Source organism: Streptomyces sp. TRM68367 (genome assembly GCF_014495685.1).
In the GTDB taxonomy this organism is placed as follows: Bacteria; Actinomycetota; Actinomycetes; order Streptomycetales; family Streptomycetaceae; genus Streptomyces.
Map to the genome: position 1 here is coordinate 1 of NZ_JACTVI010000068.1, position 44,747 is coordinate 44,747.

Genomic DNA, 44,747 nt, shown 5'->3' on the forward strand with positions numbered 1-44,747 from the left:
CGAGCAGGAAGATGACGTTCCAGTCGACGCCGGAGTGCTCGGAGTAGAAGGCGGACTTGTCGTCGGTGGCCCTGATCGCGAGCATCAGTCCGGCGCCGCCGAGGGCGACGGCGACGCGGTGGATCTTCTCGCTGATGATCAGGGCGTAGGCGCCGACGAAGATGAGAACTGCGGCCCAGCTGTGCCAGTCGTTCACGATCCTCCGATGAAATGGTCCAACATGGGCGAGACGCTCTCAACTTCGCTCGAGCAGGGGGCACGCGGGTGACCGGGCGTCCCGCCTCCTGGGCATTGCCGTTGCCGTTGCGGCCGGATACGGTCCGGCCGGGTCACGTGCGCGCATCGGCGTGGTTCTCCTCGGGCCGGGCGTCTGTACCCTCGTGCTTGTCCGGAATGCCGGTCAGGTCCTCGACGTCGAAGGCGCGGGCAATGGGGACGTCGGTGGAGCTGTGCGCGATGATCGAGAAGGCGATGCAGACGGCGATGAGAGTGAACGCCTCTTCGGCCTGCGGGATGCCGGACTGCAGTACGAGCAGGCCGTAGACCACCGAGGCGAAGCCCTTCGGGCCGAACCAGGCCGCCACCAGCTTCTCCCGGCGCGACAGGCTCGTCCCGATCAGGGAGAGCAGCAGCGAGGCCGGGCGGATCAGGACGATCGCCAGCACCACCGCCACGTAGCCGCCGAAGGACAGGTCGCCGAACAGCTGCGGGGTCAGCAGAGCGCCGAAGACGAGCAATGCCGCGAACTTGGCCAGCTCCGCCAGCGCCTCGCCGAGCGGCTCGAAGGACTCCTTGGCCTCCGGTGAGAGGTGGACGATGGCCGCGCCCGCGGAGAACGCGGCGAGGTAGGGGTTGGCGTGCGTGAGGTGGCAGGCCGCGTACAGGATGATGCCGGTGGCCAGCGGCAGCAACGGCTGGAGCTTGGGCTCAGCGCCGAGCAGCCGGAACCGGACGAGGGCGTTGACCAGGAACGGCAGCACGATGCCGAAGACCAGGCCGAGCACCAGCTCCAGCGCGATCTTGGAGCCGGAGGCCTCCGCGCTGTCGGCCGTCGGGCCCGCCGCGGCGATCAGGAGGAGGACGACCGGAAGGGCGAGCCCGTCATTGATGCCGCTCTCCACGTTCAGCAACTGCCGCAGCTTCGCGGGAACTTCCTTGCGGCCGACGATCGCCGAGGCGAACACCGGGTCGGTCGGCGCGAGGACGGCGCCGACCAGGAAGGACGTCGTCCAGTCCAGGCCCACCAGGAAGTGCGTGACCAGCGCCATGAACACGAACGCCAGCGGCATGCCCAGGCCCAGGGCGCGTGCCGGGTTGCGCCAGTTGGCGCGCAGCTTGGGCAGCGAGACATGCATGCCGTCGGTGAACAGCACCGCGAACAGCGCCAGGTCGGCCGTCACGGACACGATCTCGCTGTCCGGCGTGATGTGGATCAACCCGAGGAAGCCGTCACTGACGACGGCGCCGCCGACCAGGAAGAGGAAGGAGGTGGACAGCACGGTCCGCGCCGCCAGGCCTGACAACAGCACCGCCACCAGCAGTGCGACGCCGAACACCACCACGAGCACCATGCCGAACGCCCCCGATCGGAAGAGAGATTTGTCCCTTGCTCGCCGACCAGGCTTCCCGGCACACCGGGTGGAACCCTACCCGTTCTTGATGCGTCTTTGACAGATCACTCATGGGCATGACGGAACCGTGCTCCCTGCCGGTATCCGGCAGTCTGGCGCGGTGCTCTGCTCTGCCAGGAGAGGCCCATGTAGGAGTAGAAGGCCCGCATCTCGTGCAGGCGGCGGGCGGTGGGGGAGTCGTCCCGCGTGGCGGCGATGCCCTCCTCGGCTGGGCCGCCCACACCTTCGCCGGTCAGCTGGGCGCCGACTGGGCCGCGTACCTCTCGCCCTTCCACTACCACATCGGCGGCGAGCCGCTGAAGCACGGCATGCAGTGGGCCGACGCGGGGATCCTCGCCGGAGCCTCCGCCGTCCTGGTGGCCGCGGGCACGTACCGCTTCAACCTTCGCGATCTCAACGGCTGACGGCCGGGGAACGGGCGGGGCGGTGGCGCCGGTGACGAGGACGGTACGTGGCGAAAGGGCGGGGTCAGACATGGCGTGCGGTTTGTAGGGGACAGGGCGCTGGACGGATGTCACAGCGCCCCAGGGGATGCGCAAGCGGCGTCAGCGGGGCACGGACGCAGGCGCTTCCGCAGAGCGCGGCGCACGACGGGGCGGCCGAACGGGACGCGGCGGCCGGCCGAGGAGAACCCAGGCGCTGTACACGGGATCCATGGAAGCCGCGCCGCAGCGCCGAGGCAAGCCGGTATGCCCCACTCCGACACACGGCCCACGGTGTGCTCCCGCAGTGGACGGTCCTGGTGCTCTCGTGCTCCGACAGCGCCCTCGGGGTCGGTTAAAGTGTGGCGCCGGGATCTTGGCGCGGACCTGACTGATCCTTGAAGACGGCCTTGGCGAGGTGACGACAGGCGAGTGGGCCGGACGATGGCAGGAAGTACGGCGCGGGCTGCGCGGTCGGGCCGGGTGACGCGAGGATGGCAGTCGCTGTTCGCGGCGCATCCGGCGCGCACCGTTGTCATGGCCTTCGGCACGGTGATCCTGTTCGGGACCGCCCTGCTGATGCTGCCGGTCGCCAGCGAGGACGGCTCGTCCGCGGACTTCGTGACGGCTCTGTTCACCTCCACTTCCGCGGTCTGTGTGACGGGGCTGGTGGTGGTCGACACCGGCACGTACTGGAGTGGGTTCGGCCAAGGCGTGATCCTTGCCCTGTTCCAGGTCGGCGGCTTCGGGATCATGACCATGGCCTCCCTGCTCGGGCTGCTCATCTCGGGCAAGCTGCGGCTGCGGATGCAGCTGACCGCGCAGGCCGAGACCAAGAGTTTCGGCATCGGCGACGTCCGGAAGGTGCTGCTGGGCGTCGCGGGCTGCACGCTCATGGTGGAGCTGGCGGTGGGCGCCGCCCTCGCGCTGCGACTGCGCTTCGGCTACGACGAATCCATCTGGGAAGCCTCGTACCTCGGGCTCTTCCACGCCGTCTCCGCGTTCAACAACGCCGGTTTCGGACTGCACGCCGACAGCCTGACCAGGTACGCCCAGGATCCCTGGGTGACCCTGCCGGTCGCGATCGCGGTGATCCTGGGCGGCATCGGCTTCCCCGTACTGCTGGAACTGCTGCGGCACCACAGACGGCGGCGACTCACCGGCCGCCGCAGCTGGTCGCTGCACTTCCGCCTCACCGTGGTCACCACCGCCGTCCTGCTCGCCGTCGGAACCGTGCTGACCTGCGCCATGGAGTGGAACAACGACGACACGTTCGGGCCCTTCGACTGGCACAAGAAGATCCTCGCCGGGTTCTTCCACTCCGCCATGGCCCGCACGGCCGGGTTCAACAGCGTCGACATCGGCGCGATGACGGATGCCACGCTGCTGCTGACCTGCATGCTGATGTTCGTGGGCGGTGGCAGCGCGGGCACCGCGGGCGGCATCAAGGTGTCCACCTTCGCCGTACTGGGCGCGGCCATGCTCGCTGAGGTCCGCGGCGAGCCGCACTCTGGTGTCATGGGCCGCAAGCTCGCTCCACACGTGCTGCGCCAGGCGCTGACCGTCGCGCTGGCCGGCGTGGGCTTCGTGATGACCGCGACCCTCGCGCTGCTCGTCGTCGTGGACCAGCCCTTCGAGAAGGTGCTCTTCGAGTCGGTGTCCGCCTTCGGCACGGTGGGCCTGTCCACCGGCATCACCGCGGACCTGCCGACTGCCGGGCGGCTGATCGTCATTGTGCTGATGTTCGTCGGCCGGCTCGGCCCGGTCACCCTCGTCTCCGCGCTCGCCCTGCGCGAGCGCACCCGCCGCTACCAGCTACCCGAGGAGCGACCCGTCATTGGTTAGTCACGTGCACCTGCGTCGCCGCCGGACCAAGCGGCTGGCCGCGCACCACGCCTCCGAACAGCACGGGGACCAGCGGGTGGCGGTGATCGGTCTGGGCCGGTTCGGCAGTTCCCTCGCCAACGAGCTGATGCGCCGCGGCTGGGACGTCCTGGGCGTCGACACCGACGCGCAGATCGTGCAGCGGCTCAGCGACGAGCTCACCCACGCTGTCGTCGCCGACTGCACCGATCCCGAGGCGCTGCGGCAGCTCGGCGTGCACGAGTTCACCAGCGCCGTCGTGGGCATCGGCACCGACATCGAGGCGTCCATCCTGATCGCCTCGAACCTGCTGGAGGCGGAGGTGCCCAACCTCTGGGCCAAGGCCATCAGCCGCCAGCACGGCCGGATCCTGGAGCGACTCGGTGTGCACCATGTGGTGCTGCCCGAGCACGAGATGGGCGAGCGGGTGGCCCATCTGGTGACCGGCCGCATGCTGGACTTCATCGAGTTCGACGACGACTACGCGCTGGTCAAGACCGTCACCCCGGAAGTCGTCACCGGCATGCCGCTCGGCCAGAGCCAGGTTCGCTCGAAATACGGCGTCACCGTCGTCGGCATCAAGCGCCCCGGCGAGGGCTTCACCTACGCGACCGCCGAGACCGTGATATCGAAGGGCGACGTCATCATCGTCACCGGCAAGACTCAGGCGGTGGAGTCCTTCGCCGCACTCGACTGACGCCGTTCGCGCATGCCGAGGCGCTTGCGCAATCATGCCTTCCTCCTGGCCGGCCCGGCCCCGGCAGCGGACGGACGGCGCCAGTCAGCCCACGGACGGCCGCATCAGGGATCCGTCAAAGGAGAGCGGCTCGCCGTAAGAGAGGCGTCAAGGGCGGGTGAATACGGGCGCCGAGGAGGTTCCCTCTAGAGGTCCGTTCATTTCCGAACCTCATCCAGGAGCTTGCGATGGCCGATGTGGCCTTCGTCGTCGCCACGATCGCGGTGTTCGCGCTGGTGGCTCTCATCGCCAAAGGGGTGGCGAAGCTGTGACCGCCGAGAACGTCGTCGGCCTGGTCGTGGCCGTCGCCCTGCTGGTCTATCTCGTCCTCGCCCTTGTGTTCCCGGAGAGGTTCTGAGCAGCCGACATGAGCCCCGTCCTTGCTGACGTGCTCCTGGTCACCGCGCTGATCGGCGCGCTCGCCCTGGTGCACCGCCCCTTCGGCGACTACATGGCCGCCGTCTACTCCTCCAAGAGGCACCTGCGCATCGAGCGGTGGATCTACCGCTCGGTGGGCGCCAACCCGGACGCGGAGATGCGCTGGCCCGCCTACCTGCGCGGGGTGCTCGCCTTCTCCGCCGTGAGCGTGCTGTTCCTGTATCTGCTGCAGCGGGTGCAGGACAAGCTGCCGCTGTCGCTGGGCTTCAAGCCGATCACCCCGGACCAGGCGTTCAACACCGCCGCGTCGTTCGTGTCCAACACGAACTGGCAGTCGTACTCGGGCGAGGTGGCCATGAGCCACGTCACCCAGACGATGGGGCTGGCCGTGCAGAACTTCGTCTCCGCTGCCGTCGGCATCGCGGTGGCGATCGCCCTGGTGCGCGGCTTCGCCCGCCCCCACTCTCGGCTTCGCTCGAGCGGGGGGACCCCCATCCGCACCGGAGACCTGGGCAACTTCTGGGCCGACCTGGTGCGCGGCACCGTCCGCATCCTGATCCCGATCTCCGTGGTGGCAGCCGTCATCCTGATCGCGGCGGGCGCCATCCAGAACTTCGGCGGCATCCACACGATCACCACCCTGACCGGGGACAAGCAGGCCATCAGCCCGGGGGCGGTGGCTTCCCAGGAGGCCATCAAGGACCTGGGCACCAACGGAGGCGGCTTCTTCAACGCCAACTCCTCGCACCCGTTCGAGAACCCCAACGGCTTCACCAATCTGCTGGAGATCTTCCTGCTGCTGGTGATCCCGTTCTCGCTGCCGCGCACCTTCGGCAAGATGGTCGGCTCGGTGGAGCAGGGGTACGCGATCGTCGCCGCGATGGCCGTGATCTGGTTCCTCGGCGTGGTCGCGGTGACCTGGATCGAGTACGCCCACCCCGGCACCGCCTCCCAGATCGCCGGCGGGTCGATGGAGGGCAAGGAGCAACGCTTCGGCGAGGGGCCGTCGTCCCTGTTCGCGGTCTCCACGACCATGACCTCGACCGGGTCGGTGAACTCCTTCCTCGACTCGTACCAAGGGTTGTCGGGCGGGGTGCTGCTGCTCGGCATGATGCTCGGCGAGATCGCGCCCGGCGGGGTGGGCTCCGGCCTGTACGGCATGCTGATCATGGCGGTCATCGCCGTGTTCATCGCCGGTCTCATGGTCGGCCGTACGCCCGAATACCTGGGCAAGAAGATCGGCACCCGCGAGATCAAGCTGGCCGCCTGCTACATCCTCATCACCCCGGCTCTGGTCCTGATCGGCACCGCACTGGCGATGGCGCTGGGCAAGGGCCAGTCGTCGATGACGAACGTCGGAGCGCACGGCTTCTCAGAGGTCCTGTACGCCTACACGTCGGCGTCGAACAACAACGGTTCCGCCTTCGCCGGATTCGCGGCGAACACCGAGTACCACAACACGATGCTCGGCCTGTGCATGCTGCTGGGCCGGTTCCTGCCGATGGTGTTCGTGCTGGCGCTGGCCGGATCGCTCGCCGAGCAGCGGCCGGTGCCGGCCACGGCGGGCACGCTGCGCACCGAGAAGCCGCTGTTCACCGGCTTGTTGGTGGGCGCGATCCTGATCATCACCGGTCTGACGTTCTTCCCGGCCCTGGCGCTGGGCCCGCTCGCCGAGGGGCTGGCGGCATGACCACAGACATCACGAAGCAAGAGGACGCTGTGTCCCGGACGTCTCCTTCCAATCCGGCCCTGGCCCCGCACACGGACGTGCCCAGCGGGCACAAGGACGAAGGGCGCGTCGGCGCGGGCCTGTTCGACCCCCAGCTGCTGTGGAAGTCGCTGCCGGACGCGCTGCACAAGCTGGATCCGCGGGTGATGATCAAGTCGCCCGTGATGTTCGTGGTGCTGATCGGCTCGGTCGTCACCACCGTGCTGGCGATCGAGGATCCGGGCAACTGGTTCGGCTGGGTCATCGCGGCCTGGCTGTGGCTGACCGTGGTCTTCGCCAACCTGGCGGAGGCGGTCGCCGAAGGACGCGGCAAGGCGCAGGCCGACACGCTGCGCAGGGCCAAGACCGACACTGTGGCCCGCAAGGTCGACGGAAATGCGGTGCCGGGCACCGAGCTGAGGATCGGCGACCTGGTGGTGTGCGAGGCGGGCGACATCATCCCCGGTGACGGCGACGTCGTCGAGGGCGTCGCGTCCGTCGACGAGTCGGCCATCACCGGTGAGTCGGCGCCCGTCATCCGCGAGTCCGGCGGCGACCGGTCCGCGGTCACCGGCGGCACGAAGGTCCTCTCCGACCGGATCGTCATCAAGATCACGACGAGGCCGGGGGAGACGTTCATCGACCGGATGATCAACCTTGTCGAGGGCGCGGCCCGGCAGAAGACGCCGAACGAGATCGCCCTCAACATCCTGCTCGCCTCGCTGACGATCGTCTTCCTGCTCGCGGTCGTGACGCTCAAGCCGTTCGCGATCTACGCGGGCGCCGACAAGCAGACCTCGCTGATCGTGCTCGCCGCCCTGCTGGTCTGCCTGATTCCGACGACCATCGGCGCGCTGCTGTCGGCGATCGGCATCGCGGGCATGGACCGGCTGGTGCAGCGCAACGTGCTCGCCATGTCCGGACGGGCCGTCGAGGCCGCGGGTGACGTCTCCACGCTGCTGCTGGACAAGACCGGCACCATCACCCTCGGCAACCGGCAGGCGGCAGAGTTCCTGCCGGTGGGCGATACCACTGCCGCCCAGGTCGCCGACGCCGCGCAGCTGTCCTCGCTGGCCGACGAGACGCCCGAGGGCCGCTCCGTCGTCGTACTCGCCAAGGAGAAGTACGGCCTGCGTGAGCGGCACCAGGGCGAGTTGGCGCACGCCGAGTGGATCGCGTTCACTGCGCAACGCCGCATGTCGGGTGTGGACGTGGACGGCAGGAAGATCCGCAAGGGCGCTGCCGGTTCAGTGATCGCCTGGGTGGCGGAACGCGGCGGTACGGTCGCCCAGGATGCCCAGGCGCTGACAGACCAGATATCCGAGGCGGGCGGCACGCCGCTTCTCGTAGCGGCCGAAGACGCCGACGGCGCCAGGGTGTTGGGCGTCATCCACCTCAAGGACGTGGTCAAGGACGGCATGCGGGAGCGGTTCGAGGAGCTGCGCCGCATGGGCATCAAGACCGTCATGATCACCGGTGACAACCCGCTGACCGCGAAGGCCATCGCGGACGAGGCCGGCGTTGACGACTTCCTCGCCGAGGCCACGCCCGAGGACAAGATGGCCCTGATCAAGCGGGAGCAGGCCGGCGGCAAACTCGTCGCGATGACCGGCGACGGCACCAACGACGCCCCGGCCCTGGCGCAGGCGGACGTCGGCGTGGCGATGAACACCGGTACGTCGGCCGCCAAGGAGGCCGGCAACATGGTCGACCTCGACTCCAATCCGACCAAGCTGATCGAGATCGTCGAGATCGGCAAGCAACTGCTCATCACCCGGGGCGCGTTGACCACGTTCTCCATCGCCAACGACGTCGCGAAGTACTTCGCGATCATCCCGGCGATGTTCGCGGTGGCGTACCCGTCGCTGGACAAGCTCAACGTCATGCAGCTCGCCAGTCCGGAGTCGGCGATCCTCTCGGCCGTCATCTTCAACGCCCTGATCATCATCGCCCTCGTGCCGCTGGCCCTGCGGGGCGTGCGCTACCGGCCGATGAGCGCGGACCGGATGCTGCGCCGCAACCTCGGCATCTACGGCCTGGGCGGACTGATCGCGCCGTTCATCGGCATCAAACTCATCGACCTGCTGATCTCTCTCATCCCCGGAATCGGGTGACGGACATGAACAACTCCGTGGCGAACACCGGGCGCCTGGCATGGGCGGCGCTGCGCATGCTGCTCGTCCTCACCGTCCTGACCGGCATCCTCTACCCGCTCGCCGTCACCGGCATCGGGCAGGCGGCCTTCCACGACCAGGCCAACGGCTCGATCGTGAAGGTCGACGGCAAGGAGGCCGGCTCCAAGCTGATCGGCCAGAGCTGGAACCTGCCCGGCACCGACAAGCCCGATCCCAAGTGGTTCCAGGGACGGCCGTCCAACAGCGGCTACGACCCGCTGGCCACCGGCTCCGGCCAGCTCGGCGCCAGCGACCCCAGGCTGGTCAAGGAGGTCAAGGCGGCCAAGAAACAGGTCGCCGCCTTCAACGGCGTACCCGAGTCGAAGGTGCCCGCCGACGCGGTCACCGGCTCAGCCTCCGCCATCGACCCGGACATCTCACCGCAGTACGCGGACATCCAGGTCAAGCGGGTCGCCGAGGCGAACGGCCTGACCGTCGCCCAGGTCCGGAAGCTGGTCGACGAGCACACTGCCGGCCGCACCGCCGGCTTCATGGGCGAACCGCACGTCAACGTCCTCGAACTCAACATCGCGCTCAGGGCACTCGCGGCGAAGAACTGATCGTGTCGTCACAGCGCCTGCGGGAGCCCGCGGCAAGGGAGCCATCGTCCGCCTGTCGGCTCCCGCCGCTGTCTCGGCCCAGGACAGCGCGGACGGGGGCGGCGAAGGTGAAGAAGCGGTTGCCCGGATCAACGCAAGTACGGTTACGGAAGGCGGCACGGCGATGACGCGGGTGCTGGTGGTGGAGGACGATTCCCAGCTGCTCAAGGCCCTCTCGATCAGCCTCAGGGCCCGGACGTACGAGGTGGACACGGCACCCGACGGTGCCACCGCTCTGCGGCTTGCGGCCGTCCGTCCGCCCGACGCGGTCCTGCTGGACCTCGGCCTGCCGGACCTCGACGGCCTCGACGTGATCAAAGGACTGCGCGGCCGGAGCGGTATCCCCATCCTGGTGGTCTCCGCCCGCCGGGCCGAAGCCGAGAAGATCGAGGCGCTCGACACCGGCGCCGACGACTACATCACCAAGCCGTTCGGTATGGAAGAACTTCTGGCCCGGCTGCGGGTAGCGTTGCGCAACAAGGCCCCGGCGCCACCGGGGAACGACGCGCGCCTGGTCATCCGTACCGAGGACTTCACGGTCGACCTGACGGCGAAGAAGGCCACGAGTGGCGGCCAGGACATCCGCCTCACCCCGACCGAGTGGCACCTGCTGGAGCTGCTGCTACGGAACCCCGGACGGCTGATCAGCCAGCAGCAGATGCTCCAGGAGGTGTGGGGCCCCGCCTACGGCGACCATACGAACTACCTGCGCGTCTACATGGCGCAGCTGCGACGCAAACTGGAATCGGACCCTTCACGTCCGCGCCACCTCATCACCGAGCCCGGCATGGGCTACCGCTTCGAGGAGTAACGGGAATCATGGCACGCGGCAAGCTCCGGATCTACCTCGGCGCTGCGCCGGGCGTCGGCAAGACCTACGCGATGCTGTCCGAGGCACACCGCCGCGTCGAACGGGGCACCGACTGCGTGGTCGCCTTCGTCGAGCACCACGACCGGCCGCGCACCGAGGTGATGCTGCACGGCCTGGAGCAGATCCCGCGCCGGGAGCTGGAGTACCGGGGCACGACGTTCACCGAGATGGACGTGGACGCCGTGCTGGCCCGCAAGCCGCAGGTGGCGCTGGTCGACGAGCTGGCGCACACGAATGTGCCCGGCTCGCGCCACACCAAGCGGTGGCAGGACGTGGAGGAGCTGCTTGCCGCCGGCATCGACGTGATATCGACCGTCAACATCCAGCACCTGGAATCGCTGGGCGACGTCGGAGAGGCGATAACCGGAATACGGCAGAAGGAGACCGTCCCGGACGAGGTGGTGCGCCGCGCCGACCAGATCGAGCTGGTCGACATGTCCCCGCAGGCGCTGCGCCGGCGTATGGCGCACGGCAACATCTACAAGCCGGACAAGGTCGATGCCGCGCTGTCGAACTACTTCCGCCCCGGCAACCTGACCGCGCTGCGTGAGCTGGCGCTGCTGTGGGTGGCCGACCGGGTCGACGAGTACCTCCAGCAGTACCGGGGCGAGCACGACATCCGCACCACCTGGCAGGCCCGCGAGCGGATCGTCGTCGGCCTGACCGGTGGTCCCGAGGGGCACACGCTGATCCGGCGCGCCGCACGGCTTGCGGAGAAGGGTGCCGGTGGCGAGGTGCTCGCCGTCTACATCGCCCGCAGCGACGGCCTGACCTCCGCCTCGCCCAAGCAACTCGCCGTCCAGCGCACCCTGGTCGAGGATCTCGGCGGTACCTTCCACCATGTCATCGGGGACGACATCCCGAACGCGCTGCTGGACTTCGCGCGCGGCGTCAACGCCACCCAGATCGTGCTCGGCGCCAGCCGCCGCAAGTCCTGGCAGTACATGTTCGAGCCCGGCGTGAGCGCTACGGTCGCCCGTGAGTCGGGCCCCGACCTGGACGTCCACATCGTCACCCACGACGAGGTCGCCAAGGGCCGGGGACTGCCCCTCGCGCGCGGCGCCCGCCTGGGCCGTGCGCGCATTATCTGGGGCTGGCTGGTCGGCGTGCTCGGCCCGCTCCTGCTCACCTATGCGCTCACACACGTCGATGCCGGCCCGGACCTCACCAACAACGTGCTGGTCTTCCTGGCGCTGACCGTCGGCGCGGCGCTGCTCGGCGGCCTGCTGCCCGCCCTCGCCTCTGCGGCCGCCGGATCGCTGCTGCTGAACTGGTTCTTCACGCCGCCGGTGCACACCTGGACCATCGCGGACCCGGCGGACATCGTCGCCATCGTCGTCTTCTTCGCGGTCGCGGTGTCGGTGGCCTCGGTGGTGGACCTGGCGGCCCGCCGCACCCACCAGGCCGCCCGGTTGCGCGCCGAGTCGGAGATCCTGTCCTTCCTGGCGGGCAACGTGCTGCGCGGCGAGACCGGCCTTGAGGCGCTGCTGGAACGGGTCCGCGAGACCTTCGCGATGGACACGGTGGTGCTCCTGGAACGCGAGACCGACGTCGCCCCGTGGACGGTCACCGCCGGCGTCGGGGAGCCCCGCCCACTTGAGCGGCCCGAGGACGCCGACGTCGACATGCCGGTCGGCGACCACATGGCGCTCGCCCTGACCGGGCGCGTCCTGCCCGCCGAGGACCGCCGCGTCCTCGCCGCGTTCGCCGCCCAGGCGGCCGTCGTCCTGGACCGCCAGCGTCTGCAGGTCCAGGCCGACCAGGCCGAGGAGCTGGCCGAGGGCAACCGCATCCGCACCGCGCTGCTGGCCGCAGTCAGTCACGACCTGCGCACGCCGCTCGCCGCCATCAAGGCCGGTGTCTCCTCGCTGCGCTCGGCGGACGTGGAGTGGTCCGAGGAGGACCAGGCCGAACTGCTGGAGAGTATCGAGGAAGGCGCGGACCGCCTCGACCACCTCGTGGGCAACCTGCTCGACATCTCCCGCCTGCAGACCGGCACCGTCACTCCGCTGATCCGCGAGATCGACCTCGACGAGGTGGTGCCGATGGCGCTGGGCGGCGTCCCGGAGGACAGCGTGGAGCTGGACATCCCCGAGACCCTGCCCATGGTCGCCGTCGACCCCGGACTGCTGGAACGCACGGTCGCCAATGTCGTCGAGAACGCCGTCAAGTACAGCCCCGCCGGCGAGAAGGTCCTCGTCTTGGCCAGCGCGCTCGGCGACCGCGTCGACGTACGGGTGGTGGACCGCGGACCCGGCGTGCCCGACGAGGCCAAGGAACGGATCTTCGCGCCGTTCCAGCGGTACGGCGACGCGCCACGCGGTGCCGGCGTCGGCCTCGGCCTCGCGGTGGCCCGCGGCTTCGCCGAGGCCATGGGCGGCACCCTCAACGCCGAGGACACACCCGGCGGCGGCCTCACCATGGTGCTGACGCTCCAGGCGGCGCCCGGCCGGCCCGCCGTCCGCCCCGACCTGCCGGTCACCACCATGACGAGAACCCTTCGGACCTGAGCCGTCGGGCAGGCCCTAACGGAGTCCTGTCAGGCGGTCCTCGACGACTGCTTCCAGCTTGTCGCGCTGCTCATCGTTCGCCAGTGCGACCAGCCGTGCCGCGACATGCGGGGGCAGTTCCTTGAGGCCGAGTTCGACGCCGGACCTGTGTGAGTGGTCGATGAACGTCAGCAGCGCCTTCGCCCCCGACAAGTCGATGTAGTCCACGTCCTTCAGGCTCAGCGATACGTTCGTCAGGTCGTTGCGCAGCGTGGTGAAGACATGGTCGACGGACAGGAACGACAGCGGCCCCTCGATGCGGTAGTTGTCGTCGCCGTCGTGCACGACCGACGCCTTGCGCCGACGCGACTTCACGACGTGCACGGCGAGCGCGAGGACGACGCCGACGGCGACCGCCACGGTCAGGTCGACGAGCACAGTGACGATCATGGTCGCGAACATCACGACGACGTCACCCCGTGGCGAAACGTGCGCCTTGCGCAGGCTCTCCCAGTCGAACATGCCGATCGCGGTCAGGATCAGGATCCCCGACAGCACCGCGAGCGGAATGTACTGGACGACGGCGCCCAGGCCGACCACCAGGGCAAGGAGGATGACGCTGTGCGTGGCCGCCGACAGCGCGGTGCGGCCGCCGCTTTTGACATTGACGACGGACCTGACGGTCGCGCCGGCGCTGGCCAGTCCGCCGAACAGCCCGCTGGCGGCGTTGCCGAGCCCCTGCCCGATCAGTTCCTTGTTGCTGCGATGCCGCTGGCCGGTGATGTTGTCCATGACGACCGACGTCAGCAGCGAGTCGATGGAGCCCAGCAGGGCGATGCTGAGCGCAGGCAGCAGGAGGGTGAGGAGCAGCGATCCACCGATGTCGGGAACGGTGATCGAGGGGATCGACTCCGGAATCCGGCCGATGTAGTCGATCGCCGAGTTGAGCGCGACAGGCCCCACCCGCACGTCCCGCATCCATGAGTCCACGAGCCGCAGGGCCAGGGTCATGACCACGAGCGCGATCAGACTCGCCGGAATCGACTTGATCACTCGTCCGGACACGAGCATGAGCACAATCGTTCCGGCAACGACCAGGAAGCTCTGCCCCACCTGGTCCAGTTCTCCCAGGATGATGATCAGCGCGATCCCGCCCATGAACCCCGACACCACCGAGTGCGGGATGTAACGGATGAGCGACCCGAGCCTGCATACGCCGAACAGGATCTGGAACCCGCCGGCCATGACGAACGCGAGAAACGCGGCGTCGAGCCCGTGGTCGGCGATGACTCCGGTGGCCACGACGGTGATGGGGCCGGTAGGCCCGGTCACCTGCGCGGGCGTACCGCCGAAGAGCGACGCGAAGAAGCCGGCGAAGATCGCGCCGTACAGTCCGACGAGTGCGCCCTCGGAGGTGCCTGTCGCGGTGATGCCGAAGGCAATCGCCAGCGGCAGCGCCACGATAGCCACAGTCAGGCCGGAAAGGATCTCTCGCGCGATGCGCTGGTACATCAGCTCCCATTTCGGTCGACAGCATGCGGAACTCGCCCCACAGCGGGGCAAGCTGCCGACCAGGCTTCCCGGCACACCGAACGTAAAGATGACGTATAGATTGCTTCAAGGCAAGACCAAGGCTCGCCATGTGAGATTTGCTGACGTCCCATCAGCAACCGGCGTCGGTAAGCCTGGGGAGCTCTTCGGGCAGGCCGGAGGCGGACGCGCATGGATCATGTGGGCCGCCTGCCCGGTGTCATGAGTCTGCACAAAAGGGGACCTGCCCACGGCCGGTCTGCCGTCCCGTGCCGCACACCTCTTGCCGGTGTCACTCCTGGGCGCCGAACGGCAAGCGGCCGTCGGGTCGGCCCCCGGTCAAATGATTGCACAGTGCAAAATGGGATCGCCTCGGGCCTCTGTCCGTGCTCCAGACCTTGCGAGAGTCTGACGCCGCACACAGGTGGCGGATGGCCATCCTCCACAGTCGGGAATGTCGGCTCTCGGACTCGATTGGGTAAAGGTCCGGAGCGAGGGCCGCCCCACGCCAGAAACCTTTGCATAGCCTAAATCTGGGGGAGGGGCGCCTGCGGCCAGGTGGCTCTCCGGTGCTGCGACACCGCTGGAGTGCGTGATGACCGACAAGAAGCCGCCAGCGAGCTCGAAGATGCTGTCGGGCACGCCCGTCATGGCGATGGCAGTGGTCGCGGTCGTGGACTTCGTGGCCGGGCCGGGGGTGGGGCTCTTGCCCCTGGTGTCGCTCGGGCCCGCCTTCGCCGGCCTGGTCGGCGGATGGCGCCGCGCCGCCGTCACCGGCGTGGCCGCCCTGCTGCTGTGCGTGGGTCTGGGCCTCTACAACGGAATGCTCGAGGAGAGCCGGGGTTTCGCGGCCATGGGGTCAGTGGCGGGCGTGACCGGCATCGGCGTCGCGGCGGCCGTGACGCGCTCGCGCCGTGAGGCGGAGCTGGCCAGTGTGCGGTCCATCGCCGAGGTCGCCCAGCGGGTGCTGCTGCGGCCGGTCCCGCTGACCGCGGGCCCGCTGCAGGCGGCCGTGTCGTACACCTCGGCAGTTGCCGAGGCGCGCATCGGCGGAGACCTGTACGAGGTGGTGGCCTCCCCGCACGGTGTCCGCGTCATCGTCGGGGACGTGCAGGGCAAGGGGCTGGCGGCGGTCGAGACGGCCGCCGTGGTGCTCGGCGCCTTCCGGGAGGCCGCGCACGACGAGCCGGACCTCGTCGGGCTGGGCGAGCGCCTGGAGCGCAGCGTGGCCCGGGAGTTGGAGGGGGAGAAGTTCGTCACCGCGATCCTCGCGGAGATCGGCTCGGACCATGAGACGGTCCTTCTCAACTACGGTCACCCGGCCCCGATGCTCGTACGCCGTGACGGCAGCGCGGACTTCCCGGAGCCGCCCTCCTACGCCCTCCCGCTGGGACTGGGAGCCCATGGCCGCGAGGGTCCCAAGCCCTACCGGGTGGGCTTCCAGGCCGGGGAGCAACTGCTGCTGTACACCGACGGGGTCACCGAGGCCCGTGACGGGGCAGGTCGCTTCTATCCGCTCGTCGAGCGTGTGCACCTGCTGAAGGACCCGGAGGCGCACCGCGCCCTGGAGGCGCTGCGCGAGGACCTGGTCCAGCACGCCGCCGGGCCGCCCCATGACGACGCCGCGATGCTCCTGTTGCGCTACCACGGTCATGGGGACGGGAAATCGCTTCCAGCGGGTGAGTGAGCAGGGACTTCGGCGCGGTAAACGGTCTTTACTGGCTTACGTCACTATGGCTGACACTGGGCGCAAAGATGCCTGTATGCCGCAATCGTCGCTAAATCAAGATCGCAGGCCCTGCTCAGGATTCCCGCTGCCGGAGCAATGCCATGCGAACTCCGGGTCGTGCGGTGGCTGCGCTCGCTGGACGACACGGAGTCGCACCGCCGGCCTGGGCGGCGGACCTTCCGTGGCCCGCGATGTCTGCGTCCCTGCCGGAGTCGGGCCGCTCTTCACCGCTCGCCACGCGTTTTGCATAATGCAAGGGAATGATGCAGCCTCGCTGCCTGATCCCGGCAATGCGGGCCGCGTGCGCGTGTCCGGCCGAGGGCAGTGCGAACCGTCCGCCTGACACACCAGGATGGCGGATCGTGGAAGGACGCCCGGGAAGGATGGTGCGCATGGGGCGACGACGCCCGCCCGTGGCGACGCCGGAACCGCACCTGATGGCGCATCTGCGGAGCAGGGTGTGGGGGCCGGCCGAGTTCGTCGGCCTGCCGCCGTGGTGGCTGACCGCGGAGGGGCTCCTGGTCGGGTGCGCGGCAGCGGGAGTGCTCATCGGCAGCTCGGTCGCCGGTGCCTGGTACGGCGTTCCCGGGCTGGCGGACGGCGAGGGCGGCCTGGTGTGTGTCGCTGCGCTCGTTCTCTACCTCTGCGTCGTGCGGGCGGGGCGGGCGCTGGTCGGCATCGTCGCCGTGCTCGGGGCCTGCCTCGCGCTTCTGGCGCCCCAGGCTGCCGTGGGCGTGGTCCTGGCGGAGCGGGGGCGCGTGGAGTCCGTGGTGGTGACCTCGGTGGAGGGCGGACCGGGAACCGTCTCCGGTCACGGCCGCTACTTCTGCTCGGTGGCCGACCAGTACGGTGCCCCCCTGCAGGTCCGCATCTGGCGCGGCTGCGGAAAGGCCACCCGGCCCGGCGACGCTCTCGCCGTCGTGCACGACATGAAGGGGAGGGTGCCGCCGCGCGGTGTGGAGGCCGGGGCGTCCTGGACAGATCCTCTTCGCTCGCTGAGCGGCTGGGCCGCGGCCCTGGTCGCCGCATGCGCGCTCGCGGTCGTACGCTCCTTCCGGCTCTCCCATACAGTGTCAGGCTGTCCGGCGCCCTCGGCCCCCGGTGAGGGGACGTCCCGGTGAGGAACAGGCCGCCGCATCATGATCACCCGGTGGCCGGCGCGGGGCTCGGGGACGCCGCGTTGTAGAAGTCCGGCAGGTCCGGGCGTGGGGTCAGGGCGACGACCGGGGCGCCCCTCTGGGGCACGGGCGGGGTGAGCTGTTCCTTGGGCAGCTGCGGTGCGGCGGTCTGCTGGGAGATGACCTGGTCGAAGTTGACCAGGCCTGTCTTCTCCAGGACCGAAATGTGGTCCAGGACGACGTCGTTGGCCTGGTCGGCCAGCTGGCGCACCAGCGTGTTCTTGGTGGTGGCGCGGATCTTGGCGATGGTCGGGAAGATCTGCCCGTGCGTGACGCGCATGATGTTGACGGCGGTGGAGTCGAACTCCTTGCCGCTCTTCGAAGCCGCGGTGGCGACGAACTGCTGCTGCTGTGGGGTGGCCTGGTTGGGCAGGGTGATGTACAGCTGGGTGGCGATCCTGCGGCAGTTGGCGTCGAGCAGGGCGTGCCCGACGACGAGGTGTTTGCCGGCCTCCTTCATCTCCTTCGTGGTGCCCCGCTTCATGGACATCTCGCCGAGGGGGTACTCCCACAGTCCGGCCGAGCGCACCTTGACCACGAAGTCGCGGTCCGCCTCGGTCAACGGCCCGAACTGGGTGTTCGAGACGATCCGGGACGTACCCGTCGCGATGTTCTGTACGCCGAGCATGGCGGGGTAGGCGAGCGCGGAGAGGGTGAGGACCAGAGCACCGCCCATGAAGACGGTGCCGATCCTGGTGCGAGAGAGGGGCATGGAAACTCCTGACGTGAGTGGATCCGTGTCAGGAGGTACGGACGAGTCGACTTTCTCCATCATTGCACTGGGTAAATTTTGCACGCTGCTCTGTGTTTTGTGTCACACAAGGGCCCGGTGCGCGGCGGGACGCCTCTTCGTCGACGGCGACGGCCGTGCACCAGCCGGGCGGGACGAGAGCGGCGTCGTCGGGCACGCGGACGGTGAGCGAGCCCTTGCCGCGCCGGGTGATGTCCAGGGCGACGGAGCGCTGGTCGAAGTCGGTGACGTGGGTGGCGGATCCGGGGCGCATCTCCGGCAGCGCGGCGAGGGACCAGTGGCCGTAACTCGCCTTGTACTCGGGCTGGTTGATCTCCCACCGGTGGTAGGTGTGCCGGGCGAAGCCTGTCACGGCCGGGGCGTTGAGGGCGGCGAGGGCTGTGACGGCTGCGACGCCGAGCAGGGTCTGGCGCTGCGAAGACTGCGGTGAGGGCATGCGCTGGACTTGGCGCGGACTGTCCCGGGGCTCGCACCAGGGCCGCCTATGCGGCCGCGTGTACGGCCCGCAGGGCGCTCTGCGGGCTGAGCCAGCCGACCGGCCTGTCGTGTGCGGGGTCGAGCACCGGTACCCCGGTTCCCGCCGCCGACAGCAGGGCGTGCAGCGCCTGCGCGAGGGGCTGGTCGGTCGTGATGCGTGCGGGCGGCTCGGCGAGCTGCCCCACCGTCGCCGGGACCGCGTCCGGCTGCTCCGCCAGTGCCTCGGCGATCACCTGGGCGGTGACGACGCCCACGTAGCGCCCGGAGGCGTCGACGACCGGCAGTGCCCCGTACCCGGACAGGCTCAACACGTCGGCTGCGTCCGCGAGTTCGGTCGATGCCGGCAGCGGAGAGGGCAGCGGATCCATGACGGAACCCACCGGCTGCGCGCCGATCCGCGCCCCGGGGGCGGGGCCTTCGAGGTCTATGCCGCGGCGGCGCAGTTTGAGGGTGTAGATCGTGTCGCGGGTCAGCAGGTGGCTGACGGCGGTGGCCAGCGCGATGGCCAGCATCAGCGGCAGGATGATCGAGTACTCGCCGGTCAGCTCGAACAGGATCACCACGGCGGTGATCGGCGCCCGGGAGGCCCCGGCGAACACGGCACCCATCCCGACCAGCGAGTACGCCCCCACGGAGCCGGCTGTGGCGGGCATCAGATGGTGGACGCCCGCGCCGTACGCTGCACCGAGCGTCGCCCCGACGAACAGGCTCGGCGCGAACACCCCGCCCGAGCCGCCGATGCCGATGGTCAGGCTGGTCGCCAGTACCTTGCCCACCAGCAACAGCAGCAGGAACCCGACCGCGTACCCGCCCTCGGTGGCCTTCTCCAGCACCGGATAGCCGACCCCGTACATCTCCGGCAGCGCGAACAGCACCAGGCCGAGCGCCAGCCCACCGACCGCTGGGCGCAGCCACTCCGGGCCGCGCCAGAGCCAGTCGCAGGCGTCCTCGATCAGATACAGCACCCGGGCGAAGCCCACGCCGACCACCGCGGCGATGATGCCGAGCAGGGCGAACAGGCCGTACTGCGCGATATGGCCGACATGGAAGGCGGGCAGGGTCAGGAAGGCGACGTCGCCGAAGGCGGCCCGGCCGATCACGCTCGCGGTGACGCTCGCCAGGACCGTCGCGCCAAAAGCCTCCGCGGAGAAGGCGCCCAGGATCAGCTCCATGGCGAAGAACACGCCGGCCAGCGGCGCGTTGAAGGTCGCGGCGATACCGCCCGCCGCGCCGCACGCGACCAGCAGCTTCATCCGCCCCTCGGTCACCTTGGTCAGCAGCCCCAGCGTGGAGCCGAGGGCGGAACCGATCTGCACGATCGGCCCCTCGCGGCCCACCGAACCGCCCGAGCCGATACACAGGGCGGAGGCGAGCGTCTTGACCACCGCGACCTTCGGGCTGATCCGGCCACCGCGCTGGGCGACGGCCAGCATCACCTCCGGCACCCCGTGCCCGCGCGCCTCCTTCGCGAACCGGTTCACCAGCGGCCCGTACAGCAGACCGCCGATGACCGGGGCGAGCAGCACGAAGTACGGGCCGAGCCACGGTACGTGCGGGTTGCCCGTGCCGGGCGAGGCGGCGTAGTCGGCGTGGCCGGAGAGCAGGCGGGTGAAGGTCGTGATGCACCAGCGGAAGACGACCGAACCCGCACCGGCCCCGGCGCCGACCACTAGGGCGAGCGCCATTACGCCCCAGGGCGCCCTGCTTAGCCCGGCCGTTCTGCGCACCGCGTCGAAGGTGCTCTCCGCAGCCCCGACGTGCTCGCTGCGTCCGGCCGCCTGAGTGATACCCATCCGTTCCCCTTCCTCACTTTTGCATTATGCAAAACGTGTCAAGGGGTGCTTCGCGCGGGGTGCCTCGGTGTGCCGGGCTCAGTCCGGAGTGACCCGTGCCTGGAGGCGGACCAGTCCGGCCACGCCGAACTGGAGCGAAACCGGCAGTGTGTGATGGTTGGTGACGCCCTTCACGTGCGTCAGCAGCACGCGCGGCCCGTTCCCGCCGAAGGTGACGGTGGTTCCGGTCTGCAGCAGGATCCCCGCTGTGGCCAGCGATCCGTTGCCTTCGACCGCTTTCGCGCCGACGAGCGCGCCGCGCCCGCCGTCCGGGGTGGCGACCATGCCGAGGTGCTCGGGAACGCCGTCCTCGTTGCGCACCGCCATGGTCAGCGTGCCGTCGCCGGCGGCGTCCAGATGCGCGACGGCGTGCGTCACCGTCAGGTCAACGCCCGGGGCCTGGACGTCGGCCCGGCCGGGACCCGTGGTGGGGCCGGTGGCCTCGGGGGCGGGGGCGGCGGCATTGTCGTTCGCGCACCCGGCGGTCAGTGCGATGAGGGCGGCGATCGACACAGCCGCCAGGACGGCTCGGGTACGTTGATTGATATCTGCCATCTTTGCATTATGCGAACGTGCTGGGCGGCCGGGGTCGCCGCCCCCGGACAGTCGCAGGTGAGGGGGACGGCAGGGCCGAATTCGACGAGCGTGTCGGACGGGCCAAGCAGGCCCGCACCCGGGAGGAGCTGCTCCCTCTTGGCCCTCGCCGTCAGCCCAGGTCGGACATGTCGAGTACGAAGCGGTAGCGGACATCGTTGCGTCGGAGGCGGTCGAGCGCCTCGTTCACGCGCGCCGAGGGGAGCACCTCGATGTCGGCGGTGATGCCCTGTTCGGAGCAGAAGTCGAGCATGGTGGCGGTCGCGTGCCTGCCGCCGCTGCCTGCGGAGCTGAGTTTCTTGCGACCCACGAGCAGGTCAGTGGTCTCCACGGTGGTGGATCCGAGGTGGCTGAGCGTCCCGTCCCTGGCGACCAGCCGCCGGTAGGGTGGTCGATCCGTCGTGCCGGTCGATGCCGTCGTAGGTCAGGGTCGGGAAGGCGTGGCAGAAGTTCTCCTGACCGGCCCGGCACATGGCGCACTCGCCGCACGAATCGACGATGTTGCCCACCGCGACCGGGTCGCCGACGGTGAAGCGGGTGACCGCAGGTCCGGCCTCGGTCACCACGCCCGTGAACTCGTGCCCCGGCACCAGGAGCCGGCCTCCTTCGCCGGACCGGGCGCTGACGGCGTGCACCATCGGTGTGACAGACACCGCAGTAGCCGACCCGGACCGCGAGGTCGTCGGGGCGCAGGTCGCGCCGTTCGAGTGGTGTCCGACGCAGTGTCGACGACGGGCCTTCCATCAGCCAGCCAACGGTGCTCCTCATGATGCCTACGAGAGCGTCCGCCGCGCCTTGGCGGCCGCTCGGAAGCTCTCGGCCGCCCGGGCCGGGTGAGATCCGCAGGGAAGACCGTGGCAGCGGCTTCCGTGGCGACGCGGTCGAGTCGCGTGGTGTCGCGGCCGCTCAGCACGAGCCGCCGGTCACCCGGGTATGTGTGCTTCTGCTCGCGGTTGCCGGTCGCCACGGTGACGGACCAGACGGTGCGCCCCTCTGCGGTGCTCGCCGGCCGCCTTCGGTCGCTGTGCCACGCCGCCCCGACGTTGTGGCGTTGACCAGCGGCTTCCTTCCCTACGGCGGGGTTCGCCCGTCGTCGCGGGACCGGCCGTGATGATCGAGGAGCCAGCGGCCGAAGAGCGCGCCGCCGTGGACGACGAACCCCACTCCGATGAGCCAGGACTCCACGACGAGCACGATGCCGACCGCGCCGTAGCTGATCGCGTTGTCGACGATGAGCGGCGTGAAGACGAAGTAGGAGAAACTTCGCAGACCGATCAGGCCAGCCACGGTGGCGATCGCCCCGGGCAGCAGGTCACGCCAGCGGACCTGGCCACCCAGCAGGAAATACTGGCCCCACCAGAAGAACATCACCCCGGTCACCAAGCTGAGCGTGATGCGTGCCGGTCCCGACACCACGCCCTGGGTCTGTGCCTCCTGGTAGAGGTAAGCGGTCAGCGCGGCCAGCCACGTCGCCTGCCGCCAGACTCGGTGCCACGGGCCGGACACGAGGCCCCAGATCCGCTCATAGCCGTTCTGTACGCTGCCGCCCAGCGCCACGCCGAAGACGGCCAGTGCCACTCCGCCCCACACGCCGGTCGTGCCGATCACCTTCTGCGGCGGGCTGATGATCTCCGTGAGGACACGTGCGGACTGGCCGGACAGCCCCATGCCGTCGGCGAGCCACAACGCGAATCCGCCACGCTCCAACGGGTCGGCGGCGGCGACCACGATCAGCAGCGGTGCCAGAGTGACGACGGCAAGCGTGGCGAACCCCAGGGCTCGGTGCATCAGTTCCAGCTCACGACCCCGCCGGACGAGGGTGTGCGCGCCCAGCCGCTCCCACCAGTGGTGCAGTACGTGCGGGAACCGGTTCATGGCACGGCCTCTGCTCGCCGGATACGCATGGGCGGCCGCCGGTTCGCGTCGGCGCGCGTCCTCGATGAGGGGGTGACGACCATCTTCCGCCCGTCTCTCGGCAGGACCCTCCATTCTCGCGGACAAGATCCTTGATCACCGCTCGGTGGCGGCCAACCGACTCACCGCGCAGGTCGCCTGCAGGAGGTCAGCCGCTCGTCGGGGAGGGTCACCCGGGTTGTGGCGAGCCGGCCCGCCGCCCCGGTGGGCGGGCCCATGCCGCCTTGTGCCAGTGGCTCGTCTCGGATAGTTGTTTCGCTGGTGAAAGTTGTTTGTCGGGAACGGCGTGCCAGGATCCGCGACACCGGTCTGTTGGCTGCCCAGGACCGCTACAGGCCTGATTCCGGACGGTTGTCCGGGAAGTGGCCGGCAGGCGCGTCCGGCGAGGTAGAAAGGACTTATGCCGGAGCGTGAAGCCCCGATCGAGGGCGTGGATGATGTGGACGCGGTCACTCAAGCGGTCCTGACCGCCTCTCGATTGCTGGTGGCGGTCTCCGCCCGTTCGCTTGCCGCGGTGGAGGACGGGGTGACGCTTCCGCAGTTCCGGATGCTGGTGGTGCTGTCGACACACGGCGCCACGAACCTGGTCGCTCTCGCCGAACTGCTCAAAGTGGCGCCCTCGACAGCGATGCGCATGGTGGACCGGTTGATCGCCGCTGGTCTGGCGGACCGGCAGATCAATCCGGAGAACCGCCGTGAAACCCTGCTGCAGCTGACCGAGGACGGACGGCGCATGGTGGCGGACGTCACCGCGCGCCGGCGGGCCGAGATCGCTTCGATCGTGGAGAGGCTGGCTCCACCACAGCGGGCGGCACTGGTGGACGCGTTGACTGCCTTCAGCGAGGCCGGTGGCGAACCGCCCGTCCCGGCCGTCGGCGATTCCGCGATCCATCCGCTCGGCTGGACGACGGTGTGACCGGACGGCGAGCCTGACGATCTCACCGGTCGGCATGCTCCGCAGGCCTTGACGCAGGCCTGCGGAGGACTGGGCCGCGACGACTCGTCGGCTCACCACCGCCGCTGTGGCAGCGCATGGGACAGGCGGTCCGCAAGGCATCGGTGACGAGGCCGAGCTGTTCGCCGACGGCAACGGCGCGCTCGCCCGCAAGGAGGCATTGGTGACGCGGCCGGACGGATGTCGGCCCGGAAAGCGGCACCCCGTGGCTCCTCGCTGGTGGTGCGCGTGGGAACCCGCGGTGCCCGGTTGTCCCCGGCCGCCGCCGCAATGTGGAGAATGAGCGGATCAAAGTGGTGTGAATCGATTACGCGCAGATGGCGGGACATGGTGGGCCTGCATCTCAATCACCTGACACACGGACTGCGGGCTTCGCTGCGCAACAACGGGCAGGCATACGGGTTCTCGGTGTCGATCACCGTAGCCCTGGCTCTGCTGGACACCGAGGCCAGGATGTCCGGAGTGGCGCACATCATTTACTTCGCCCTGGGCGCGGCCACCGCGTTCAGCATCCTGGAGTTGCTGGCGTCGCGCACCTTCCACAAGCCGCTGGAGCAGGAACCCAGCACGGTCATGGCCATGGGTGTCTCTCTCAGTGTGGTCTCCGTAGGCACAACATCCGTCCTGGCCTGGGCCTCCGCGCACCTGATCGGCGGTGTGATCGCGTGGCCGGTGACCGCCTTCCTGGTGTCCGTCGTCTACTCGCTGGTCGCCGGAGTGGAACTGGCCATCGCACAGCGGGCGCAGGAAGCGTCGTCGCACGGAGGGGAGATCAGGCGGAAGACCGTTGAGGAAGAGGAGGAACGCCGCACCGACGGCGGGGAGGAGTAGGTCTGGTTCGGGCGTGTGGCCAACGAGCAGCCGCGTTCGCCGTGGTGGCTGAGTGTCAGGGCAGGAGCCGGCCGTGGGTCAGCGGGAGGGCGGCGCCGCCCGCGAGGCCGAGGGCGAGGGAGGCGGTGCCGGCGGTGTAGGCGGTCGCGGCGGACCAGCGGCCGGCGGTGGCGTGGGCGGGGGTGGGCAGGTCGGTGGGGGCGGGGTGGAAGAGGGGGGCGAGCCAGCGCAGGTAGTAGAAGAGGGAGGCGACGGTGTTGGCGACGGCGAGGGCGGCGAGCCAGGTGTAGCCGCCGTCGATGGTGGCGCTGAAGACTTCGAGCTTGCCGAGGAAGACGCTGGTGGGTGGCGTGCCGACCAGGCCGAGGAGGCAGACGACGAGGACGGCGGCGAGGCCGGGGCGGCGGCGGGCGAGGCCGCGGTAGTCCGCCAGGGTGCGGGCGTGGGGCAGTTCGGTGACGACGGCGAAGGCGCCGAGGTTGGTGACGGCGTAGGCGGCCAGGTAGAACAGCAGGCCCTGCTGGGCGAGGTCGGTGCGGGTGGCGACGGCGAGGGCCATGAGGAGGTAGCCGACCTGGCTGATGGTGGAGTAGGCCAGCAGTCGTTTGACGGAGGTCTGGAAGAAGGCGGCCAGGTTGCCCAGGGTCATGGAGGCGGCGGCCAGGACGGCCAGCAGCAGCGGCCAGTTGACGGCGGTGCCGGGCATCGCCTGGTGCAGGAGCCGGAAGCCGGCGATCAGTCCGCCGATCTTGGGCAGGGTGGTGACGTAGGCGGCTACGGGGGCGGTGGCGCCGTCGGTGACGTCCGGGACCCAGAAGTGTGCGGGTACGGCGCCGATCTTGAACAGCAGTCCCGCCAGGACGGCGACGAGGCCGACCGCGACCGGGCCGTAGGACGCGGTGGGCAGCGCCACGCGCAGTTCGGCGTACAGGGTGGCGCGCCCGGCACCGTACAGCAGCGCGGTGCCGGCCAGCATGGTGGTGCCGAGCAGGGCTCCCAGCAGGTAGTACTTCAGGGCTGCCTCGGTTCCGGGGGCGTCCTTGGCGAAACCGGCGAGGGCGTACGCGGGGATGCTGGCCAGCAGATAGCCGGCGAACAGCATCAGCAGGTCGTTGGCGCCGATCATGGCGAGGGTTCCGGCGCCGGTCAGCAGGAGCAGTACGTAGTACTCGGCTTCGCGCTTGTGGTGGCGCATGGTCTCCACCGACATGGCGATGATCAGCAGGAGTGCGCCGAGGACGGTGATGCGTCCGGTCTCGGTGGCGGCGTCGACGGCGAAGTCGTGGGAGAAGACGGCCTGTTCGCGGTCGGTGGCCAGGGTGACGGCGGTGGCCACCAGCCCGGTCACGCACGCCGTGGCCGCCAGGGCGGCGATGGCCCACTGGCGGCGGCGCGGCAGCCACCCGGCGGCGAGCAGGCCGATGACCGCCGCCGCGACCAGGGCGGTTTCGGGGAGGAGCGCGGCGAGGTTGTCGTTCATCGGGCGATCAGCCCCACCAGCGTGCGGCTGGCCGGTTCGATCAGGTCCAGCAAGAAGCGGGGGACCACGCCGATGGCCAGGGCGATGGCGAGCAGCGGGACGACGGCGGCGGTCTCGGCGGTGGTCAGGTCACCGAATCCGCCGGTCCGGACGGAGGCGGGCAGGCGCACCGTGCCCAGGAACATGCGGCGCAGGGCACGCAGGAACAGGGCGGCGGTGATGAGGATGCCGGTCAGGGCGATGGCGGTGGCCACGGCCTGGGAGGCGAGGCTGCCGGTGAAGATCTGGAACTCGGCGATGAAGCCGGAGAAGCCGGGGATGCCCAGAGCCGCGAACGCGGCGACCGCAGTGGCGGCGGCGAACCGCGGGGAGGGGGCGGCGAGGCCGGAGTAGGCGTCGATGGCGTAGGTGCCGGCCCGGTCGTGCAGGACGCCGGAGAGCAGGAACAGGGCTCCGGTGAGCAGACCGTGACTGACCATCTGGGTGACGGCGCCGGTGACGGCCAGGGAGCGGGCCTGGGCGTCGGTGCCGGCCAGGACCCCGGCGGCGCCGACGGCGAGGACGACGTAGCCCATGTGGTTGACGGACGTGTAGGCGATCATACGTTTGAAGTCCGTCTGGGCCAGGGCGACCAGCGCGCCGTACACGACGGAGACGGCACCGACGACGATGAACACCCCCGCGTAATGCCGCCAGGAACCGGGCAGCAGGGGCATCGCGATGCGTACGAAACCGTAGGTGCCCATCTTCAGCAGGATTCCGGCCAGGATCGCCGAGCCGGCCGCGGGCGCGTCGGTGTGGGCCGGGGGCAGCCAGGTGTGGAAGGGCACGGTCGGCGTCTTCACCGCCAGGCCGGCCCCGATCGCGAGCAGCACCAGGGCCGCGTAAGTGCCGTGCCCCGCCAGCGGGTCGGTGCGGGCCAGGTCGGCCATGTCGAAGGTGTGAGGGTCGGCGGCCAGATAGAGGCCGATGAAGCCGAGCAGCAGGGCGAGGGACCCGATGAAGGTGTAGAGGAAGAACTTCAGTGCCGCCGCGCGGGCCTTCTCGCCGGGACCCCAGCCGGCGATGACGAAGAACATGCCGACGATCGACAGGTCGAAGAAGAGGAAGAACAGGATCAGGTCGAGGGCGATGAACAGCCCGAGGCAGACCGTCTGCAGGAACAGGAACAGGCAGACGTACGAGCGGACCCGGCGCGTCTCGCGCAGCGAGTAGACGGCGACGGCCAGGAACAGCACGCAGGTCAGCGCCACCAGCGGCAGCGACAGGCCGTCCACGCCGACGTGGTAGCTCACCCCGGCACCGGGAATCCAGCGCACCCGCTGCTCGTACTGCAGGCCGCCGCCCGGGTCGAAGCCGCTCCACACGGCGATGACCAGGGCCAGGTCCACTGCGGCCGTGGCGATCCACACCCATGTGCAGGCCCGGTCCGGCATGCTGCGCGGCGCGAGCAGCAGCAGGGGGCAGGCCGCGAGCGGCAGGAACGCGATGACGGTCAGCACAAGGGTCACCTCACCAACAGCACGATCAGGGTCAGTACCGCGAAGGCGACCGCCGCCTGGGCGTAGTACTGGTGCAGCAGGCCGGTCTGCGGGCGGCGCGCCCACTCGCCCAGGCGACGGGCGCCCATGGCGACCGAGCGGACGAGCGCGTCGAGGCCGCCGTCGTCGACGCGCCCGGCGAGCCGGGCCGCTGCCAGAGCGCCGTGCGCCGCCTGCCGTACGGCGCCGTCCACCACGCGGTCGTCGAAGGCGGCCAGCGCCCGTGCCAGGCCGAGGACCGGGCGGACGACTCCGGCGTGTGCCGCCCGCTCCAGATACAGCCATCCGTCGGCCCACCGCCACGCCCGCGCCGGAGCGCGCACGGGGCGCGGCCACCACCAGACGGCTGCGGCGGCGCCCAGCGCGACACCGGCGGACAGGGCCACTTCCCACGGCTTCGGGGACGGCTCGCCGGGAGCGCCGACCACGTCGCGCAGCCAGGCGGCCGGGCCGGGCAGCGCGAGCATCCCGAGGGTGGCGGCGCCGAAGGCGAGGACCAGCAGGGGCGGGCGGGTCCCGGCCGGGACGCGGCGGGTGCCGGACCGCTCGGTGTCGTACGCCGCTTCGGCGGGAGAGGGCCGCAGGACGTACCAGAGGGCCTTGGTGCTGTAGACGGCGGCGACGGCGGCCGCGGCGAGACCCACCGCGTACAGGCCACCGCTGCGGTGGTACGCGGCGGTCAGGACCTCGTCCTTGGTGGCCCACAGCGACAGAGGCGGCAGCCCCGCCAGCGCCAGGGCACCGACGGCGAAGGAGGCACCGACCCAGGGATACGTGCGGGCGGCGCCGCGCAGCGCGGGCAGTTGCTTGGTACCCAGCGCGGTCAGCCAGGCCCCGGCGGCCAGGAAGAGCCCGGCCTTGGTGGCGGCGTGCGCGACGAGCTGCGCCGTGCCGCCGGCCACGCCGGTGCTGCCCGCGGCGAGTACCGTGAAGCCGATCTGGGCGCACGTGGAGGCGGCCAACAGCTGTTTGAGGTCGGTCTGCGCCACGGCGACCACGCCCAGGGCGAGCGCGGTGGCCGCCCCGGTCCAGGCGACCAGCGGCCGGGCCCAGTCGGTCGCGGCCAGCAGCGGCCCGAGACGCAGCAGCAGATAAGCGCCGGCGGCGGCCATGGTCGCCGAGTGCAGCAGGGCCGAGACCGGGCTGGGGCCCTGCATGGCCCGCGACAGCCAGAAGGAGAACGGCAGTTGGGCGGATTTGCCCAGCGCAGCCACCACCACCCCGGCGACCACCGGATGCAGCCACGGCCCGCCGGCCTCCGGCAGCGCGTCCAGGCGCAGCGATCCGACGCCGCCCGCCAGCGCCGCACCGGCCGCCAGATACAGGCCCAGATCGGCGGTGCGGGTGGTGAGGAACGCGGTGTCGGCGGCCTCGGCCCGGTGCGGCTGCCGCCACCAGAAGCCGATCAGCGCCCAGCTCGTCGCGCCCATCACCTCCCAGGCCATCAGCAGCAACGGCAGGGTGGTGGCGGTGACCGTCACCAGCATCGCCCCGGCGAACAGCAGCATCAGCCCGAAGAACCGGCCCCGGTTCTCCGCCCGGCCGAACTCGGCGGCGGAGAAGACCAGGACACACACGGTGACCGAGGCCACCATGATCACCATGACGGCGGACAGGCCGTCCACCCGCAACCCGGCCCGCATCCCCGCGAACAGCGGGACGCTCGCCGCGGGCCGGCCGCCCGCCACCGCGACGGCCAGGCCCAGCACGGCCGCGGCCACCGCCACGCCCATGACGGGCGCGGCCCGGTTGAACCGATGGCCGGTCAGGGCGAGTACGGCCCCGGCACCGAGCGGGACGGTGATCAGCAGCCACAGCAGCGCGCTCACCGGCTCACCCCTTGAGATCCTCGGCCATGTCGGTCATGTCGACCTGCCTGGCCCGGTAGATCGCGGTGGTCACGGCGAATCCCATGGCCATCTCCACCGCCATCGCGACCACCGCCGCCACCACGACCACCTGCCCGCTCGCCGCCGTGGGGGCCACGAAGTGCCAGAACCCCGCACCGGCGACGATGACACCGCCGATCATCAGCTCGATGCCCATCATGATCATGACGATGGACTGCTGGGACAGCGCCCCGAACACGCCGATGCAGAACAGCCCGGCAGCAAGCAGCAACACGAGTTCGAGGGTCATCGGCCCACCCCTCCGCCGGCGGGGTCGCGCGCCGGGCGCTGGTCGAGGTCGTCACCGAACCGGTCGTAGCGCCCCCGGTGGGTGGCCAGCACGACCGTGGCCACCATCGTGGCCAGCAGCGCCACCCCGAGCGTGATCATGGTCAGCATCTGAGCGCCCATCAGCGACTCGCCCACCTGGAACGTCGTGTCCGCGGGCCGCGTGCCGGACCGGCGCGGCCACGGCACCAGCCAGATCCCAGCCGCCAGCGCCAGGAACAGGCCGACGCTGATGGCGAGCGCCCCGCGCTTGTTGTGCAGCATCGACATGGGCATCAGCCCGGCCGGGTTCATCATGTAGGCGATCATGAACACGGCCATGATCACCATCTCCATGACCATCATCAGCACGACGACCACACCGAGATACGGCAGGCCCAGCACGACCACCACACCGCCCGCGCAGGCGAGCGAGCCCAGCAGCGCGAAGGTGACCCGGGCCATCGAGTTGCAGGTGAAGACCAGCACACCGCCGGCCACGGCGAGTGCGGCCAACGCCCAGAACAGCACCGCCTGCACGGTCACCACCTCCTTGGCGGTCCCTATCGGTTGAGTACGACCAGCGCCGGTACGAGCGCCTGAAGGATCGTCAGCGGGATGAGCACCACCCAGGCCAGCTCGACGTACCGGTCGGCGCGGATGAGGGGCAGCCGCCGCCCGAGCCACACCAGAACCCCAAGCACGACCAGCGTCTTGACCAGTGACCAGGCCCACTCGGGCAGTCCCGGCCCCGCGCCGCCGCCGAGGAACAGCGGCACCGCCATCGCCGATCCCGCCGCCAGCCACAGCCACCGGCCCGCCTGCACCAGAAGCCGGTCCACGCCCGCCGCCTCGCCCAGCAACCCGCCGGCGATGTCCGCGCCGACCGGATACGCGAACGGGCCCAGGAAGCTGAACGCCAGCACGCCGCCCAGGTAGACGGCGAACGCGACCGGCATCCACACCGCGAACCACAGGCCGTGCTGCGCGGCTACGATCTCGCCGATCCGCAGCGACTCCGCGCCGGTCGCGGGTGCGATGAGGGCGAACATCAGCGGCAGCTCGTAGGCGAGGCCCTGGGCGATGAAGCGGTAGCCGCCGACGAGGGAGAACGCCGCGTTCGGGCCCCACCCGGCCAGCCACAGCCCGGCCCAGGTGAGCACCTCCATGGCGTTGAACCACACCACCCCGACCGACAGATCGGCCAGCACCCGGTCACCGAGCGGAACCACCAGAACGGACAGCACGGCCGCGACCGGCACGGTCAGGACGCCGATCCGCCACAGCAACAGGTCCGGTGCGGGCATCCTGCGGGGCTGGGCGAGCAGCAGCCGCGGCACCTCCAGCAGCGGGCGCAGCGCCGCTGCGGCCGTGACGCGCCGCCCGGCCTGCCCGGCGGACAGCACCGCGTCGCCCGCCACCGCGAGCATCGCGAACAGCAACAGGAGCGCGGGTGCCAGGAGGAGCCCCCACCAGGGCGCGGCCTCAACCACCGCCCGTCACCTCCAGAAGCCCGGCGGCCAGCTCGTCCGGGTCCGGGTCCAGGCTGGCCACGATCAGCCGGGCCGCTGCGAGCTCCGCCCCCTCCAGCAGCCCGGGCAGCAACTGCACCAGGCCCGCCGAGGACGGACGCGTCGCATCCCACCGGCCGTGCGGCCCCTCCTCGCGGTCGGGATCGAGCAGGGCTACCTCGTCCAGCCGGGCCACGTCTTCCGTCACCGTGGTGAGCCACTGCCGGTAGCGGACCGGAACGTCCCCGTCCGCACGTGCCGCCGGACCGCGCACCCCGGCGGCACGCGCGTCCGTGGCGGACAGCTGCCCGATGCCGCGGGTCAGCCAGTACAGCGTGCGCGACCGGCCGACCTGCCGGGCCAGCCGCCGCGCCCGCCGGTGAAGTCCGGGGCCCGCCGCGCCGTCGAGGAGGTCGTCGCGCAACCTGCGCGAGGCGGTGGCCGTCGCGGGCCAGCCCGCCACCGCGAGCAGCCGGCCCAGGCTGTCCAGCCGGGCCGCCGCCCGCCGTCGTACGGCTGCGCCGACTTGGACCGCTTCGCCGGCGACGGCACGCTGCCACGGCTCCGTCCAGAACCGCGTGGCGGAGGCCGAAGCGCCCGCTCGCGTCACCTCGACGGCGGCTTCCTGGACGACATCCCCTTGCAGGGTCAGCCGCAGGGTGAGGCCGGTGGGCCAGTCGGCGAGCAACGGCCCGAGCGGCACGTGCAGTTGGTCCAGCGTCAGACCGTCGCGGTCCGGGCCCCGTCCGGCCAGGGGCAGTCCGGCCGGCATGTCCGACTGTCCGCCGCCATGGCCTGCGTGATGATCGGCGCTGCCATCTCCGGATCCCCCTGTGTTGTGGCCGGTGTCGGCAGGTGGCCGGGCGGTTCGCACGGCCAGCCGGGAGCGGGCGGTCTCGATGACCGCGGCGGCCTCCTCGGCCGTCTGCGCGTGTGCCCGGACCCGAGGAGCGGGCATGTCCTCCCACAGCCGGTCGACCGGTGCGGACAGCCCGGTGCAGTCGGGTCCGGTGACGAGCAGGATGTCCGCCTGTGCCGGGGTGAGCGCGGGCGGCAGGTCCCGTCGGCGCAGCTCCCGTTCGGCCGCCAGTCGCACCCCGGTGCCTCCCGGCATCGGCACCAGCAGAACGCGGGGACGCGCGGCGGCGACCCGCAGCAGGGCTGCGGTCAGGTCCATCGCAGGGCGCCTTCCCGCCAGGCGTAGACGACCCCGGCGACCAGGATCGCCAGGAATGTGAACATCTCGATCACGGCGCTGGGGCCCATCGCCGAGATGATCCGCGTCCACGGGTACATGAAGACCATCTCCATGTCGAACGCGAGAAACAGCATCGTCACCGCGTACCAGCGCACATGAAACCGGCTCACCGCATGCTCACCCGGCTCCAGCCCCGAACCGAACGGCACAGCGGTCAGAGGCTCCGACGACACCCGTCCCACCCGCGCCGCTCCGTAGAGCGCGGCGACCGCCAGCAGCACCACACCGAACAGCGACAGTGCCGCGGCGAACCCGCTCACGAGGCCGCCCCTTCCCTGGCCGGCCGGTCCGCGCCCCGCTCTTGAGTGACCTCATCCCGGTGACCGCGACCTACAGGGGTACGGTGCCTCTCCGCCATGTTCCAGCCGCTCCCTCCAGTGCTGCGGAATCGATGGGGTACCCCCACCCGGCATCCTCAATCGCCGCAGCCGCCACACGCAGGAGCCGGACGTCGCCCAATCGAGTGAGGCAGCACATCGTGCCGTCCCATTGAGATGGGCGACTACATGTCCCATGGAGGGACGGTTGGCGTCACGCCGATGGACCTTCTGGCCGCCAGGTGTCGGTGGGGAGATCGGGGATTGAGGCGGCCCAGGCGCGGGCGCCGGCGCGCCGCGGGTCGGTGCCGAGGACGAGGACGACGACGTCGGCCGATCGGGCAGGAGACCGCACAGCAAGGGCCCCCGGGCCGGCGGTGACGCCGGCCCGGGGGCCCTTGCTGTGGTCTGCCTGCGTCAGCCGTCGGACTCCGAAGACGGGATGTAGGCGCCCGGCACGTCCTGCGGGGCGTAGAGCTTGGACTCGCCGGGGTACGGCTTCGCCCAGTTGTGCGTCTGGTACCACGTGTAGTGGTTCATCTGCGCGGGGTTGGCGAAGTCGGGCACGGCATGGGGCCCGGTCAGCCGCTGCTTCGACTTCCAGGCATTCCAGTCCGCCGCGAGCGACTGCTTGTCCGCCGGTACCCTCGTCGACGGCACGGCCGCCGCGTGGGGATCCTGCGCCGCCGGAGTGTCCACGCCGCAGGACGGCGGGGTCTTCAGACCGTCGGTCAGCGACGTCCGGTTGGGCAGCGCCTTGAACGGCGTGTCGTCCGCGTGCTGGGTGAACGCCCCGCGCATCGGGCTGGCCGCGCTGTCCTTCTGGTTCATCGGGTGGATCCCGAGGATCTGCTCGATGGTGCGGATCACCGTGATCTGCGAGTAGTAGTGGCTGTCGACGGTGCCGTGCTGGGCCCAGGGACTGATGATCTGGATCGGGGCACGGTGGCCGTCGACGTGATCGAGGCCGGCCTGGGAGTCGTCCTCGACGACGAAGACCGCGGAGTCCTTCCAGTACTTGCTGTGCGAGATCTCGTCGACGATCCTGCCGGTCGCGAGGTCGTTGTCCGCGACCTGGGCGGCTGCTCTCGCCGGGCCACCGGTGTGGTCGCTGGAGAGCCAGAACATGTTCAGGTTCGCCGGCCCGTTCTTCTCGAAGTCACGCTTCCAGATCTGCTCCCGGTACACGTCCGGGACGCTGGTGTCGAACTTCGGGAAGCCGTGCACCGACACGTCGTTGAGCGACGGGATCGGGGAGGACGAGTTCAGGGGGTAGGCGGTGTCCTGCCCGGTCGCGTCCATGTTCTCCGCGTCGCAGTACAGGTTCTGCCAGCTCGCGCCCGACGGCTTGGTCAGGAACTGCTGGAACTCGCCGAAGTCCCGTACGGACTTCCCGGCGGCCTGCGCACCGGTCCAGAGGAAACCGGTCCGCTGGTGGCCGAGAGCGTCGTCCTCGGTGTCGTAGCTGCGCGCGTACTCACCGGCCGAGGACTCGGTGTACTCCGGGTCGTCGGCCTGCATCAGCCAGTTGTGGCCCTCGGCGGAGTTCGTGCCGATGTCGTACGTGTTGTCGTACAGCCCGAACTGCTTGGCCATCGCATGCTGGTTCGGCGTCACGTTCTCGCCGAACTCCGTCAGCGACGGGTCGCCGTTGCCCTGCGGCATGTCACCGAGGACCTGGTCGTAGGTCCGGTTCTCCTTGACGATCAGGAAGACGTGCTTGATCGTCGAGGGGTCGCCGAGCCGCAGTGGGACCGGCACCGGCTTCGCCTGGCCCTTGCCCTGGGTCAGCGCCACGGAGCCGGCGTTCCAGCCGTTCTGCCTGAAGACCTTGGCCGTCTCGGACCTGATGACGCTGTCGTCCGGCAGCGTGAACCGCTGCACGCTCGACGTCGTGTCGTGGGTGCCGTGCCCGGCCCTGTCGGTGGGGCGGCGGGCGTCGACACCACGGGTGTTGGAGACCAGCACCTGCTTGCCCACGGTGGCGATCTGCGCGGGGAAGTAGTCCGTCGGCAGCAGGCCCACGTAACTGACCGGCTCCTGCGGGGTCGTGTACCGGTAGACGGCGACCGCGTTGGCGCGGCCGAGCGGCACCAGCAGGTGACCGTCGTCGGTGAGGGTCACCGCGTCGGGCTCGTAGCCCACGGACGCCTCGGGCCACGGCTGGGTGGCGATGGTCTGTACGACCTTGTCGCTGGCGGTGTTGATGACCGACACGTCGTTGGTGGCCGTGTTGGTGACGAACAGCGCGCCCTTCTTGGCGTACAGGGCCGTCGGGTGCAGACCGACGTCGATGCTCGCGACGGCGGCAGCCGGGTGCGCCAGGTCGATGACGCTGACCGTGCCGGTGGTGGTGGCAGCGGTCTTCGGGTCGGCCGGCACCTGGGTGCCGTACGAGTTGAGGGTGGTGTCACCGGCCTTCGCCGGACGCCCGCCCTCGTTGCTGACGTAGAGCTTGTCGCCGACCTTGACCATGTCACGCGGCGCGTTGCCCACGGCCCAGCTCTGCTTGACGGCCCCGCTCGCCGCGTCGATGGCGACCACTCGGTTCTGGCCGTTGACCGCGGAGTACACGGTGGAGCCGTCGGGCGAGAACACCGCCTCGCCGACCAGCGCGTGCTTGGCCCCGTCCGCCGGGATCTTGACGAACGTCGGGCTCGCGACGCTGCCGTCCGGGTTCACGGTGAACTTGGTGTAGCCGTCGGTCTGGCCCAGCCACAGCTGCGTGCCGTCGGGCGAGTACGTGGGGCCTTCCTGGCCCACGTCGTTGCCGCCGATGCGCGGGGTCGACGACGCGGCGCTGCCGACGAGTTGCTGCACCTTCCAGCTCTTCAGGTCCACGATGGACAGCGCCGCACCGCCGTCGGTGACCGAGGCCGCGAGGTGGGTGCCGTCCGGGCTGACCGAGGACGACATGATCTTGCCGTTGTTGACGACGAGGCGGTCGCCGTACGGGGCGATGTACTGGTCGCTGGGGAGGACCTGGCCCTGATCGGTGATCTGGCCGACCTGCTCGGTGCCGAACTGGTGCGTCTGGGCGAAAGCGGTTCCGGCGGCGGCCACGGCGATGGCGGTGATGCCTGCCGTGACCATGGTCCGGCGCCCTGGCCGTCTGCCGAGAAGGCCGAACCTGCTCTTCCCGACACGCCGGCGGCGGCGTGTTACCTGCATTGCGTTATCCCTTCGAGGGGGCGAGAAGCCCGACGGTGCCGTCGAACTGCCAAAGCGGGTTCGGTGCGTCCCCGTTCGGGGTCCGCACCAGGAAGTAGCCGTTGACTTCCTTCGGTCCGTCGCCGTCGGCGACGAACCGCCCGTCAGGGGTGACGTCGAGCTGGTAGATGGCCGTCCCTGCGGCCTCGACGCCAGGGAGATGCCAGGAGACGACGCAACGCCAGTCGTTTCCCGGCCCTTCGGCGGCGACCTTGTCGCTGCCCTTGTCGCACGTCGCCGTGGCCTTCAGCTGCGCCTCGGTGACGGCGGGGCGGCCCAGCTGCTCGGTCTGCATGCGATAGAGGTGGGCGAACGCCGTGGCCAGTGCGCGCTGCACCTTGTCCTGCTCGATCCCGGAGCCCGTGGCCGTGGTCGTCGCGGCGACGACCGCGACCGTCGCGGCGACCAGCCCGGCGAGCGGCAGGAGCCCGGCGGTGACCGCGCGGCGTCCCGAGCCGTCGGCGGTCAGGTTGGTGAAGTCGCGCCGCAGGAAGAGCAGACAAGCCAGTGCCGTCGCGGTCACGGCCCAGACCAGGCTGACAACGATGCCGATGAGCAGCGGGGCGACCTGTGCCGGGCTGGTGAACAGGCCGTTCCAGGAGATGACGGCGTAGCTGGGCAGGGAGAGGCGTACGGCGACGGGCAGCGGCATCAGCTGGGCGAGCTGCATCGCGAGCGCGACGAGCACGGGCAGCAGCAGTCCCATCGGGGACCGCCCCAGCGCGACCGACCCGAGCAGTCCGATCCCGGCGAGAGCCAGGGTCGGGGCGAGTACACAGACCCAGGCGAGCAGGACCTTCGCCGCGGCGTCCGCCGGCGTCAGCAGGTGTCCGTCGAGGCCCACCAGCGGCTGGTTGCCGACCGCCATGACCCCGCCGGCCGCGCTGGAACAGGCCAGCCCGGCCACGAGCAGCAGCAGGACGGTGAGGCTGGCCAGTGCCTTCGCCGCGAAGATCCGCCCCGGCGACCGGACCGCCACGAGCAGGTGGCGCCAGGTGCCGAGCCGGTCCTCGGAGGCGAACACGTCGCCGGCGACCACCGAGGTCAGCAGCGGGAGCGCCCAGGTGCCCGCGAAACCGAGCGTCACCAGCGGTCCGGCCCACCCCGTGGCGTGCATCCAGCGACCGAAGAGAGTGTCGGACGGGAGCGTGCTCTGCCGGCTCACCGCGGCGACGAAGAGCGCCGGAACGATCCAGCAGGCGAGGACCAGCAGGCGGATCCGCCACTGCGAGGCCAGCTTGACCAGCTCGAAGCGGTAGCCCCGCGCCAACGGGACGCGCCGTGTCCCGGCGCCCCGGGCGTGGGCGAGGGTCGCGGTCATCGGCCCGCCTCCTGCTGTTCGGTGAGGGCGAGGAACGCGGTCTCGAGCGGTGACACCACGGGGACGAGTTCGCGCACCGCGATGCCCGCGTGCACGAGCCGCGCCACCAGTTCGTCGAGGGCGGGCACCAGCGCGCGCACGACGAGCACCCCGGCGTCGTCGACGACCCGGATCCCCTCCGTGTCGAGGGACAGCCGGCGGGCGGCCTGCGGGTCGGAGGTGAGCAGCCGGTAGTCCAGTTCACGGTTCTCGGCGGCCAGCTTGCTCAGCGGGCCGGAGAAGACGACCCGTCCGGTGGCGACGATGGTGACCTCGGAGCACAGTGCCTCGAGGTCGTCCATGCGGTGGCTCGACAGGACAACGCTGGTTCCGTCCGCCGCGAGCCGGGAGAGGACACCGTGTACCTGCTTCTTGCCGGCCGGATCGAGACCGTTGGACGGCTCGTCGAGTACGAGCAGCCGGGGCTCGGTGAGCAGGGCGGCGGCGAGCCCGAGCCGTTGACGCATGCCGAGGGAGAAGCCGCGAGTCCGGTCGTCGGCGACATCGGTGAGCCCGACCTGGTCGAGCACCTCGTCGATCCCCGTGGTCCGCGTGTCGCGGCCGTGCAGAGCGGCCAGCGCGGCGAGATTCTGCCGTGCGGTGAGCGAGGGGTAGAGACCGGGCCCGTCCACGAAGCCAGCGACGCCGTCAGGAGCGGTGAGCGCCCGCCCGACCGGCGTGCCCAGGATCGTGAGGCTGCCACTGTCCGCGGCGGCCAGGCCCAGCAGGAGGCCGAGCAAGGTCGTCTTGCCGGCGCCGTTCGGCCCGGCCAGGCCGTGGATCTGCCCCTGCGCCACGTCCAGATCGACGCCGTCGAGTGCGACGACGTCGCCGAAACACTTGGTGATCCCACGAGCCCGGACTGCGAGGAATATGTCCATGGTCCCCTTCTCCCAAAACCCTCAGGGAACTTAGGGACCGCACACAGCGCTGGCAGGGACAGTTGGCTGAACGACGAGCAAACGGGTCGTCAAGTCATCGGCAAGACAATATGTACGGAGTAAAAAAGACCGCGCCGGAGGCGCTCTACTTGAGCCAGGCCTTCACCTTGCCGGGGTTCGCCTCGACCCACTTCTTCGCCGCCGCCTCCGGCGACATCTTGTCCAGCGCGATGTACCTGGCCACGGTGTTCTGGTCGTCGTTGGTCCACCTGAAGTTCTTGACCAGGTCGTAGGCCGGGCTGCCGGACTTGGCGAACTTGGCGCTGACGATCTTGTCGAGGTCGAACACCGGGTAGTCGCAGGCGACTTTCGCCGGGTCGGCGTCGCAGCCCGGCGTGTGCTTGGGCAGATCGACCTTGACCAAGGGCACTTCGGACAGGAACCACTGGGGCTCGTAGAAGTAGCCGATGACCCATTTCTTGTTCTTCTCCGCGTTGCGGAAGGCCTGGATGAGCGCGGTCTCGCTGCCCGCGTACACCACCTTGAAGTTCAGATTCAGGTTCTTGACCAGTGCCGCGTCGTTGGTCTGGTACGACGGGTCGCCGTCGAGGAGCTGGCCCTTGCTGCCGGACTCGGAGGTCTTGAAGCGGGACGCGTACTTGTTGAGGTTCCTCCAGTCGGTGATGTCCGGGTACTTCTTCACGAGCCACGGCGGGAGATACCAGCCGATGATGCCCTTGTTGCCGGTCGGGCCGAGGTCGACGGCGGTCTTCTGCTCGGTGATGTACTTCTTCTTCAGGTCCTCGTGGCCCCAGTTCTCCAGGATGGCGTCGACCTCGCCCGTCTCGAACCCCTGCCAGCCGATCTCCGCCTTCAGGTCCTTCTTCTCCACCGTGCAGCCGAGTTCGTGCTTCGCGACGTAACCGACGACGGCCGCGTCCGCCTCGTAGCCCACCCACGGGTTGACCGCGAGGTTGAAGGTGCCGCACTTGCCGGAGCCGCCCGAGCCGCCGGACCCCGAGGCACTGTCACCGACCTTCGCGCCGCCGCAGGCGGTCAGGGTGAGACCGAGTACGGCCACGCCCGCCGCGCCGACGCGCCACCGACTTGCTTGCTGAGTCATACTGCTGCTCCTTGTGGGCCGACGCGTCGCGCCGTTGCCCGAGTGATCGGATCTGGATCAGGCCATGTCGAGAGCGCACCGGAACCCCACGTTGCCGGTCGCCGAGTCCGGGACCAGGCCCTGCCTCGCGGCGACCCGGTAGCGGCGGCAGTAGGACGCGTGGCACAGGTACGAGCCGCCCTTGGTGACGCGCCGCTGTTCGCCGGGCGCGGAGGAGAACCGGTCCTCGCACCACTCCCAGACGTTGCCGGTGGCGTTGTACAGGCCGAAGCCGCCCGGCTCGTAGGCGTCGACCGGGCAGGTGCCGTACCAGCCGTCGGCCGTCGGGTGGCGGTTCGGGAAGTCGCCCCGCCACACGTTCATCCGGGGGCGGCCGCCCGGTTCGAGTTCGTCGCCCCAGGGGAACACCTTGCCGTGCAGTCCCCCTCGGGCGGCGCGTTCCCATTCCGCCTCGGTGGGCAGGCGCTTGCCGGCCCAGGCGCAGTAGGCGCGGGCATCGTCCCAGTCGACGTGGACGACCGGATGGTGTGCCCGCTCCTCCCAGGTGGAGTGCGGCCCGTCGGGACGGCGCCAGTCGGCACCCTCGACCTGGCGCCACCACGGCGCGCCCACCACGCCCCGGGTCGGCGGGAAGTCGTCCGGAAGCAGACCGGCGAAGACGAACGACCAGCCGGTCCGCTCGGCGCAGGTGCGGTACCCGGTGTCGGCGGCGAAGCGCGCGAACTGCGCGTTGGACACCGTGCAGGCATCCATCCAGAAGGCGTCGACGTACACCGTCCGCACCGGGCCTTCCCGGTCGGCGGGGTAGGCGAGCGCATCCTCGCTGCCCATGAGGAACTGTCCGGCGGGCACGGCCACCATGCCCTCGGTGTCCGCCGGGCGGACACCGGTCAGCGGGGACGGCGGCCGGTCCGCCGCCCGGCCGCCGGACGGCGTACAGCAGTTCACTGGGCCCCCATGACACGCCGGTGCAACCCGCCGTCGAACTCCAACGGTTCGCCGGCCGCGGCGTCCAGGTCGATGCGCACGGTGTGAACGACACCCGTGAACTCGTTGTCGAGGACGGGATAGTCGTCGGTCACCGGCGTACTCAGGTCCACTCCGACGTCGAGGGTCTCGTCGAACGAGAAGTAGTACGGAATGGTCTGCTCGACGCGTCCGGTCGCCTGCCGCTCGCCGTCCACCAGGAGTACCGCGGTCCCGCCCTTGCCGAGTCCTCCACCGTCGTAGTCGAACTCGAGCCGCACCTCGTGCCGTCCCGGTGTCAGGGCCTTGTCGCCGCGCACGGTGTACAGGCTCATCCCGAAGTAGTTGTAGGCGTACGCCGGCTTTCCCCCGGTGACGTACAGGGACCAGCCGCCGAACCGGCCGCCCTGGGCGATGAGCACACCCTCGGCCGTCGGCTCCGGCACGTCGATGTCGGCGGTGATGCTGTGCGAGCGGTTCTTGACGTTGGGGGTGGTCTCCTCCGTGAAGCGCCGCATTCCGCCGCGGTAGGTCACGGACCTCCGGTCGCCGAGCAGATCGATGCGCCCGGCGACGGCGGGGTTCTCGCGTTCGGTGACCCGGTCGTCCAGTGGGAAGACCTGGTACTTCGCCGCTTCGATCAGAAACAGGTCCTGGAGCGTGCGCAGCATGCCGGGATGCTCGGCGGCGAGATCGTGGGCCTGGCTCCAGTCCTTGTTGAGGTCGTAGAGCTCCCAGACGTCGTCGGAGAATCTCCGGCTGCTGTCCGGCACCATCTCCCAGGGGATGCCGTGCCGGGTGACCGCCATCCAGCCCTCGTGGTAGATGCCCCGGTTGCCGCACATCTCGAAGTACTGCGTGCGATGGAACTCGGGCGCCCGGGGATCGGCGAGCGTGCGCCACATGCTCGTCCCCTCGAGGGGCTGCTGGGTCACCCCGTCGACGCTGAACGGCGCCGGGATGCCCGCACAGTCCAGGATCGTCGGCAGTACGTCGATCACGTGCGAGAACTGGTGGCGCAGGCCACCGCGTTCGGGGACCCCTCGGGGCCAGTGCAGGATCATGCCGTCCCGGGTGCCGCCGAAGTGCGAGGCCACCTGCTTGGTCCACTGGTAGGGGGTGTTGAGCGCCAGCGCCCAGCCCGCCGGGGCGATCGGATAGCTGTACGGCCCGCCGATCTCGTCGAGGTGGTCGATCATCTCGTTTGGGTCGTCCACCACGCCGTGCCCGAGCCGGTGCTCGACGATCGTCCCCTCGATACCGCCCTCGCCCGAGGCGCCGTTGTCGCCGAGGATGTAGAGGATCAGGGTGTTGTCCAGCTCGCCGAGCTCCTCGAGCGCGTCGACGAACCTGCCGACCTGCACGTCGGCGTGTTCGGTGAAGGCGGCGAACGTCTCCATGAACCGGGCCGCCAGCCGGCGCTGGTTGCCGGTGAGTTCGTCCCAGTGGGGAACGCCCTCCGCCCAGCTCGCGAGTTCGGCATGCTCGGGCACCACCCCGAGTTCCTTCTGCCGCCGCAGGGTCACCTCGCGCTGGCGGTCCCAGCCGTGGTCGAAGCGCCCGCGGTACTTCTCCCGCCACTTGGGGCCGACGTGCAGCGGTGCGTGCGCGGCACCGAGCGCGAGGTAGGTGAAGAACGGGCGGTCCGGGGTCAGGGTGCGCTGGGTGCGGACCCAGTCGATGGCGTGGTCGACGAGGTCCTCGGAGAGGTGGTAGCCGTCCTCGGGCCGGCGGTCCGGCTCGACGGGGGTGGTGCCCCGGTAGAGCAGGGGGTACCAGTGGTTCATCTCGGCGCCCATGAAACCGTAGAAGGTGTCGAACCCCTCCCCGGTCGGCCAGCGGTCGAACGGCCCCACCGCGCTGATCTCCCGCGGTGGGGTCTGATGCCATTTGCCGAAGGCGGCCGTGCTGTAGCCGTTGCCCTGCAGGATCTGGGCCATGGTCGCCGCACTGCGCGGCCGGAATCCGTTGTAGCCGGGGGCCGCCGTGGTCATCTCGGTGGTGCCGCCCATGCCCACCGAGTGATGGTTGCGTCCGGTCAGCAGGGCCTGCCGGGTCGGCGAGCACAGGGCCGTCACATGGAACCGGGTGTAGCGCAGCCCGTTGTCGGCGAGCCGTTCCGCGGCGGGCATCTCGCAGGGGCCGCCGAATGCGCTGGAGGTGCCGAACCCGAGGTCGTCGACCAGCACGATCACCACGTTCGGTGCTCCCTGCGGGGGAGGTACCGGACCGACGGGGGTGAAGGGAGCCTCCTGGTCGTGGACGTCCATCGCTGTGGTCAGCGGTCGGCGTGTGTCCGGTCGCGGGAGTATGTGCCGTCCGGCGTCGAACTCAGTCATGTATTTCTCCGATGCGAGGCCCGGCCGGGAAATGTCACACGTTCTTCTCCCGGCCGAATAACCGGCGTCCTGAAACTGGTCTAAGCGGTCCGGGAAACCCGCTGCCCGCGGTGCAGTAAAAATGTCAGTCGCCGCGGCACCGGTCAACAAGATGCCGTGAAGCCCCCTGAACCGGTTTTGAATGAAGGCGGTAGAAAACTTCTATACCGGCAGCGGTGTCAGGGCCCTAGTCCCGGGCGGGTGCGGTCGCCAGGTCCACGAACGCCTGGGCGGCGGGGGACAGCGGGCCCGACCGCCAGACCAGCCGGCCGTGGCGCAGCAGCCGCGGGCGGTTGGACAGCATTCGGGCCCCGCGCAGCGCGGCGTCCCGGGCCATGGAGGCGGGCAGCAGTGAGGCGCCGACGCCGGAGAGGACCAGCGGCACGATCATCGCGCGGTGCGCGGTCTCCACGACGATCCTCGGCGGGACGCCCAGCGCGGTGCACACGTCGTCCAGCGCCGCCCGGGTCTCGGTGCCCGGCGGTGTCACTATCAGATCCAGGGCGGCCAGTTCGCGCGACGTGATGGTGTCGCCCGGCGGAATGCGGTGATCCGGCGGCAGCACGACGTGCATCTCCTGCTCCGGCAGGTCGATGCCGCGGAGGTCCGCCGTGGGCACCGACGCGTCCACCAGGCCGAGTTCGCACTGGCCGGCCGCGACCATGTGCGCCACGGCAGGGCCCTGCTCCGGGTCGACCACGCGCACGGAGACCTTCGGGTGCGCGCGATGGAAGTGCCCCAGCATGCCGGCGAGCGGGTCGACCGACAGGGTCGTCTGGGAGACGATGTCGAGCCGGCCGCCGCTGAGCCCGAGGACCTCACGGACCAGGGAACTGGCCGTGGACAGGTCACGCATGACCTGCCGCGCCGGCTGGACCAGCGCCTCGCCCGCCGCGGTGAGGGCGACGCCGTGCGGGAGGCGGTGAAACAGTTTTCCGCCGAATTCGCGCTCCAGGGCGCGGATCGCGTGGGACAGCGAGGGCTGGGCGACATGGAGGGAAATGGCCGCGGCTGTGAATCCGCCGTGCTCGACCACGGCGAGGAAGTATTCCAGCTGGCGTCGTTCCATCGGCTCTCCGTAAATTCCGGGCAACGTTATCACCGGGCGTCGGGGGTGGACCTGGCGGGCGTGGCGGAGATCATCGACGTCGTCATCGAGGCGGCCGCCCGGAGACGTACCGGCAGGTCTTCTACGACCGCGACCTCGCCGGCACCGTCGTCCTGGTCGGCGTCTCCACCCTGGAGATGAAGCTGGAACTGCCGCTGCTGGACGTCTTCGGCCGGGGCGGCGCGCTGAAGTCGAGCTGGTACGGCGACTGCCTGCCCTCCCGGGACTCCCCGATGCTCATCGACCTCTATCTGCAGGGCCGTCTCGATCTGGACGCCTACGTCACGGAGACCATCAACCTGGACGAGGTCGAGAAGGCCTCGAGCGGATGCACGGCGGCGACGTCCTGCGCTCGGTGGTGGTCCTCTGACGGCCGGCGCCCGCATCGGGGACCCATCGGCGACGCCATCGCCCGGGCGGTCGGGAGTGCCGGCTCGCATCACTCCAGGCAGGCCGCCCTCTTCCCGCACATCCTGGGCAGGAGAGGGTGGCCTTCCTTCGCTCTGCCCGTTGTTGCGCAGTGCACTGCTTGTTGCGCCAGAAGAAGCGCGGAAGTGTGCGGTTTCCTGGCCTCTGAACGCCTTGACAAGGGTTCTGGGCCGCCCGCAAACTGGCGTTGCGCTAACCGCAATCCGTTTCGCTATACGCACTGAGGTGTGATGATGATTCCCGCGTGCCGACTCGCGGATCTCCCGCGAGGCGAGGCCCTCCGGCTCGACATCGACCCGCCGGTCTCGGTGTTCCACACCGACGACGGCGAGCTCTTCGCCATCGACGACACCTGCACCCACCAGGA

General features: G+C 70.1%; 36 protein-coding genes and 3 pseudogenes. 15 read left to right on the top strand and 24 right to left on the bottom strand.

All coding sequences use genetic code 11. The features are described 5' to 3' along the window. Both H8R17_RS31740 and H8R17_RS31745 read right to left on the bottom strand, forming a co-directional pair. A pseudogene (locus H8R17_RS31740) lies at positions 1 to 196 on the bottom strand (hypothetical protein); the annotation flags it as partial. A gap of 133 nt (positions 197 to 329) precedes the next feature. Further along, the gene (locus H8R17_RS31745; RefSeq protein ID WP_187826669.1) at positions 330 to 1,571 is read right to left on the bottom strand and encodes a sodium:proton antiporter; all 1,242 of its coding nucleotides are present in this window, start codon (positions 1,569 to 1,571) and stop codon (positions 330 to 332) included. Between the two features lie 212 nt (positions 1,572 to 1,783). On the opposite strand from H8R17_RS31745, the gene H8R17_RS31750 reads away from it, so the two are divergent. From H8R17_RS31750 to H8R17_RS31790, 9 genes are all read left to right on the top strand, one after another. Next, positions 1,784 to 2,035, top strand: coding sequence for a hypothetical protein (locus tag H8R17_RS31750; protein WP_187826670.1), 252 nt, complete (start codon positions 1,784 to 1,786; stop codon positions 2,033 to 2,035). Positions 2,036 to 2,536: 501 nt separating this feature from the next. Beyond that, the gene (locus H8R17_RS31755) at positions 2,537 to 3,898 is read left to right on the top strand and encodes a potassium transporter TrkG (RefSeq protein WP_316959584.1); all 1,362 of its coding nucleotides are present in this window, start codon (positions 2,537 to 2,539) and stop codon (positions 3,896 to 3,898) included. Between the two features lie 4 nt (positions 3,899 to 3,902). Beyond that, positions 3,903 to 4,613 carry a TrkA family potassium uptake protein gene (locus H8R17_RS31760; protein ID WP_316959585.1) on the top strand — a complete coding sequence of 237 codons (711 nt, stop codon included), beginning with the start codon at positions 3,903 to 3,905 and terminating at the stop codon, positions 4,611 to 4,613. Between the two features lie 307 nt (positions 4,614 to 4,920). After that, positions 4,921 to 5,010 (top strand): K(+)-transporting ATPase subunit F, encoded by a 90-nt coding sequence (kdpF, locus tag H8R17_RS31765; RefSeq protein ID WP_187826672.1) that lies wholly within the window; start codon positions 4,921 to 4,923, stop codon positions 5,008 to 5,010. Positions 5,011 to 5,019: 9 nt separating this feature from the next. Continuing rightward, on the top strand, positions 5,020 to 6,720 hold the full coding sequence (gene kdpA / locus H8R17_RS31770; RefSeq protein ID WP_187826673.1) for a potassium-transporting ATPase subunit KdpA: 1,701 nt from the start codon (positions 5,020 to 5,022) through the stop codon (positions 6,718 to 6,720). Further along, positions 6,717 to 8,852 carry a potassium-transporting ATPase subunit KdpB gene (gene kdpB / locus H8R17_RS31775; protein ID WP_187826674.1) on the top strand — a complete coding sequence of 712 codons (2,136 nt, stop codon included), beginning with the start codon at positions 6,717 to 6,719 and terminating at the stop codon, positions 8,850 to 8,852. The genes kdpA and kdpB overlap by 4 nt, the downstream gene beginning before the upstream one ends. A 5-nt stretch (positions 8,853 to 8,857) precedes the next feature. Next, on the top strand, positions 8,858 to 9,472 hold the full coding sequence (kdpC, locus tag H8R17_RS31780; RefSeq protein WP_187826675.1) for a potassium-transporting ATPase subunit KdpC: 615 nt from the start codon (positions 8,858 to 8,860) through the stop codon (positions 9,470 to 9,472). A 163-nt stretch (positions 9,473 to 9,635) separates the two neighbouring features. Continuing rightward, positions 9,636 to 10,322 carry a response regulator gene (locus H8R17_RS31785; protein ID WP_187826676.1) on the top strand — a complete coding sequence of 229 codons (687 nt, stop codon included), beginning with the start codon at positions 9,636 to 9,638 and terminating at the stop codon, positions 10,320 to 10,322. An 8-nt stretch (positions 10,323 to 10,330) separates the two neighbouring features. Beyond that, entirely contained in the window at positions 10,331 to 12,892 is a 2,562-nt protein-coding gene (locus H8R17_RS31790) for a DUF4118 domain-containing protein (protein ID WP_187826677.1), read from the top strand. A gap of 15 nt (positions 12,893 to 12,907) precedes the next feature. Here H8R17_RS31790 and H8R17_RS31795 read toward each other — a convergent pair whose 3' ends face one another. Next, a complete protein-coding gene (locus H8R17_RS31795) occupies positions 12,908 to 14,383 on the bottom strand; it encodes a SulP family inorganic anion transporter (RefSeq protein WP_187826678.1) in 1,476 nt (491 codons plus the stop codon). A 613-nt stretch (positions 14,384 to 14,996) separates the two neighbouring features. Between H8R17_RS31795 and H8R17_RS31800 the strand changes: the two genes are divergently transcribed. Then, the gene (locus H8R17_RS31800) at positions 14,997 to 16,088 is read left to right on the top strand and encodes a PP2C family protein-serine/threonine phosphatase (protein ID WP_187826679.1); all 1,092 of its coding nucleotides are present in this window, start codon (positions 14,997 to 14,999) and stop codon (positions 16,086 to 16,088) included. Between the two features lie 434 nt (positions 16,089 to 16,522). Continuing rightward, positions 16,523 to 17,251, top strand: coding sequence for a hypothetical protein (locus tag H8R17_RS31805; RefSeq protein WP_262505651.1), 729 nt, complete (start codon positions 16,523 to 16,525; stop codon positions 17,249 to 17,251). Between the two features lie 22 nt (positions 17,252 to 17,273). Here the strand turns inward: H8R17_RS31805 and H8R17_RS31810 are convergent, their stop codons facing one another. The 6 genes and pseudogenes from H8R17_RS31810 to H8R17_RS31835 form a co-directional block, all read right to left on the bottom strand. Then, a complete protein-coding gene (locus H8R17_RS31810; RefSeq protein WP_187826680.1) occupies positions 17,274 to 18,020 on the bottom strand; it encodes a DUF4142 domain-containing protein in 747 nt (248 codons plus the stop codon). Positions 18,021 to 18,048: 28 nt separating this feature from the next. Continuing rightward, on the bottom strand, positions 18,049 to 18,495 hold the full coding sequence (locus H8R17_RS47575; RefSeq protein WP_262505652.1) for a DUF1929 domain-containing protein: 447 nt from the start codon (positions 18,493 to 18,495) through the stop codon (positions 18,049 to 18,051). Positions 18,496 to 18,541: 46 nt separating this feature from the next. Further along, the gene (locus H8R17_RS31820) at positions 18,542 to 20,221 is read right to left on the bottom strand and encodes a chloride channel protein (RefSeq protein ID WP_187826702.1); all 1,680 of its coding nucleotides are present in this window, start codon (positions 20,219 to 20,221) and stop codon (positions 18,542 to 18,544) included. 186 nt (positions 20,222 to 20,407) lie between these two features. Continuing rightward, complete coding sequence (locus H8R17_RS31825; protein WP_187826681.1) at positions 20,408 to 20,923, bottom strand: hypothetical protein; 516 nt, start codon at positions 20,921 to 20,923, stop codon at positions 20,408 to 20,410. A gap of 151 nt (positions 20,924 to 21,074) precedes the next feature. Beyond that, positions 21,075 to 21,730 (bottom strand): annotated as a pseudogene (locus H8R17_RS31830) (alcohol dehydrogenase catalytic domain-containing protein). 303 nt (positions 21,731 to 22,033) lie between these two features. Further along, positions 22,034 to 22,837, bottom strand: coding sequence for a ribonuclease BN (locus tag H8R17_RS31835; protein WP_187826682.1), 804 nt, complete (start codon positions 22,835 to 22,837; stop codon positions 22,034 to 22,036). Positions 22,838 to 23,276: 439 nt separating this feature from the next. Here H8R17_RS31835 and H8R17_RS31840 point away from each other — a divergent pair, with 439 nt between their 5' ends. Together H8R17_RS31840 and H8R17_RS31845 are read left to right on the top strand one after the other, a co-directional pair. Next, positions 23,277 to 23,792: a MarR family winged helix-turn-helix transcriptional regulator gene (locus tag H8R17_RS31840; RefSeq protein WP_187826683.1), complete on the top strand. Its 516-nt coding sequence runs from the start codon at positions 23,277 to 23,279 to the stop codon at positions 23,790 to 23,792. A gap of 366 nt (positions 23,793 to 24,158) precedes the next feature. Further along, positions 24,159 to 24,662: a hypothetical protein gene (locus tag H8R17_RS31845; RefSeq protein WP_187826684.1), complete on the top strand. Its 504-nt coding sequence runs from the start codon at positions 24,159 to 24,161 to the stop codon at positions 24,660 to 24,662. Between the two features lie 55 nt (positions 24,663 to 24,717). On the opposite strand, the gene H8R17_RS31850 is transcribed toward H8R17_RS31845, so the two are convergent. The 15 genes from H8R17_RS31850 to H8R17_RS31920 form a co-directional block, all read right to left on the bottom strand. After that, entirely contained in the window at positions 24,718 to 26,142 is a 1,425-nt protein-coding gene (locus H8R17_RS31850) for an NADH-quinone oxidoreductase subunit N (RefSeq protein ID WP_187826685.1), read from the bottom strand. Next, entirely contained in the window at positions 26,139 to 27,644 is a 1,506-nt protein-coding gene (locus H8R17_RS31855; RefSeq protein ID WP_187826686.1) for a NuoM family protein, read from the bottom strand. The genes H8R17_RS31850 and H8R17_RS31855 overlap by 4 nt, the downstream gene beginning before the upstream one ends. Positions 27,645 to 27,649: 5 nt before the next feature. After that, positions 27,650 to 29,512, bottom strand: a complete 1,863-nt coding sequence (locus tag H8R17_RS31860; protein ID WP_187826687.1) for a proton-conducting transporter membrane subunit — start codon at positions 29,510 to 29,512, stop codon at positions 27,650 to 27,652. 4 nt (positions 29,513 to 29,516) lie between these two features. Next, positions 29,517 to 29,822: an NADH-quinone oxidoreductase subunit K gene (locus tag H8R17_RS31865; RefSeq protein WP_187826688.1), complete on the bottom strand. Its 306-nt coding sequence runs from the start codon at positions 29,820 to 29,822 to the stop codon at positions 29,517 to 29,519. Beyond that, positions 29,819 to 30,379, bottom strand: coding sequence for an NADH-quinone oxidoreductase subunit J (locus tag H8R17_RS31870; protein WP_187826703.1), 561 nt, complete (start codon positions 30,377 to 30,379; stop codon positions 29,819 to 29,821). Before H8R17_RS31870 ends, H8R17_RS31865 begins: the two co-directional genes overlap by 4 nt. 23 nt (positions 30,380 to 30,402) lie before the next feature. Further along, positions 30,403 to 31,332, bottom strand: a complete 930-nt coding sequence (locus tag H8R17_RS31875; protein ID WP_187826689.1) for an NADH-quinone oxidoreductase subunit H — start codon at positions 31,330 to 31,332, stop codon at positions 30,403 to 30,405. Beyond that, positions 31,325 to 32,527, bottom strand: coding sequence for a hypothetical protein (locus tag H8R17_RS31880; protein ID WP_187826690.1), 1,203 nt, complete (start codon positions 32,525 to 32,527; stop codon positions 31,325 to 31,327). Before H8R17_RS31880 ends, H8R17_RS31875 begins: the two co-directional genes overlap by 8 nt. Further along, positions 32,518 to 32,868, bottom strand: coding sequence for an NADH-quinone oxidoreductase subunit A (locus H8R17_RS31885; protein ID WP_187826691.1), 351 nt, complete (start codon positions 32,866 to 32,868; stop codon positions 32,518 to 32,520). The genes H8R17_RS31880 and H8R17_RS31885 overlap by 10 nt, the downstream gene beginning before the upstream one ends. A gap of 474 nt (positions 32,869 to 33,342) precedes the next feature. Beyond that, the gene (locus tag H8R17_RS31890; RefSeq protein WP_187826692.1) at positions 33,343 to 36,096 is read right to left on the bottom strand and encodes a bifunctional YncE family protein/alkaline phosphatase family protein; all 2,754 of its coding nucleotides are present in this window, start codon (positions 36,094 to 36,096) and stop codon (positions 33,343 to 33,345) included. 4 nt (positions 36,097 to 36,100) lie between these two features. After that, the gene (locus H8R17_RS31895; RefSeq protein ID WP_187826693.1) at positions 36,101 to 37,456 is read right to left on the bottom strand and encodes an ABC transporter permease; all 1,356 of its coding nucleotides are present in this window, start codon (positions 37,454 to 37,456) and stop codon (positions 36,101 to 36,103) included. After that, positions 37,453 to 38,376, bottom strand: coding sequence for an ABC transporter ATP-binding protein (locus tag H8R17_RS31900; RefSeq protein ID WP_187826694.1), 924 nt, complete (start codon positions 38,374 to 38,376; stop codon positions 37,453 to 37,455). The genes H8R17_RS31895 and H8R17_RS31900 overlap by 4 nt, the downstream gene beginning before the upstream one ends. A 145-nt stretch (positions 38,377 to 38,521) precedes the next feature. Further along, positions 38,522 to 39,499, bottom strand: coding sequence for an ABC transporter substrate-binding protein (locus H8R17_RS31905; protein ID WP_187826695.1), 978 nt, complete (start codon positions 39,497 to 39,499; stop codon positions 38,522 to 38,524). Positions 39,500 to 39,556: 57 nt separating this feature from the next. Next, positions 39,557 to 40,360: a formylglycine-generating enzyme family protein gene (locus tag H8R17_RS31910; RefSeq protein WP_187826704.1), complete on the bottom strand. Its 804-nt coding sequence runs from the start codon at positions 40,358 to 40,360 to the stop codon at positions 39,557 to 39,559. An 83-nt stretch (positions 40,361 to 40,443) separates the two neighbouring features. Continuing rightward, positions 40,444 to 42,804 (bottom strand): arylsulfatase, encoded by a 2,361-nt coding sequence (locus tag H8R17_RS31915; protein ID WP_187826696.1) that lies wholly within the window; start codon positions 42,802 to 42,804, stop codon positions 40,444 to 40,446. 226 nt (positions 42,805 to 43,030) lie between these two features. After that, positions 43,031 to 43,912: a LysR family transcriptional regulator gene (locus H8R17_RS31920; protein WP_187826697.1), complete on the bottom strand. Its 882-nt coding sequence runs from the start codon at positions 43,910 to 43,912 to the stop codon at positions 43,031 to 43,033. Between the two features lie 92 nt (positions 43,913 to 44,004). Here H8R17_RS31920 and H8R17_RS31925 point away from each other — a divergent pair. Together H8R17_RS31925 and H8R17_RS31930 are read left to right on the top strand one after the other, a co-directional pair. Then, positions 44,005 to 44,321 (top strand): annotated as a pseudogene (locus H8R17_RS31925) (S-(hydroxymethyl)mycothiol dehydrogenase); the annotation flags it as partial. Positions 44,322 to 44,610: 289 nt separating this feature from the next. Further along, positions 44,611 to 44,747: Rieske 2Fe-2S domain-containing protein (locus H8R17_RS31930; RefSeq protein ID WP_187826698.1), on the top strand; the 137-nt coding region annotated here is incomplete at its 3' end.

Excerpts from the sequence above, each read along its gene's own strand:
- H8R17_RS31825 (WP_187826681.1), bottom strand. The coding sequence starts at position 20,923 with ATGGCAGATATCAATCAACGTACCCGAGCCGTCCTGGCGGCTGTGTCG.
- kdpB (WP_187826674.1), top strand. The coding sequence starts at position 6,717 with ATGACCACAGACATCACGAAGCAAGAGGACGCTGTGTCCCGGACGTCT.
- H8R17_RS31890 (WP_187826692.1), bottom strand. The coding sequence starts at position 36,096 with ATGCAGGTAACACGCCGCCGCCGGCGTGTCGGGAAGAGCAGGTTCGGC.
- H8R17_RS31865 (WP_187826688.1), bottom strand. The coding sequence starts at position 29,822 with ATGACCCTCGAACTCGTGTTGCTGCTTGCTGCCGGGCTGTTCTGCATC.
- H8R17_RS31835 (WP_187826682.1), bottom strand. The coding sequence starts at position 22,837 with ATGAACCGGTTCCCGCACGTACTGCACCACTGGTGGGAGCGGCTGGGC.
- H8R17_RS31805 (WP_262505651.1), top strand. The coding sequence starts at position 16,523 with ATGGGGCGACGACGCCCGCCCGTGGCGACGCCGGAACCGCACCTGATG.
- H8R17_RS31745 (WP_187826669.1), bottom strand. The coding sequence starts at position 1,571 with ATGGTGCTCGTGGTGGTGTTCGGCGTCGCACTGCTGGTGGCGGTGCTG.
- H8R17_RS31820 (WP_187826702.1), bottom strand. The coding sequence starts at position 20,221 with ATGGCGCTCGCCCTAGTGGTCGGCGCCGGGGCCGGTGCGGGTTCGGTC.
- H8R17_RS31910 (WP_187826704.1), bottom strand. The coding sequence starts at position 40,360 with ATGGTGGCCGTGCCCGCCGGACAGTTCCTCATGGGCAGCGAGGATGCG.
- H8R17_RS31810 (WP_187826680.1), bottom strand. The coding sequence starts at position 18,020 with ATGCCCCTCTCTCGCACCAGGATCGGCACCGTCTTCATGGGCGGTGCT.
- H8R17_RS31800 (WP_187826679.1), top strand. The coding sequence starts at position 14,997 with ATGACCGACAAGAAGCCGCCAGCGAGCTCGAAGATGCTGTCGGGCACG.
- H8R17_RS31850 (WP_187826685.1), bottom strand. The coding sequence starts at position 26,142 with ATGAACGACAACCTCGCCGCGCTCCTCCCCGAAACCGCCCTGGTCGCG.
- H8R17_RS47575 (WP_262505652.1), bottom strand. The coding sequence starts at position 18,495 with ATGCCCTCACCGCAGTCTTCGCAGCGCCAGACCCTGCTCGGCGTCGCA.
- H8R17_RS31845 (WP_187826684.1), top strand. The coding sequence starts at position 24,159 with ATGGTGGGCCTGCATCTCAATCACCTGACACACGGACTGCGGGCTTCG.
- H8R17_RS31785 (WP_187826676.1), top strand. The coding sequence starts at position 9,636 with ATGACGCGGGTGCTGGTGGTGGAGGACGATTCCCAGCTGCTCAAGGCC.
- H8R17_RS31795 (WP_187826678.1), bottom strand. The coding sequence starts at position 14,383 with ATGTACCAGCGCATCGCGCGAGAGATCCTTTCCGGCCTGACTGTGGCT.
- H8R17_RS31905 (WP_187826695.1), bottom strand. The coding sequence starts at position 39,499 with ATGACTCAGCAAGCAAGTCGGTGGCGCGTCGGCGCGGCGGGCGTGGCC.
- H8R17_RS31840 (WP_187826683.1), top strand. The coding sequence starts at position 23,277 with ATGCCGGAGCGTGAAGCCCCGATCGAGGGCGTGGATGATGTGGACGCG.
- H8R17_RS31900 (WP_187826694.1), bottom strand. The coding sequence starts at position 38,376 with ATGGACATATTCCTCGCAGTCCGGGCTCGTGGGATCACCAAGTGTTTC.
- H8R17_RS31790 (WP_187826677.1), top strand. The coding sequence starts at position 10,331 with ATGGCACGCGGCAAGCTCCGGATCTACCTCGGCGCTGCGCCGGGCGTC.
- kdpC (WP_187826675.1), top strand. The coding sequence starts at position 8,858 with ATGAACAACTCCGTGGCGAACACCGGGCGCCTGGCATGGGCGGCGCTG.
- H8R17_RS31880 (WP_187826690.1), bottom strand. The coding sequence starts at position 32,527 with ATGGACCTGACCGCAGCCCTGCTGCGGGTCGCCGCCGCGCGTCCCCGC.
- H8R17_RS31895 (WP_187826693.1), bottom strand. The coding sequence starts at position 37,456 with ATGACCGCGACCCTCGCCCACGCCCGGGGCGCCGGGACACGGCGCGTC.
- kdpA (WP_187826673.1), top strand. The coding sequence starts at position 5,020 with ATGAGCCCCGTCCTTGCTGACGTGCTCCTGGTCACCGCGCTGATCGGC.
- H8R17_RS31915 (WP_187826696.1), bottom strand. The coding sequence starts at position 42,804 with ATGACTGAGTTCGACGCCGGACGGCACATACTCCCGCGACCGGACACA.
- H8R17_RS31920 (WP_187826697.1), bottom strand. The coding sequence starts at position 43,912 with ATGGAACGACGCCAGCTGGAATACTTCCTCGCCGTGGTCGAGCACGGC.